Origin of the sequence: Paraburkholderia sp. BR13439, from assembly GCF_040948805.1 — a bacterium.
Taxonomy (GTDB): domain Bacteria; phylum Pseudomonadota; class Gammaproteobacteria; order Burkholderiales; family Burkholderiaceae; genus Paraburkholderia; species Paraburkholderia youngii.
The window spans coordinates 115344-164473 of the sequence record NZ_JBFPKN010000019.1; the positions used below are offsets into that span (position 1 = coordinate 115344).

44 protein-coding genes, 5 tRNA genes and 1 pseudogene (1 of these 50 only partly in view) are annotated in these 49130 nt (G+C 63.3%); 21 read left to right on the plus strand and 29 right to left on the minus strand.

All coding sequences use genetic code 11. The annotated features are described in order from the left end of the window. Positions 1 to 128 carry the beginning of a glutathione peroxidase gene (locus AB3X96_RS30890; protein WP_013089718.1) on the minus strand. The gene continues 352 nt to the left of window position 1, outside the view, so the window shows 128 of its 480 coding nt (coding positions 1–128); the start codon lies at positions 126 to 128; its stop codon lies beyond the left edge, outside the window. Between the two features lie 166 nt (positions 129 to 294). Between AB3X96_RS30890 and AB3X96_RS30895 the strand changes: the two genes are divergently transcribed. Then, a complete protein-coding gene (locus tag AB3X96_RS30895; RefSeq protein ID WP_368592678.1) occupies positions 295 to 2250 on the plus strand; it encodes an ATP-binding cassette domain-containing protein in 1956 nt (651 codons plus the stop codon). 124 nt (positions 2251 to 2374) lie between these two features. Then, positions 2375 to 3430, plus strand: coding sequence for a CaiB/BaiF CoA-transferase family protein (locus AB3X96_RS30900; protein WP_176379204.1), 1056 nt, complete (start codon positions 2375 to 2377; stop codon positions 3428 to 3430). 10 nt (positions 3431 to 3440) lie between these two features. Here AB3X96_RS30900 and AB3X96_RS30905 read toward each other — a convergent pair whose 3' ends face one another. From AB3X96_RS30905 to alr, 3 genes are all read right to left on the minus strand, one after another. Next, positions 3441 to 3719: a DUF2866 domain-containing protein gene (locus tag AB3X96_RS30905; RefSeq protein ID WP_129961107.1), complete on the minus strand. Its 279-nt coding sequence runs from the start codon at positions 3717 to 3719 to the stop codon at positions 3441 to 3443. 152 nt (positions 3720 to 3871) lie between these two features. After that, positions 3872 to 5248, minus strand: coding sequence for a DNA repair protein RadA (radA, locus tag AB3X96_RS30910; protein ID WP_013089722.1), 1377 nt, complete (start codon positions 5246 to 5248; stop codon positions 3872 to 3874). Between the two features lie 3 nt (positions 5249 to 5251). Beyond that, entirely contained in the window at positions 5252 to 6322 is a 1071-nt protein-coding gene (gene alr, locus AB3X96_RS30915; RefSeq protein WP_368592679.1) for an alanine racemase, read from the minus strand. Positions 6323 to 6540: 218 nt separating this feature from the next. Between alr and lplT the strand changes: the two genes are divergently transcribed. Then, the gene (lplT, locus tag AB3X96_RS30920) at positions 6541 to 7848 is read left to right on the plus strand and encodes a lysophospholipid transporter LplT (protein ID WP_176108269.1); all 1308 of its coding nucleotides are present in this window, start codon (positions 6541 to 6543) and stop codon (positions 7846 to 7848) included. A 64-nt stretch (positions 7849 to 7912) separates the two neighbouring features. Beyond that, positions 7913 to 8719: a bifunctional hydroxymethylpyrimidine kinase/phosphomethylpyrimidine kinase gene (gene thiD / locus AB3X96_RS30925; RefSeq protein ID WP_368592680.1), complete on the plus strand. Its 807-nt coding sequence runs from the start codon at positions 7913 to 7915 to the stop codon at positions 8717 to 8719. A 6-nt stretch (positions 8720 to 8725) separates the two neighbouring features. Here the strand turns inward: thiD and AB3X96_RS30930 are convergent, their stop codons facing one another. Genes AB3X96_RS30930 through tsaB form a run of 4 tightly spaced genes read right to left on the minus strand, consistent with a single transcriptional unit; the run spans position 8726 to position 12054 of the window. Beyond that, positions 8726 to 9727 carry a DUF1853 family protein gene (locus AB3X96_RS30930; protein ID WP_368592681.1) on the minus strand — a complete coding sequence of 334 codons (1002 nt, stop codon included), beginning with the start codon at positions 9725 to 9727 and terminating at the stop codon, positions 8726 to 8728. 26 nt (positions 9728 to 9753) lie between these two features. Next, on the minus strand, positions 9754 to 10740 hold the full coding sequence (locus tag AB3X96_RS30935; RefSeq protein ID WP_368592682.1) for a uracil-DNA glycosylase family protein: 987 nt from the start codon (positions 10738 to 10740) through the stop codon (positions 9754 to 9756). Next, the gene (gene rimI, locus AB3X96_RS30940) at positions 10727 to 11221 is read right to left on the minus strand and encodes a ribosomal protein S18-alanine N-acetyltransferase (protein ID WP_176124953.1); all 495 of its coding nucleotides are present in this window, start codon (positions 11219 to 11221) and stop codon (positions 10727 to 10729) included. The genes AB3X96_RS30935 and rimI overlap by 14 nt, the downstream gene beginning before the upstream one ends. Next, positions 11218 to 12054, minus strand: coding sequence for a tRNA (adenosine(37)-N6)-threonylcarbamoyltransferase complex dimerization subunit type 1 TsaB (tsaB, locus tag AB3X96_RS30945; protein ID WP_368592683.1), 837 nt, complete (start codon positions 12052 to 12054; stop codon positions 11218 to 11220). Before tsaB ends, rimI begins: the two co-directional genes overlap by 4 nt. Positions 12055 to 12220: 166 nt before the next feature. Here tsaB and AB3X96_RS30950 point away from each other — a divergent pair, with 166 nt between their 5' ends. The 3 genes from AB3X96_RS30950 to aceA all read left to right on the plus strand — a co-directional run bounded on the left by AB3X96_RS30950 (position 12221) and on the right by aceA (position 16237). Continuing rightward, positions 12221 to 12490: an acyl-CoA-binding protein gene (locus AB3X96_RS30950; RefSeq protein ID WP_368592684.1), complete on the plus strand. Its 270-nt coding sequence runs from the start codon at positions 12221 to 12223 to the stop codon at positions 12488 to 12490. Between the two features lie 425 nt (positions 12491 to 12915). Next, positions 12916 to 14532, plus strand: a complete 1617-nt coding sequence (locus AB3X96_RS30955) for a DEAD/DEAH box helicase (protein WP_368592685.1) — start codon at positions 12916 to 12918, stop codon at positions 14530 to 14532. 400 nt (positions 14533 to 14932) lie between these two features. Then, positions 14933 to 16237 carry an isocitrate lyase gene (aceA, locus tag AB3X96_RS30960; RefSeq protein WP_368592712.1) on the plus strand — a complete coding sequence of 435 codons (1305 nt, stop codon included), beginning with the start codon at positions 14933 to 14935 and terminating at the stop codon, positions 16235 to 16237. Positions 16238 to 16502: 265 nt separating this feature from the next. Here the strand turns inward: aceA and AB3X96_RS30965 are convergent, their stop codons facing one another. Next, positions 16503 to 16937, minus strand: a complete 435-nt coding sequence (locus AB3X96_RS30965; RefSeq protein WP_018435495.1) for a universal stress protein — start codon at positions 16935 to 16937, stop codon at positions 16503 to 16505. A gap of 127 nt (positions 16938 to 17064) precedes the next feature. Continuing rightward, entirely contained in the window at positions 17065 to 17967 is a 903-nt protein-coding gene (locus tag AB3X96_RS30970; protein WP_176108262.1) for a LysR family transcriptional regulator, read from the minus strand. A gap of 161 nt (positions 17968 to 18128) precedes the next feature. Here AB3X96_RS30970 and AB3X96_RS30975 point away from each other — a divergent pair, with 161 nt between their 5' ends. Beyond that, positions 18129 to 18947, plus strand: a complete 819-nt coding sequence (locus AB3X96_RS30975; protein WP_368592686.1) for a haloacid dehalogenase type II — start codon at positions 18129 to 18131, stop codon at positions 18945 to 18947. 76 nt (positions 18948 to 19023) lie between these two features. Next, on the plus strand, positions 19024 to 20616 hold the full coding sequence (gene aceB, locus AB3X96_RS30980; protein WP_368592687.1) for a malate synthase A: 1593 nt from the start codon (positions 19024 to 19026) through the stop codon (positions 20614 to 20616). Between the two features lie 126 nt (positions 20617 to 20742). Here the strand turns inward: aceB and AB3X96_RS30985 are convergent, their stop codons facing one another. Beyond that, complete coding sequence (locus AB3X96_RS30985; protein ID WP_176108259.1) at positions 20743 to 21144, minus strand: gamma-glutamylcyclotransferase; 402 nt, start codon at positions 21142 to 21144, stop codon at positions 20743 to 20745. 182 nt (positions 21145 to 21326) lie between these two features. Here AB3X96_RS30985 and AB3X96_RS30990 point away from each other — a divergent pair, with 182 nt between their 5' ends. Beyond that, a complete protein-coding gene (locus AB3X96_RS30990; protein ID WP_176108258.1) occupies positions 21327 to 22226 on the plus strand; it encodes a helix-turn-helix domain-containing protein in 900 nt (299 codons plus the stop codon). Positions 22227 to 22273: 47 nt separating this feature from the next. Here AB3X96_RS30990 and AB3X96_RS30995 read toward each other — a convergent pair whose 3' ends face one another. From AB3X96_RS30995 to gltX, 7 genes are all read right to left on the minus strand, one after another. After that, entirely contained in the window at positions 22274 to 22738 is a 465-nt protein-coding gene (locus tag AB3X96_RS30995) for a GNAT family N-acetyltransferase (RefSeq protein WP_176379191.1), read from the minus strand. A gap of 150 nt (positions 22739 to 22888) precedes the next feature. Next, positions 22889 to 22965, minus strand: a tRNA-Asp gene (locus AB3X96_RS31000). Between the two features lie 80 nt (positions 22966 to 23045). Beyond that, positions 23046 to 23121 (minus strand) — tRNA-Glu (locus AB3X96_RS31005). 61 nt (positions 23122 to 23182) lie between these two features. Further along, a tRNA-Asp gene (locus AB3X96_RS31010) sits at positions 23183 to 23259 on the minus strand. A gap of 90 nt (positions 23260 to 23349) precedes the next feature. Continuing rightward, positions 23350 to 23425 (minus strand) — tRNA-Glu (locus AB3X96_RS31015). A gap of 189 nt (positions 23426 to 23614) precedes the next feature. Beyond that, a tRNA-Ala gene (locus AB3X96_RS31020) sits at positions 23615 to 23690 on the minus strand. 119 nt (positions 23691 to 23809) lie between these two features. Continuing rightward, positions 23810 to 25219 carry a glutamate--tRNA ligase gene (gltX, locus tag AB3X96_RS31025; RefSeq protein ID WP_176108256.1) on the minus strand — a complete coding sequence of 470 codons (1410 nt, stop codon included), beginning with the start codon at positions 25217 to 25219 and terminating at the stop codon, positions 23810 to 23812. A 489-nt stretch (positions 25220 to 25708) separates the two neighbouring features. On the opposite strand from gltX, the gene AB3X96_RS31030 reads away from it, so the two are divergent. After that, complete coding sequence (locus AB3X96_RS31030; protein WP_368592688.1) at positions 25709 to 26653, plus strand: patatin-like phospholipase family protein; 945 nt, start codon at positions 25709 to 25711, stop codon at positions 26651 to 26653. Positions 26654 to 26765: 112 nt separating this feature from the next. On the opposite strand, the gene AB3X96_RS31035 is transcribed toward AB3X96_RS31030, so the two are convergent. From AB3X96_RS31035 to AB3X96_RS31060, 6 genes are all read right to left on the minus strand, one after another. Beyond that, positions 26766 to 27431 (minus strand): C40 family peptidase, encoded by a 666-nt coding sequence (locus tag AB3X96_RS31035; RefSeq protein ID WP_368592689.1) that lies wholly within the window; start codon positions 27429 to 27431, stop codon positions 26766 to 26768. A gap of 135 nt (positions 27432 to 27566) precedes the next feature. Then, on the minus strand, positions 27567 to 29198 hold the full coding sequence (locus tag AB3X96_RS31040; protein ID WP_368592690.1) for an ABC transporter ATP-binding protein: 1632 nt from the start codon (positions 29196 to 29198) through the stop codon (positions 27567 to 27569). Beyond that, positions 29195 to 30301: an ABC transporter permease gene (locus AB3X96_RS31045; protein ID WP_368592691.1), complete on the minus strand. Its 1107-nt coding sequence runs from the start codon at positions 30299 to 30301 to the stop codon at positions 29195 to 29197. The genes AB3X96_RS31040 and AB3X96_RS31045 overlap by 4 nt, the downstream gene beginning before the upstream one ends. Then, on the minus strand, positions 30301 to 31338 hold the full coding sequence (locus tag AB3X96_RS31050; RefSeq protein WP_176108251.1) for a microcin C ABC transporter permease YejB: 1038 nt from the start codon (positions 31336 to 31338) through the stop codon (positions 30301 to 30303). Before AB3X96_RS31050 ends, AB3X96_RS31045 begins: the two co-directional genes overlap by 1 nt. Before the next feature lie 49 nt (positions 31339 to 31387). Then, entirely contained in the window at positions 31388 to 33304 is a 1917-nt protein-coding gene (locus AB3X96_RS31055) for an extracellular solute-binding protein (RefSeq protein ID WP_368592692.1), read from the minus strand. A 182-nt stretch (positions 33305 to 33486) separates the two neighbouring features. Continuing rightward, positions 33487 to 33834 (minus strand): hypothetical protein, encoded by a 348-nt coding sequence (locus AB3X96_RS31060; protein ID WP_368592693.1) that lies wholly within the window; start codon positions 33832 to 33834, stop codon positions 33487 to 33489. Between the two features lie 460 nt (positions 33835 to 34294). Between AB3X96_RS31060 and AB3X96_RS31065 the strand changes: the two genes are divergently transcribed. From AB3X96_RS31065 to AB3X96_RS31090, 6 genes are all read left to right on the plus strand, one after another. Further along, on the plus strand, positions 34295 to 35581 hold the full coding sequence (locus AB3X96_RS31065; RefSeq protein ID WP_368592694.1) for an MFS transporter: 1287 nt from the start codon (positions 34295 to 34297) through the stop codon (positions 35579 to 35581). 19 nt (positions 35582 to 35600) lie between these two features. Beyond that, on the plus strand, positions 35601 to 38036 hold the full coding sequence (locus AB3X96_RS31070; RefSeq protein WP_368592695.1) for a TIM-barrel domain-containing protein: 2436 nt from the start codon (positions 35601 to 35603) through the stop codon (positions 38034 to 38036). Positions 38037 to 38130: 94 nt separating this feature from the next. Next, positions 38131 to 39315 (plus strand): porin, encoded by a 1185-nt coding sequence (locus AB3X96_RS31075; RefSeq protein ID WP_368592696.1) that lies wholly within the window; start codon positions 38131 to 38133, stop codon positions 39313 to 39315. Positions 39316 to 39487: 172 nt separating this feature from the next. Further along, the gene (locus AB3X96_RS31080) at positions 39488 to 40186 is read left to right on the plus strand and encodes a hypothetical protein (RefSeq protein ID WP_368592697.1); all 699 of its coding nucleotides are present in this window, start codon (positions 39488 to 39490) and stop codon (positions 40184 to 40186) included. Between the two features lie 183 nt (positions 40187 to 40369). Continuing rightward, complete coding sequence (locus AB3X96_RS31085) at positions 40370 to 40759, plus strand: hypothetical protein (RefSeq protein WP_368592698.1); 390 nt, start codon at positions 40370 to 40372, stop codon at positions 40757 to 40759. Positions 40760 to 41402: 643 nt separating this feature from the next. Next, on the plus strand, positions 41403 to 42044 hold the full coding sequence (locus tag AB3X96_RS31090; protein ID WP_368592699.1) for an HD domain-containing protein: 642 nt from the start codon (positions 41403 to 41405) through the stop codon (positions 42042 to 42044). A 279-nt stretch (positions 42045 to 42323) separates the two neighbouring features. On the opposite strand, the gene rclC is transcribed toward AB3X96_RS31090, so the two are convergent. Together rclC and AB3X96_RS31100 are read right to left on the minus strand one after the other, a co-directional pair. Next, a complete protein-coding gene (rclC, locus tag AB3X96_RS31095) occupies positions 42324 to 42902 on the minus strand; it encodes a reactive chlorine resistance membrane protein RclC (protein WP_368592700.1) in 579 nt (192 codons plus the stop codon). A 9-nt stretch (positions 42903 to 42911) separates the two neighbouring features. Further along, a complete protein-coding gene (locus tag AB3X96_RS31100; RefSeq protein WP_368592713.1) occupies positions 42912 to 43265 on the minus strand; it encodes a carboxymuconolactone decarboxylase family protein in 354 nt (117 codons plus the stop codon). Between the two features lie 63 nt (positions 43266 to 43328). Between AB3X96_RS31100 and AB3X96_RS31105 the strand changes: the two genes are divergently transcribed. Further along, positions 43329 to 44333, plus strand: a complete 1005-nt coding sequence (locus AB3X96_RS31105) for an AraC family transcriptional regulator (RefSeq protein ID WP_368592701.1) — start codon at positions 43329 to 43331, stop codon at positions 44331 to 44333. Between the two features lie 55 nt (positions 44334 to 44388). On the opposite strand, the gene AB3X96_RS31110 is transcribed toward AB3X96_RS31105, so the two are convergent. Together AB3X96_RS31110 and AB3X96_RS31115 are read right to left on the minus strand one after the other, a co-directional pair. Further along, positions 44389 to 44712 carry an MBL fold metallo-hydrolase gene (locus AB3X96_RS31110; RefSeq protein WP_368592702.1) on the minus strand — a complete coding sequence of 108 codons (324 nt, stop codon included), beginning with the start codon at positions 44710 to 44712 and terminating at the stop codon, positions 44389 to 44391. A gap of 130 nt (positions 44713 to 44842) precedes the next feature. Continuing rightward, the gene (locus tag AB3X96_RS31115) at positions 44843 to 45031 is read right to left on the minus strand and encodes a hypothetical protein (RefSeq protein WP_368592703.1); all 189 of its coding nucleotides are present in this window, start codon (positions 45029 to 45031) and stop codon (positions 44843 to 44845) included. Positions 45032 to 45580: 549 nt separating this feature from the next. Between AB3X96_RS31115 and AB3X96_RS31120 the strand changes: the two genes are divergently transcribed. The 3 genes from AB3X96_RS31120 (at position 45581) to AB3X96_RS31130 (ending at position 48059) form a co-directional block, all read left to right on the plus strand. Further along, positions 45581 to 45763, plus strand: a complete 183-nt coding sequence (locus AB3X96_RS31120; protein WP_368592704.1) for a LysR family transcriptional regulator — start codon at positions 45581 to 45583, stop codon at positions 45761 to 45763. A gap of 48 nt (positions 45764 to 45811) precedes the next feature. Next, positions 45812 to 46591, plus strand: a complete 780-nt coding sequence (locus AB3X96_RS31125) for a LysR substrate-binding domain-containing protein (RefSeq protein WP_368592705.1) — start codon at positions 45812 to 45814, stop codon at positions 46589 to 46591. 235 nt (positions 46592 to 46826) lie between these two features. Next, positions 46827 to 48059: a PLP-dependent aminotransferase family protein gene (locus AB3X96_RS31130; protein ID WP_368592706.1), complete on the plus strand. Its 1233-nt coding sequence runs from the start codon at positions 46827 to 46829 to the stop codon at positions 48057 to 48059. Positions 48060 to 48664: 605 nt separating this feature from the next. On the opposite strand, the pseudogene AB3X96_RS31135 reads toward AB3X96_RS31130, so the two are convergent. Then, positions 48665 to 48949: pseudogene (locus tag AB3X96_RS31135) on the minus strand (hypothetical protein); the annotation flags it as partial. Positions 48950 to 49130 lie beyond the last annotated feature (181 nt).

Here is a 49130-nt window from a genome sequence, read left to right on the forward strand (position 1 = left end):
GCGTACTGCGGCGTGAACCCGCATTCGCTCGCGGTATTGACGATCAGCATCACCTTGCCTTGGTACTTCGCGAGACTCGCTTCCTCGCCGCCGAGCGTGCGTGCCGAAAACGAATAGATCGATGTCATGTGCCCTCCCGTGAAAGCCGTCAGTCTATGCCAAAAGCGCTGCCGATACAGTCAGCCGAATGGCCGATGGCGGCTGCGCTCGATGTGACAGCCGGGCGATCGGCGCCGCGCGCCCGGCAACCCGCCGGGCAGTCTAAAATAGCGGTTTTCTTCAGCCGGCCACGTCGTGATCCGCTTCAATCAGTTCAGCCTCGCGCGCGGCACCAAGCCGCTTTTCGAAAACACCACGTTCACGTTGAACCCCGGTGAAAAAGCCGGCCTCGTCGGGGCGAACGGCGCCGGCAAGTCGACGCTGTTCGCCGTGCTGCGCGGCGAGCTGCATGCGGACGGCGGCGATTTCTCGATCCCGCCGACCTGGCGCATCGCCCACGTCGCGCAGGAAACCCCCGCCGTCGACAAAACCGCGCTCGCCTACACGCTCGACGGCGACGCCGCGCTGCGCGACATCGAGGCGCGCATCGCTTCGGCCTCCGCGGCGCACGACGGCGCGGCCGAAGCCGAAGCCCACGCCGCGTTCGCCGACGCCGACGGCTACACCGCGCCGGCTCGCGCCGAAGCGTTGCTGCTCGGCCTCGGCTTCACGCTCGACCAGACCCGTGAGCCGGTCACGAGCTTCTCGGGCGGCTGGCGCATGCGGCTGAATCTCGCGCAGGCGCTGATGTGCCGCTCCGACCTGCTGCTGCTCGACGAACCGACCAACCACCTCGACCTCGACGCGATCGTCTGGCTCGAAGACTGGCTCAATCGCTATGCCGGCACGCTGATCGTGATCTCGCACGACCGCGAGTTTCTCGATTCCGTCTGCAATGTCACGCTGCATCTCGAGAACCAGCAGATCAAGCGCTACGGCGGCAACTACTCGCAATTCGAAGTGCTGCGCGCGCAGCAGATCGCGCTGCAACAGAGCGCGTACGAAAAGCAGCAGCGCACGGTCGCGCATCTGCAGAGCTACATCAACCGCTTCAAGGCACAGGCCACCAAGGCGCGTCAGGCGCAAAGCCGGGTGAAGGCGCTCGAGAAGATGGAGCTGATCGCGCCCGCGCACGTCGCGTCGCCGTTCACGTTCGAGTTCCGTACGCCCGACTCCGCGCCGAATCCGATGATGGTGATGGAAGACGTGCGCTGTGGCTATCACGCCGAAGACGGCAGCGAGATTCCGATCGTCGAGCGCGTGATGCTGTCGATCCAGAACGGTCAGCGCATCGGCCTGCTGGGCGCGAACGGCCAGGGCAAATCCACACTGATCAAAACGCTCGCGGGCACGCTCCAACCGTTGAGCGGCCACGTGCGCGAAGGCAAGGGTTTGCGCATCGGCTACTTCGCGCAGCATCAGCTCGAAACGCTGCGCCCGGACGACACGCCGTTGCAGCACCTCGCGCGCCTCGCACCCGACACCCGCGAGCAGGAGCTGCGCGACTTCCTCGGCAGCTTCAACTTTTCCGGCGACATGGCGACCGCGAAGATCGCGCCGTTCTCGGGCGGCGAGAAGGCACGCCTCGCGCTTGCGCTGATCATCTGGCAGAAGCCGAACCTGCTGCTGCTCGACGAGCCGACCAACCACCTCGATCTCGAAACGCGCCACGCGCTGACGATGGCGCTCGCGCAATTCGAAGGCACGCTGATTCTGGTGTCGCACGACCGCCATCTGCTGCGCGCGACGACCGATCAGTTCATGCTGGTCGCCAAGCATCGTTTGCAGGAATTCGACGGCGATCTCGACGACTATCGCGACTGGCTGCTGCAGCATGCGGCCGAACAGCGCGCGGCGTTGAAGGCGAATGCTTCCGGTGCGTCGGACGCAGCGTCCAGCGGCGCGGCAAATGGCGACGGCAACGTCAATCGCAAGGAGCAGCGTCGCCTCGAAGCGGAAACGCGGCAGAAGCTCGCGCATCTGAAGAAGCCGCTGCAAAGCCGTATTGCGAAGATCGAAAAGGAAATGGACGCGCTCAACGCGGAGAAGACGACGCTCGATACGTTCGTCGCCGATCCCGCGAGTTATGAGCCGGAGCAGAAGAACAAACTGACGGAGGCGATCCGCCGTCAGGCAGACGTGAACGCGCGCCTCGATACGCTCGAAGCCGAATGGCTCGAGACGCACGAGGAACTCGAACAGATCGGCTAGCGGCACGCAACGGCCGGGCCGCGCCGGCATCCACGGGAGCTTGGCTTTGTCATTTGCGAACTCGTCGTCCGCGTCATCGGTGTCTGGACCCGCAGCTGCAACGGCAACCGAGGTGCCGCCACCGTTGCAAGGACTCCGCGTGCTCGACCTCACGCGCCTCTTGCCGGGGCCGGCGGCCGCGCTGCGTCTCGCCGAGCTCGGCGCCGATGTGCTGAAGATCGAGGCGCCCGGCGCGGGCGACCCGACGCGCACGATGATGCAATCGTCGAGCGATCGTGTCGCGGGCCGGCCCGGTGCGTTTTACCGGATGGTCAATCGCGGCAAGCGCGAGACGCGCCTCGACCTCAAATCCGAAGCGGGACGCAACGTGCTGCGCGCGCTCGCGGCCGAAGCCGACGTGCTGATCGAGAGCTTCCGGCCCGGCGTGATGGAGCGACTCGGCCTGGGTTACGCGACGCTCAGCGCAGCCAATCCGCGGCTCGTCTATTGCGCGATCAGCGGATATGGCGCAAGCGGTCCATTTGCGGACCATGCCGGTCACGACCTGAACTACATCGGCTATGCGGGCGTGCTCGATCAACTGGCAAGCCGCGACGGTGCGCCGATCCTGCCGAACTTCCAGATCGCCGATCTGCTCGGTGGCGCCTTGAGCGCGGTCACGCAGATTCTCGCCGCGCTCTGGCATGTCGCGCGAGGCGGCGCGGGCCGCTTCGTCGATGTATCGATGACGCACACGAGCTATGCGCACAACTTCGTCGCGCAGGTCTCGCTGCTCAACGAAGGGGCGGCGCCCGCCGCGGGCAGTGGTCTGTTGAATGGCGGCGTGCCCTGCTACAACCTGTACCGCACGAGCGATGAGCGCTGGCTCGCGGTCGGCGCGCTCGAATTGAAGTTCTGGGAAACGCTGTGCATGGCGCTCGACCGGCCCGAATGGGCGACGCGTCACTGGAGCCTGGGGCAGGCGATCGGCGGTCCCGATGCCTTGGCGCTCATCCGGGAACTCGCTGAGGTGATCGCGACGCGCACGCTCGGCGAATGGGTGGAATCGTTGGAATCGCTCGATTGCTGCGTGTCGCCGGTGCTCACGCCCGCTGAAGCGGCGCAGCATCCGCTGTTCAATCCGCACGCGTATGCGGCGGTGGCCGCGAGCGCCGCCGACTCAGACGACGACGGGGCCTGAACCGCCACCGTCAACGCCGCGTCGCCGTCTGTCGCGGCAACGTTTGACGCGGCGATTTCTCGTCGTCGTACAGCAAGTGCTTGCGACCTTCCACATGGCGGCTGATCGTGGCGCGCACTTCGGCGGCTGTCACGTCTTCGGCCACCACCCGCCGCGAGATCTGCCCGGCGGTGTCGATCCACTCGACGATTCGGCAAGCGCCGCCCCAAGGCTGATGAATCGGTGCGGAGACCCGGCAGCCGCGCACCTGGATGTGGTGGTCGGCAGCGGTTTCATGTGACTGTTTCAAAGCGCGATCCTTTTTCGAGCATCAGAAGGGATGCATATCGTTACAGCTTAGGAAAAAGGCATGGCGGCCAGGTTACAGCCAATATGGCGATATTTACAGGGCATTACGGACCGCAAGCGCACAAAGTACCGGCGAGCCGTCCCCGCCCCCGTCTATTCGAGCGTGCGGACGCGGTCGATGGCCTGTTCGATCCGTTCGACCGCAACGACCTGTAAGCCTTCGATCGGCTGTTTCGGTGCATTGGCCTTCGGAATCACCGCCACCGAGAAGCCGAGCTTGGCCGCTTCCTTCAGGCGTTCCTGACCGCGCGGCGACGGCCGGATTTCGCCGGCGAGGCCGACTTCGCCGAACACGACGAGCCCTTTCGGCAGCGGCTTGTTGCGCATCGACGAATGAATCGCGAGCAGTACCGAGAGGTCTGCGGCGGGCTCGGAGATCTTCACGCCGCCCACCGCGTTCAGGAACACGTCCTGATCGAAACAGGCGATGCCCGCGTGCCGATGCAGCACCGCGAGCAGCATCGCGAGCCGGTTCTGTTCGAGGCCGACCGCGAGGCGGCGCGGATTCGGCGCGTTGGCCGAATCGACGAGCGCCTGCACTTCGACAAGCAACGGCCGCGTGCCCTCCTGCGTGACGAGCACGCAGGACCCCGGCACCGACTGTTCGTGCTGCGACAAAAACAATGCCGACGGATTCGCGACGCCGCGCAAACCACGCTCGGTCATCGCGAACACGCCGAGCTCGTTGACCGCGCCGAAGCGGTTCTTGATCGCGCGCACGAGACGGTACGACGAGTGCGTATCCCCTTCGAAATACAGCACCGTATCGACGATATGTTCGAGCACGCGCGGCCCAGCAAGCGCGCCCTCTTTCGTCACGTGCCCGACCATGATGATCGTGGTGCCCGACTGCTTGGCGATGCGCGTGAGTTGCGCGGCGCACTCGCGCACTTGCGCAACCGAGCCTGGCGCCGATGTCAAAGCATCCGAATAGACGGTCTGGATCGAATCGATCACGGCGACTTCGGGCCGTTGCTCGGTGATCGTCGCCTGAATTTTCTCGAGCTGGATTTCCGCGAGCAATTGTAGTTCGCTCGCCTTCGAGCCAGGTTCGAGCAGTGCGAGCCGTTGCGCGCGCAACGCGATCTGCGCGCCCGATTCTTCGCCGCTGATATAGAGCGCGCGCTTGTCCGCGGCGATTTCCGCGAGCGACTGCAACAGCAGCGTCGATTTACCGATGCCCGGATCGCCGCCAATCAGCACCACGCCGCCCGGCACGAGGCCGCCGCCGAGCACGCGGTCGAATTCGCTGACGCCGGTGGAAAAGCGCGGTACGTCCGACGCGTCGATGTCGGCGAGGCGCCGCACTGGTGTGCTCTTCGCAAGCGACTGGAAACGGTGACCGGACGGCGCCTCGGCGACCGATTCGACGAGCGTGTTCCACGCCTGGCAGGACGGGCATTGACCGGACCACTTCGGCGACTGTCCGCCGCATTCGCCGCAGATGTACAACGTCTTCGCTTTCGCCACGCGTTACTCCGCCCGAACCGGCACACGCGGCGCGACCGCGCACATCAGCTCGTAGCCGATCGTGCCGCAGGCTTGCGCGACGTCGTCGATGGGCAGCGCGGTACCCCACAGTTCCACGCGCGAGCCGACGTTGGCGGTCGGCACCGGGGTCAGGTCGACGGTCAGCATGTCCATCGACACACGTCCAACGATCCGCGTGCGCACGCCATCGACGATCACCGGCGTGCCTTCCGGCGCGACGCGCGGATAGCCATCCGCGTAACCGCACGCAACCACGCCGATGCGCATCGGCCCGCGCGCGGTGAACGTGGACCCGTAGCCGACCGAACTGCCTTCGGCGAGCGTTTGCACGGCGATCAGTTCCGACGCGAGCGTCATCGCGGCCTGCAGGCCGGTGCCGTCGATCGCGGCCGTCACGCCGGACGGCGACGCGCCGTACAGGATGATGCCGGGACGCACCCAGTCGAAATGCGCTTCTGGATGCCACAGCGTCGCGGCCGAATTCGACAGGCTGCGCGCACCGGCGATGCCCTGCGCGCCGCGCTCGAACGCCTCCATCTGATGAGCAATGCCGCGCTCGCCATCGGCATCCGAAAAATGCGTCATCAACGTGATCTGGCCGACCCCTGGGCAGGCGCGCGCGCGTTCCCATGCGGCACGGAATTTTTCGACCGTATAGCCGAGCCGGTTCATGCCGGTGTTCATCTTCAACTGAATATTGACCGGTTTCGACAGGCGCGCCATTTCGAGCATGCGCAGCTGCTCGTCACAATGCAGCGCCGTGGTCAAGCTGTAGCGGTCGATTACGTCGATGTCGGTCGGCCGAAAAAAGCCTTCCAGCAGAAGAATTGGGCCTGCCCAGCCCAATTCACGCAACTTCACCGCTTCTTCGAGGTCCAGCAACCCAAAGCCGTCCGTCGCGCGCAATCCGGGAAACACGCGCGCGAGGCCATGCCCGTAGGCATTAGCCTTGACGACGGCCCAGATTTTCGATTTCGGCGCATAGCGCCGCGCGACTGCGAGGTTATTGGCGAGAGCAGCGGTATGAATCGTGGCGGAAAGGGGGCGCGGCATGGGATTTTTTCGAAAAGACACTTGCGAATCAGCGGCTTACAAGGCGTTTTCAGCGCTCTGCGGCCCGCTGGGCGGTGCGATCAAGGATTCTGCTAGTCTGAATCCATCTATTTTCATGATATAAAGCCGTGCGCACAACCCATTTCGATCGGCATAAGCCCGGACGCATAACAAACGGCCGGGGCGGACGGACCGCAGCGAGGACAGCATCGCATCAGATGAAAAAAGGCTTTTACACCATCATGGCCGCGCAGTTTTTTTCGTCGCTGGCCGACAATGCGCTTCTGATCGCTGCTATCGCACTGCTGAAAGATCTTCACGCTCCGAACTGGATGACGCCGCTGCTCAAGCTGTTTTTTGTGCTGTCGTACGTCGTTCTTGCCGCCTTCGTCGGCGCATTCGCCGACTCCCGTCCGAAAGGACGCGTGATGTTCATCACCAATACGATCAAGGTGGTCGGCTGCATCACGATGCTGGTCGGCGCGCATCCGCTGATTGCGTACGGCATCGTCGGCTTCGGCGCGGCGGCCTACTCGCCCGCCAAATACGGCATTCTCACCGAACTGTTGCCGCCTGACCGGCTGGTCGCCGCGAACGGCTGGATCGAAGGCACCACGGTCGGCTCCATCATTCTCGGCACGGTCCTCGGCGGCGCGCTGATCAGCCCGCACATCGCCGCGCCGATTCTCAAATGGCACGTCCCCACCGTGAACACGCCTGCGGAAGCCGCGATGCTCGTGATCATGGGCATTTACGTGGTCGCCGCGCTATTCAATCTGCGCATTCCCGACACCGGCGCGCGCTATCCGCGCCAGGAACACGGTCCGATCCGTCTGATCACCGATTTCGCCGACTGCTTTCTCGTGCTGTGGCGTGACAAGCTCGGACAGATTTCGCTCGCTGTGACGACGTTGTTCTGGGGCGCGGGCGCGACGCTGCAATTCATCGTGCTGAAATGGGCCGAGGTGTCGTTGGGCATGTCGCTGTCCGAGGCGGCGATCCTGCAGGCGGTGGTCGCGGTGGGCGTCGCGGGCGGCGCGATTTTTGCGGCTTCGCGTGTGCCGTTGAAGAAGTCGCTGTCGGTCTTGCCGGTCGGCATCATGATGGGTATCTCCGTGATGCTGATGGCGTTTTATACGCGCGATCTGTTTCCCCCGCACTGGGGCATTTATTTTGGCCGCATGCACGTGTCGGGCTACCTGATCTTCGCGTATATCTTCCTGATGTTCGTGGGCGGCCTGTCGGGCTTTTTCGTCGTGCCGATGAATGCGCTGCTGCAGCATCGCGGGCACGTGCTGCTGTCGGCAGGCCATTCGATCGCCGTGCAGAACTTCAACGAGAATCTGTCCGTGCTCGTGATGCTGTGCCTGTACGCGGTGCTCGTGTGGCTCGACGTGCCGGTTACCGTCGTGATCGTGCTGTTCGGCACCTTCGTGTGCGTGATGATGTGGCTCGTCATGCGACGCCACCAGGCGAACCAGCGCGCGTTCGATTCGGTCGCGCTGATCGGCGAAGCCAAGCACTGATCAACCGCGCCGGGCCGGCCGCGACACGCACGAGCGCGCCCTTCTTCTTCTTCCTCGCTCGACCATGACTCAAACGATTCCCAATGTGCTGACGATCGCCGGTTCCGATTCCGGCGGCGGCGCCGGCATCCAGGCCGATCTGAAGGCCTTCTCCGCGCTCCGCGCCTATGGCGCGAGCGTGATCACCGCGCTGACCGCGCAGAACACGCGCGGCGTGACCGCGATCCACGCGCCGGACCCGGGGTTCATCACCGCGCAACTCGACGCGGTGTTCGACGACATCCGCATCGACGCGGTGAAGATCGGCATGCTCGCGAACGCGCCGATCGCGCGCGCGGTTGCCGACGCGCTGCGCCGTCACCGGCCCAAACACATCGTGCTCGACACGGTGATGATCTCGAAGAGCAATCACGCGCTATTGCTGCCCGATGCGGTCGCGGTGGTTCGCGACGAACTGCTGCCGCTCGCCGATCTGCTGACGCCGAATCTGCCGGAAGCGGCCGCGTTGCTCGGCACGCAGCCCGCCACCGGCGAAGCCGGCATGGTCGAGCAAGGCGAAGCGCTGCGTGGGCTCGGCGCGCGCGCGGTGCTGATGAAGGGCGGCCATCTGAGCGCGACCGATAGCCCCGACTGGCTCGTGCAGGAAAGCGGCACGCTGCGTCTCGGCGGTCCGCGCGTGCCGGTGAAGAACACGCATGGAACTGGCTGCACGTTGTCGTCGGCGATCGCGGCGTTGATTCCGCAGCGCGACGATCTCGCTAGCGCCGTGGCCGATGCCAAGGTTTATCTAACCGGTGCGCTGCAGGCGAGCGAGCGGCTCGACGTCGGCCACGGCGTGGGGCCGGTGCATCACTTTCATCGGTGGTGGTGAGCGACGCTATTGCTTCGCGTAACGCCGCGCGTGCTCGGGCCAGTCGTCGGGCACGATAAAGCCGCGCGAGCGCTCGAGCAGACGTCCCGTGTTGTCTTCGATGAATCCGGCAACCATCGTCGGGCCGTATTGCGGTGAGATTCGAGCGGCGAGCGCGGTTGCGTCGACATAGCTCGAGTCGTCCGCGCCGGCTTGCATTCGATACTGCGGCGCGAGCCATTCGAGCCGCGGCAACAGCCGCCACTTGTGCGTGTGCGCGCACTCGAAAGCCGGCCAGTCGCGATGCGTAACCCACCAGCCGCGGCCATGCGCGGGATCGAGTTCGGCAGAATCGGTGGGCGTGGCGCCATGCCGGTAAAACAGCCAGCCTTTGACGAACATCTGCGGCGTCCACGCGCCCGTATAGCCCGTCGTTGCAAATTCCTCGCGTGCGCTGAGCGGCAACTGATGATCGAGCAGATGCGCGAGCTTCAGGTCGAAGCGGTCCTTCAGATTGGGGCCGACATAATCGGCGAGACGCACCCCCTCTGCCCCATTCGGATCGCCCGCATGCAGATAGCACTTCACCGCGAGTTCCCAATGCAGTCGCGCGCCCTCGCGTGTGCGCACGAGGAAATCGCATTCACCGAGCGTGCGGCCCGCGTGCCGTAGCGGCACACCCGCTGCGATAAGTTGCGTGCCCGGCCCATGACGAAGGAAAAAGCCCAGCAGGCGTTCGGCGTAGCGGCCAAGACGCGTGATGCGCGTTGCCGCGAGATCCTGATGCAGAGGTTCTGGAGTGGCATCGAGCGCGTGCAGCCAGTCGAGCGTGGCCTGCAATTCCTGCGGTGTGTCGAATGGATCGGCGAGCGCGCCCGCGGGAGGCTGAGGGCGCAACAGATCGGGACTCAGCAGCAGCCAGGCGAGATCGCGGACGGCGGGATCGCGCAGCGCATCGACTGAAGCATCGTCACGCAAACCCAGCAACGTATCTAGAAGCGCCGCGCGGCTGACAGACGCGGCGGACATGCGCGCCGCCGGTCCCTCGGGGATCGTCACTTTGATTCGTTCGACGGCGCGCCGCCGTTCGCGAGCCACGTGGCGCGCGCAAGGCACAGGTCCGTCCATGCCTTGGCCTTGTCGGGCAGGCTACGCAGCAGATAGGCCGGATGATAGGTGACGATCACCGGTACACCCTCGTACGTATGCACGCGGCCGCGCAGCGACGAAATGCTCGCCTCGGTCTTCAGCAGACTTTGCGCGGCGAACCGGCCGAGCGCGACGATCAGCTTCGGCTTCACGAGCGACACCTGGCGTTGCAGATAAGGTTCGCAACGCGCGACCTCATCCGGCTGCGGATTGCGGTTGCCAGGCGGCCGGCACTTGATCACGTTCGCGATATACACGTTGGTGCCGCGCGCGAGCGCGAGCGAATGCAGCATGTTGTCGAGCAGCTTGCCGGCCTGGCCGACGAACGGTTCGCCTTGACGGTCCTCGTTCTCGCCGGGCGCCTCACCGATCAGCATCCAGTCGGCCTCGCGATCGCCAACGCCGAACACCGTGTTCGTGCGCTTCTCGCACAGCCGGCAGGCCTCGCATCCGGCGACGCGCTCGGCGAGCGCGTCCCAGTCGAGCGTGTGGATAGCCGGCAGCGCGGGCGCGTCGCGGCGTGCTTCGGCCGGGGCGGGGGCCGATGCCGTTGGATCGTCGAACCACGCGAAGTCGTCGTCGGGTGGTGCGTCGAAAGTTGGCGGGGCTGAAAAGTCCGGTTGCGGTTGTGATGTCTCGCGGCGCGCGGCGGTTTCGTCGAAGCGCGGTGCGGGTTCACGCGGCGCTTGCTGCGGCTGCGCGTCGGCGGTTGCGCGCAGCGCTTCGCGCGCGGTCTGCGGCGCCGGCTCCGCGCGTCGCTCGTCGTTTGCGTGTTCCCCCAGCGACTGCGACGCATCACCCTGCCCGGCCTCCGCCTCGCGCGCGGCGAGTCCGCGACGCACCCACAGCGGCGCGAGTCCAAATTCTTCGAGCACCGTTTCATGCAGCGCCATCTTCGCCCTCCGTGCCAAACGACAGACGCATCACGATCGCGTCTTCCCGGGCGCGATGCCGCGCCGGATAATAATTTTTGCGCCGGCCGATCGATGCGAAGCCAAAGCGCTCGTACAACCGGATTGCCCGATGATTCGACGGCCGCACCTCGAGCAGCAGCCCGTCGAGCTTCTCCGCGTGCGTGATGCGCACCGCCTCGCGCAGCAGCGCGAGGCCCGCGCCGGCGCCTTGCGCTTGCGGAGCGACGCAAAGATTCAGCAGATGCATTTCATCCACGACCGGCATCAGCACGCAATAGCCGATCAAAGTGCCCGTCACGTGACGCAGACACACGCCGAAATAGCCGTTGCGCAGCGAGTCGCCGAAGTTGCCGCGACTCCACGGAAACTCATACGCTAGCTTCTCGATCGCGGCGACTTCGTCCAGGTCGCTTTCGGTCATCGGCGACATGTAGCGGTCCGTGAGCAGCACGCCGCTCATGGGCGCGCCTCGTCGTGGGACGGCTGGCCAGCCGCGCCGTTGGGCGCACTCTGTGCGGACTGCACGGCGCTATGAGCCGCTTTGGCTGATTTCGCCGCTTTGTCGGCCATGCGCTCGGCGGTCGTCTGCGCGACCTTGTCGCGGATGTACTCGGGCGCGGCCTGATCGGCTGGTACCGTGCGACCCGCATGAAACGCGCGCAGCGCCGCGTACGCGAGCGGTAACGCATGCGGCAACGCCTCGCCATCGACGCGCTGCGCGGCCGCGACCGCCGGCAATCGCTCGCCGAACGCGGCTGCCGCGTTGCCGGCGAGTGTGAACGGTACGTCGGGCAGCGCGATCCGCTCGGGCGCATCGAGCGACGCCGTGTGAACGGTGCGCCATTCGTGTTGCGCGTCGTCCCACGCGTAGTCGGCCCAGTAGATTTCGTCCATGCGCGCGTCGAGCGCCGCCAGCACGCGCGTCGTCGACGGATCGCGCAGGCGGGCGCTCTCCGCGCACGCGAGCAGCGTGCCGATCGGTACGACTGGCAGGTTCAGGCCGAACGCGAGGCCTTGGGCGACACCGGTCGCCGTACGCAGTCCGGTGAACGAACCCGGACCCGAGCCGAACGCGATCGCGTCGCAGTCCGCCAACGTGAGGCCGGCTTCGTCGAACAGTTCGCGGATCGCCGGCAGCAGGCGGGTACTGGACACCGCGCCGGTTTGTTCGTGACGAACCCAGACGCGCGGTTCGGCGTTGGGCTGACCGGCGGCATCGACGGACGCGGACACGAGCGCCGCCGAACAGAATTCGGTCGATGTATCGATTGCAAGGAGCACTGTTTGAGTCATGGACCGTATTGTAATCGGCGCGGTGCGCGTGAATGGTGGTTTGCGCGACCACGCTGCCCCCCTTCGCGGCCGCCCGGTTTGGAATAAGCCCTCGGCCCTGCGGCGGCGGTCAATTGTTATGATTTTCAGCCGATCTCATCTATCCCGCCACGCAGGCCAAACCACCATGACCGATATCAACTCCCAGTTCGAACAAGCCCAGCAGGACGTCAAGCAGTTGCCCGAGCGTCCGGGCAATCTGACGCTGCTGCGTCTGTATGCGCTCTTCAAGCAGGCGAGCGAAGGCGACGTGCACGGCGACAAGCCGGGCTTCACCGACATCGTCGGCAAATACAAGTACGAAGCTTGGGCGGCGCTCAAGGGCACCGCGCAGGACGCTGCGAAGCAGCAATACGTCGAGCTCGTCGAATCGCTGAAGAGCAGCGCCGCGGCCTGAGTCTCCGGCGCGCCAATCTCACTTCCCTACTGCATTCCGGCGCTTTTTTCTGTCGGAATTGCCTGAATGGTGGCGCAGTGCAGCAAAGGCCGCTATAATGCCCCTGCGCTTCACTGCTTCGCCCGTTTTTTCCAACGGTCCTCGCGGCGCAGCGTCCCATAGCGTTTGCTCCAATCCAGTTTAGAACCTGTCCCCTTCTGCCTAGCCCACTACGGGCTCAAGTCCCAGGCTGGCGACCCGCCATGTTGGCATGTCGCATCCGATACAGCTTCTAACGAAAAACTCGCCTTCATTGTCGCGAGTTGCCCCCGTTTTTCGATTTGCTCGCTGCTTTTTTGCTCGCTGAATCCGACGACTTGGGTATGCCGATTGGCGTTGACGTTTTTCATCCGATGAACCACCCAGGATCGTTTTCAAGGATTCACATGACTTTGAGCAACACCCCCAGCAGCCCGTTGAACGCCATCGCCGACGAAGCACTTGGTCTCGCGCCCGCCGCTCCCCCTGCCGCCGCGCAGGCTGACGCCAAGCCGAGCTTCGCGTCGCTCGGCCTGTCCGCGGAAGTCGTCTCCGCGCTGACCGCCGCTGGCTACGAGCACCCCACGCCGGTGCAGCAACGCGCTGTGCCGGCTGGTATCGCCGGCCGCGATCTGCTGGTTTCGAGCCCGACCGGTTCGGGCAAGACCGCCGCCTTCATGCTGCCCGCCATCGAGCGTTTCGCGCAGCTGCAAAAGGCCCAGGCGAGCCAGCCGCGCGAACCGCGCCCGGCCGACGGTGGCCGCGGCCGCCGTCCGCAGCCTGTCGCACGTCCGACCATGCTGGTGCTGACGCCGACCCGCGAACTCGCGATGCAGGTCACGACCGCCGCCGCGACGTACGGCAAGCACCTCAAGCGCCTGCGCACCGTCAGCATTCTCGGCGGCGTCGCTTATGGCCAGCAGCTGATGCTGCTCGCGAAGAACCCTGAAATCCTCGTTGCGACGCCGGGCCGTCTGATCGACCACCTCGAGCGCGGCCGCATCGATCTGTCGCAACTGCAGATCCTCGTGCTCGACGAAGCCGACCGCATGCTCGACATGGGCTTCATCGACGACATCGACACGATCGTCGCCGAGACGCCGGCTACGCGTCAGACCATGCTGTTCTCGGCCACGCTCGACGGCAAGATCGGCTCGCTGACCGGCCGTCTGCTGAAGGACCCGGAGCGTATCGAGATCGTCCAGCGCATGGAGCAGCGCACCAACATCTCGCAAACCGTCCACTACGTCGACGACCGCGATCACAAGGACCGTCTGCTCGACCATCTGCTGCGTGCCGACGGCCTCGATCAGGCGATCGTCTTCACGGCAACCAAGATGGACGCCGACCAGCTGGCAGGCCGTCTGGCCGACGCCGGTTTCGAATCGGCCGCCCTGCACGGCGACCTGCCGCAAGGCGCGCGTAACCGCACGATCCGCGCGCTGCGCGAGCGCCGCGTGCGCGTGCTGGTTGCAACCGACGTCGCCGCTCGCGGTATCGACATCCCGGGCATCACGCACGTGTTCAACTACGACCTGCCGAAGTTCGCCGAAGACTACGTGCACCGTATCGGCCGTACCGGCCGCGCGGGCCGCTCGGGTATCGCGGTGAGCCTCGTGCATCACGCCGAACAGGGCGCGTTGAAGCGCATCGAGCGCTTCGTGCGCACGCCGCTGCCGGTCAACGTCGTCGAAGGCTTCGAGCCGCGCAAGGCGCCGCCTTCGGGCAACGGCCGTCCTGGATTCGGTGGCCGCGGTCGTCCGGGCGGTAACGGCCGCCGCTTCGGCAGCGGCTCGGGCAAGCCGGGCGGCTACGGTGGCTCGCGCAACGGCAACGGCAACGGCAACAGCAACGGCGGCGGCTGGGGCAACAAGTCGGCCGGCGGTTCGCGTGACGGCTACGGCTCGCGCGAAAGCCACGGCGGTTCGCGTGACGGCTATGGTTCGCGCGACGGTTACGGTTCGCGTGACGGTTACGGCGCGCGCCGCAACGACGGTCCCCGTTCGGCACGTCGCGGCAGCTAATCGCTAGCCATCAGACCCGCGGACGGCTTCGCGCCGACCGTGGCATCAGAAGAAACCGGCGCTCAGGCGCCGGTTTTTTTTCGCCTATCGACTGCCCGCCCCAAATTTCACGATGTAAAAAAATTTTTTGCGTCGTAAAAAATCTTGCTGCAAAGCACAAGAAGGACTATTGCAACAGGGAAAATATCGTTTCTCATCGCGAAACGTAGGATTTAACCTATTGATTTCATGAAAAAATAAATATTGGAAAAACGCTTTGGGGCGTCTATTGTGCGTCCATCGATTTGCCTAGACTCTTATATAAGACTTCACGAAACAGAACGCCTCTGCTGGCCCTACGCTTCGAGAAGACAGAGTCACCCATCCTCCATAACTGGCATCGAAGGAGCACATCATGACAATGACCCGCGAACAGCAAGTGCAGCAACTCAGGCAACAATGGGAAACGGACCCGCGTTGGAAGGGTGTCAAGCGCACGTACTCGGCCGAAGACGTGGTGCGTCTGCGCGGCTCGGTGCAACCCGAGCACACGCTCGCAAAGCGCGGCGCCGAAAAGCTGTGGGCCGCAGTGAACAGCGAGCCGTTCGTCAACTCGCTCGGCGCGCTCACCGGCAACCAGGCGATGCAGCAAGTGAAGGCCGGTCTGAAGGCGATCTATCTGTCGGGCTGGCAGGTCGCGGGCGATGCCAACGTCGCCGGTGAAATGTACCCGGACCAATCGCTGTATCCGGCCAACTCGGTGCCGCTCGTCGTCAAGCGCATCAACAACACGCTGACGCGCGCCGACCAGATCCAGTGGTCGGAAGGCAAGAACCCGGGCGATGAAGGCTACGTCGATTACTTCGCCCCGATCGTGGCCGACGCGGAAGCCGGTTTCGGCGGCGTGCTGAACGCGTTCGAACTGATGAAGGCGATGATCGAAGCGGGCGCGTCGGGCGTGCACTTCGAAGACCAGCTCGCCTCGGTCAAGAAGTGCGGCCACATGGGCGGCAAGGTGCTCGTGCCGACCCGCGAAGCCGTCGCGAAGCTGACCGCCGCGCGTCTGGCCGCCGACGTGTCGGGCGTGCCGACCGTGCTGCTCGCTCGCACCGACGCGGAAGCCGCCGACCTCGTGACCTCGGACATCGACGACAACGACCGCCCATTCCTGACCGGTGAGCGCACCGTCGAGGGCTTCTATCGCACGAAGCCGGGCCTCGAACAGGCGATCTCACGTGGCCTCGCGTACGCGCCTTACGCCGACATGATCTGGTGCGAAACCGGCAAGCCGGACCTCGAGTTCGCGAAGAAATTCGCCGACGCGATCCACAAGGAGTACCCGGACCAGCTGCTGTCGTACAACTGCTCGCCGTCGTTCAACTGGAAGAAGAACCTCGACGACGCGACGATCGCGAAGTTCCAGCGCGAGCTCGGCGCAATGGGCTACAAGTTCCAGTTCATCACGCTGGCCGGCTTCCACGCGCTGAACTACTCGATGTTCAACCTCGCGTACGGCTATGCGCGCAACCAGATGACCGCATTCGTCGAAATGCAGCAGGCGGAATTCGCGGCGGCCGAAAAGGGCTTCACCGCGGTCAAGCACCAGCGCGAAGTCGGCACCGGCTACTTCGACGCCGTCACGCAGACGGTCGAGCGCGAAGCATCGACGACCGCGCTGCATGGTTCGACGGAAAACGAGCAGTTCTTCGACAAGAAGGTCGCCTGAGACCAGCCGGTCGGGTCACGCAATCCCGTGGCCTGAACGCAGCAACGATTGGCAAATGTCGAGCGGCACCGTCAGAGTGCCGCCGACACAGGGGGAACCGCGCCGTACCGGATTGGCAGGAGCATTAGTGCGCATGCCAGCGGCCGGGGTCTGAGAGAAGCCAGCACGGCAAGCGTGCGGCGAACCTGAACGCGCCGGCTTCGCCGCCGGTGCGTTTTTTTTGAAGGCCGCGGATGCCGGCACGCCGCCGGCGGCGCAAAGCGAATCAGCGATAGACGATCACAGGAATTTTCGTATGCGTGAGCACGCGCTGCGTTTCACTGCCGATCAACAGGCTTCCGAGCCCACGCCGCCCATGCGACGCCATGAAGATCACGTCGCAGCCGCCCTGCTCGGCCGCTTCGATGATGCCGAGATACGGCGCCGGATGCACGCTCGTGCGGCTCTCGACGTGGACGCCGACGCGGTGGGCCGCATGCTCGACTTCGCGCAGATGCACGCGCGCTTCGCGCTCGCTGCGTTGCAGGAACTCGCCGGGTGGTTCGACCGCGACATCGGAGAACGGCGAGTACGGATATTGCGGCAGACATGCGTACGCGGTCACGCGGGCGCCCACGGCCTGCGCCAGATCGATCGCGCCCGCTATCGCCTTGCGTGAAAGATCTGAACCATCGGTCGGAACCAGGATGTGCCTGAACATGATGCCCTCCGTCGCCGGCAGCGCGCTGCACGGCGTCAGCGTCCAACAAAGCCCAGGGTGCAGGCTGCCCGGAACGATTGTAATGCGTATGAATGCGGGTAATTGCGTCCGTCTGGAGATTGGCGCGTCAGTCCCAGTAACCGGGTTCGCCGTACGTATGCTTGAGAAAGTCCAGAAACAGCCGCACCCGCAGCGGCAGATGACGGCGCTGCGGGAACACCGCGTGGATGCCGATCGGCGGCGCGGCGAATTCGTCGAGCACCGTGACGAGGCGCCCCGCCGCGAGGTCCGCGCCGACTTCCCACCAGGAGCGCCACGCCAGTCCGTGTCCGGCGAGACACCATTCGTGCAGCACCGCGCCGTCCGAGCATTCCATCGTGCCGGACACCTTGATCGACACGACCTTGCCGTCGTGCTGGAACATCCAGCCGCGCTGCTGGTTCGCGCTCGCGCCGAGCGCGAGGCAGTTGTGGCGCGCGAGCTCGGCGAGGCTGTGCGGCGCGCCGCGCCGGTTCAGATACGCGGGCGACGCGACGCACACGCGGCGGTTTTCGGCGAGCTTCAGCGACACCAGCGACGAATCGGGCAACTCGCCGAGCCGCACCGCGCAATCGAAGCCCTCGTTGACGAGATCGACGAGACGATCGGACAGATCGAGCGTGATCGACACGTCCGGATGCGCGACAGTGAATGCGGGCACCAGTGGCGCCACGTGCCGGCGCCCGAAGCCGGCCGGCGCCGACAGCCGCAGATGGCCGCTCGCCTTGACGCCGCCCGCCGACACGCTCGCCTCGGCGTTCTGCATGTCGTGAAGGATGCGCTGGCAGTCTTCGAGAAATGCCGAGCCTTCGAACGTCAACGTGATCTTGCGCGTCGTGCGCACCAAGAGCTTGACGCCGAGGCGCTCCTCGAGCGCGTCGATGCGCCGGCCGATGATCGCGGGAGCGACGCCCTCGGCGAGCGCCGCCGCGGACAGGCTGCCTTTGGCCGCGACGGTGGCGAAGGTCTCGATCTGCTTGAAACGGTCCATGAACGATGCGCGCCGTGCGAACCAATGAAATCGGCGCAAGAGTGAGGGTTGTGTGCGAGATTAGGTATATGAAAGTAAAAGATCAAGTGATCTTTAGCCTATTTTTAGCACCTAAGGTCACCAATACAATCGATCCCGACCTCTGACAGGAGCGCATGGCAATGTCGGCCACAACGACACCCTCACCGCGAGCTGTGATTTTCGACGCCTACGGCACGTTGTTCGACGTGCATTCGGTGATCGCCGCAGCGGAGCAACTATTCCCCGGACACGGCGACGCGCTGTCGCAGCTTTGGCGCCAGAAGCAGATCGAATACACGCAGCTGCGCACGCTCGCCGCGCGCAGCGACGCCCCCGGCGAACACTACCGCCCGTTCTGGGACATCACGCTCGACGCACTGCGCTTCGCCGCGAAAAGACTGCAGCTCACGCTCGGCCGCTCGGCCGAAAAGCGTCTGATGGACGAATACGCGTGCCTATCGGCGTTTCCCGACGCGGTGCCGGTGCTGCGCACGTTGCGCGAGCCCGCTGCCGCGCCGCGTGGCGGGCTCAGACTCGGGCTCGCGATTCTGTCCAACGGCAATCCGCAAATGCTCGACATCGCGGTCAAGAGCGCCGGCATGAGCGCCCTCTTCGATCATGTGCTGTCGGTCGATGCGGTGCGCGCGTACAAACCCGCGCCCGCCGCGTATGCGCTCGGCCCCGATGCGTTCGGCGTGGCCGCGCGCGAGATCGTGTTCGTGTCGGCGAACGGCTGGGACGTCGCGGGCGCGACGTGGTTCGGCTTCACGACGTTCTGGCTGAACCGGCAGAACCTGCCCGTCGAAGAGCTTGGCGTGAGCCCGCATGGCACCGGCGGCGGCATGAACGATCTGCTGGGCTTTCTGCAGACGCTCTCGACGTCGTCGCGCTCGGGCGGCGGCCGTCAACCCAAAACTCATGGCAGTGGCGGCCGCAAGCGCGCCAGCCCGCGCGTATGACGCCCCCTCGCTTTCGGGAACCCACTCCCGTTTTCAACCTGCGCACTTTTGCAATCTGACCGACCAAGGAGAAAACATGGCTAATCCGCTGTCGTTGCCGCAAGGCATGGAAATCACCGGCGACATCAAGCCCGGCTTTGAAGCGATCCTCACCCGCGAAGCGCTGGAACTCGTCGCGGCCTTGCACCGTACGTTCGAGCCGCGTCGTCAGCAGTTGCTGCAGACGCGCGTCGAACGTTCGAAGCAACTCGACGCGGGCGAGCGGCCCGACTTCCTCGCCGCCACGAAGAGCGTGCGCGAAGGCGACTGGAAGATCGCGCCGCTGCCGCAGGATCTGCAGTGCCGGCGCGTCGAGATCACCGGACCTGTCGAGCGCAAGATGATCATCAACGCGCTCAATTCGGGCGCGGACTCCTACATGTCCGACTTCGAGGATTCGAATGCGCCGAGCTGGGACAACCAGATCACCGGTCATATCAATCTGAAGGACGCGGTGCGCCGCACGATCTCGCTCGAACAGAACGGCAAGTCGTACCGGCTCAACGAAAAGACCGCGACGCTGATCGTGCGTCCGCGTGGCTGGCATCTCGACGAGAAACACGTGAAAGTCGACGGCAAGCGCGTGTCGGGTGGCATCTTCGATTTCGCGCTGTACATGGTGCACAACGCGAAGGAGCTGATCGCGCGCGGCTCGGGCCCGTACTTCTATCTGCCGAAGATGGAGAGCCATCTGGAAGCGCGCCTGTGGAACGACATCTTCGTCGCCGCGCAGGAAGCCGTTGGCGTGCCGCGTGGCACGATTCGCGCGACGGTGCTGATCGAGACGATCGTCGCCGCGTTCGAAATGGACGAAATCTTGTACGAGCTGCGCGAACATAGCTCGGGCCTGAACGCGGGCCGCTGGGACTACATCTTCTCCGCGATCAAGAAGTTCAAGAGCGACCGCGACTTCTGCCTCGCCGATCGCTCGCAGATCACGATGACCTCGCCGTTCATGCGGGCGTATGCGCTGCTGTTGCTGAAGACCTGCCATCGCCGCAACGCGCCGGCGATCGGCGGCATGAGCGCGCTGATTCCGATCAAGAACGATGCGGCCGCGAACGACAAGGCGATGGCCGGCGTGCGCTCGGACAAGGCGCGCGACGCCGGCGATGGCTACGACGGCGGCTGGGTCGCGCATCCGGGTCTCGTGCCGGTCGCGATGGAAGAGTTCGCCAAGGTGCTCGGCGACCGGCCGAACCAGATCGACAAGCAGCGCGTCGACGTGCTCGTGACCGCGACCGATCTGCTCGACTTCCGCCCGGAAACGCCGATCACCGAAGCGGGCTTGCGCAACAACATCAACGTCGGCATCCACTACCTCGGTTCGTGGCTCGCGGGCAATGGCTGCGTGCCGATTCACAACCTGATGGAAGACGCGGCCACCGCCGAGATTTCGCGCTCGCAGGTGTGGCAGTGGATCCGCTCGCCGAAGGGCAAGCTCGATGACGGCCGCAAGGTGACGGTCGAACTGGTGCGCGCGCTCGCGGGGCAGGAACTCGACAAGGTCAAACAGACGGTGGGCGGAGATACGAAGCCGTATGAGCGCGCCGCGCAGATCTTCGAGCAGATGTCGACCGCGGAGCAGTTCACCGATTTTCTGACGCTGCCGCTTTACGAAGAGATTTGATGGTGTCGATGACGCGGGCTCGGGCGCCTCGTGCCTGCTCGAGCCTGGCGATCGCATCAGCTTGAATGACGGCGCGCCGCGGACATACGTGGCGCGCTGCTCTATTGGCCGCTTGCGCGCACCGGCTCAGCGCGTGCGCCGATGTTTGACCCAGTCTCCCGAACGAATTTCGGGCAGCCCTTTTACCGCGTTCGGCACAACCGGATAGAAGCGGCAATTCACGACGTTTCCGTCTACTTTGACCATCACCTCGCGGGCCAGAAAACGCTCGTCGACACCCGGATATACGGCTTCGATTTCGTCGAGCACGGCGACGAGCGCATCGTCGATTTCATAGACGTCGCCTACCACGTCGACGCCCGCTTCGTCGACGACGAGACCCGGATAGTCGCCAAAATCGAACAGATGGCCGCGCACCGTGGTGCTGCCGAGCAGGCTTGGCGCGGGGAGGTCGTTGCGCGCGGCGGCTTCGCTGATGTCGTTGGTTTCACCGGCACGCAGCGTGCCATAGACAAAGACGGTCTGCATCGTCGTTGAGTCTCCGTGGTCAGAGGTGAGGTTGGTGGCTCGGGGGCCATCGGGACATTATGCAACGGTGGCCCGACGGCATCAGCAACCAGGCACGATCTACAATGCTTGGAACCCGCGCCGGTGAATGGCCTCGACCGCGTTTCGCCCTTGCCGGCTCCGTTATCCGAATCGACCTTGCCATGCCCTCGTCCGCCGAGTCTAACCCGTTGAGCCGCGTGCGTTTCGCCGACATACCGCCCGAGTTCGCGCCGAACGACACCCATCCGATCCGCGTGCGCTCGCGGCCGATGCCGGCGGGCTGGCATATCGCGCGTCATACGCATGCATGGGCGCAGGTCGCATATGCGTCGCGCGGCGTGCTGCGCGTCGCGACAACGGGCACGACGTGGATGGTGCCGCCATCGCGCGCGATCTGGTTGCCGCCGCATGTCACGCACGAAGTGGTCGCCGTCGAGGATGCGTTCCTGCGCACGCTGTACATCACTGAGAGTACGGTGCCGGCCGGGCTCGATACGCCGCGCGTCGTCGAAGTATCGAACCTGTTGCGCGAGGTGATTGCCGCGCTCGATACGCCTGGCCTGTCCGCCGCACGCGAGCAACTGCTCGGCGCGCTCGCTCTCGATGAACTGACGCGCTCCGAGCCGTTGCCGCTGTCCGTGCCGATGCCCAGCGAAAAGCGCCTGCGCGCGCTGTGCGAGGCCGTGATCGCCGACCCGATGCATGGCGAGCCGCTCGAACAGTGGGCGTCGACGGTCGGCGCGAGCACGCGGACGATCGCGCGGCTGTTTCGTCAGGAGCTGGGGGTGAGTTTTTCGCAGTGGCGTCAGCAGGCGATCCTCGCGCGCGCCATTCCCTTGTTGAGCCAGGGACGGCCGCTGTCGCATGTCGCGCAGGAACTGGGCTATCAGAGCCAAAGCGCCTTCTCCGCGATGTTCCGGCGCGCGTTCGGCGCGAGTCCACGCGCGTTTATCGACCGAGGCGCCGAGCATCGCGCAAGCAACGGCGAGCATGATGATGCGCAAGCGGATGATGAAACGGCACAGGATCAAGCCGGTTCGGCCGATGTTGCCGAGCGGTGAACTTCGATGCGTGGCGGTGCGAGTCGGCGATCCACGCAGACCCGGCCTCAAACCCGCCGCGCCAGATGACGGATTGCGCCTAGCTGCGCGAGCCGCGGCCCGGCGAGCTTATAGCCCTTGCGCTGATAGAGCCGCGCAGCAGGATTATCGACGAACACGCGCAACTGCAACTCGCGCAGCCCCCGCTCGCGCGCCCATTGATGCGAGATGTCGAGAAGAAACGTACCGGCGCCAAGCCGCCGATATCCTTCGGCAATCTGCACGTCGCGGATATGCAGCGAATCACCCTCCTCGGTGATACGCAGCACGCCCATCGGCACCCTATCCACTTCGAGAATGAAATTCTCCGATTCCCGCCAACTGCCGAGAAACAGATCGCTGCGCCAGACCAGATGATGCCGGCGATAATAGCCGCCCATGTTGTTGCGGGTCAGCGCCTCGGCAAACTCGAAATCGTCCATGCTTGCCGTGCGCAGATGAAACGGTGACGGGGCTTCGGTTGGATCGAACATGGCAGGACCGCGAGGATGAGTCGGATCAACGGTAAAACAGGCCGCGCGCGCTGGCAATGGCTGTTTGTCCCGACCTTTCCGCGAGGCGGCCGGCAACGGGCAGCCGAAATAAAAAAAGCCCACTTCTTGTGAAGTGGGCTTTCTCAAATCTGGCGGAGCGGACGGGGCTCGAACCCGCGACCCCCGGCGTGACAGGCCGGTATTCTAACCAACTGAACTACCGCTCCAGATTTTGCATCGCAGTCTGCGAGCCATGCTCACAGCCTGCTGCACCGTTCAAACTTCCAACCGAACGACGCCGATGTTCTGGCGTCCCCTAGGGGATTCGAACCCCTGTACTCACCGTGAAAGGGTGATGTCCTAGGCCTCTAGACGAAGGGGACAACGTACTGCTTACACCTTTAATGAAAAAGCCCGTTCAGGTACGTATGAACGGGCTTTGTCTGGCGGAGTGGACGGGACTCGAACCCGCGACCCCCGGCGTGACAGGCCGGTATTCTAACCGACTGAACTACCACTCCAGTCTTTACACCCTGCTTGCGAGCGTCGGTTAATTCTCTGCAAGCTGCGCTGCTTTACTACTACTCGAATACTAAAGCGACGCTGATGTTTGGCGTCCCCTAGGGGATTCGAACCCCTGTACTCACCGTGAAAGGGTGATGTCCTAGGCCTCTAGACGAAGGGGACAAAATCTTTTCAGATCCGTCTTAATTCGCTTTCGACTTATTCAGCTCGCCCTAACTTTTCAGTTAATTCGCCGAGCTTTTTAACGTCAACTGCGAAGACCGATATTTTAACTACGTTTCAGTGATTTGTGAAGTCTTTTTTTCTACAACTTTCAGACTTCTTAACCACTTTAACTTCTCTCTGCTGTGTTGGTGGAGGTAAGCGGGATCGAACCGCTGACCTCTTGCATGCCATGCAAGCGCTCTCCCAGCTGAGCTATACCCCCGCGCACATCAGAGAAACGAGATTCTAGAGGGCGATCTGCGGTTTGTAAATACCCTTTGAGCAATTACATGCGATTTTTCCGAAGGCGTGCGAAACCCTGTCACGCACGCCCGCAGCTGATCAGCCAAGCGCTGTTTCGATACGGCCAACGACGACGTCGCGACCGAACAGCATGAGCACGCTATCGATCGACGGAGTATGCGTCGTACCCGCCACCAGCAAACGCACCGGCATCGCGAGCTGCGGCATCTTCAGCTTGTGCGCGCCGAGCGTAGCCTTCAGCGCGGCGGCGATCGCCTCCTTGGTCCATTCGACCGTCTTCAATGCAGCGGCCAGATCAGCGAGCGCCGGACGAACCGCGTCGGTCACGTGCTGGGCAAGCGACTCGGCATCGGGTGCCGGCGTGCGATAGAACATCGCGGAGTTCTGCGCAATTTCCTTCACTGTCGACGCACGATCCTTCATCAGGCCCACCACGCCCGTCAAATCCGGACCTTGCGCGAGTGTGGCTTCGTCGATGCCGAGCTCCGCGAAGAACGGTATCGCCAGTTCGGCGAGGCGTGCGTTGTCGGCTTCCTTGATGTAGTGCGCGTTGAGCCAGTTCAGCTTGTCATGGTCGTACTGCGCCGGCGACTTGCCGAGGTGCTCGAGATCGAACCACTCGACGAACTGCTCGCGCGTGAAAATCTCCGCGTCGCCATGCGACCAGCCGAGGCGCGCCAGATAGTTGACGACCGCTTCCGGCAGATACCCTGCATCGCGATAACCCATCACGCTCATCGCGCCGTGGCGCTTGCTCATCTTCTCGCCCTGCTCGTTCAGCACGGTCGGCAGATGTGCATACACCGGCGGCTCGCCGCCGAGCGCGCGCAGAATGTTGATCTGCCGCGGCGTGTTGTTGACGTGGTCGTCGCCGCGGATCACGTGAGTGATGCGCATGTCGAGATCGTCGACGACGACGCAGAAGTTATACGTCGGCGTGCCGTCCGGACGGGCGATCACGAGGTCGTCGAGTTCTTCGTTCGAGATTTCGATGCGGCCTTTCACCGCGTCGTCCCACGCGACCACGCCGGTCAGCGGATTACGAAAGCGCAGCACCGGCGTCACGCCCGCGGGCGGCTCCGGCAGGACCTTGCCCGGCTCCGGGCGCCACGTGCCATCGTAGCGCGGCTTTTCGCCCGCTTCGCGCTGACGCTCGCGCAGCGCGTCGAGCTCTTCGGTCGACATGTAGCACGGGTAGACGAGCCCGGCGTCCTGCATCTGCTTCAGCACTTCGCGGTAACGGTCCATGCGCTGCATCTGGTAGAACGGGCCTTCGTCGAAATCGAGACCAAGCCATGCCATGCCCTCGAGAATCGCGTCGACGGATTCGGTGGTGGAGCGCTCGACGTCGGTGTCCTCGACCCGCAGCACGAAGGTCCCTTTCATCTTGCGCGCGAACGCCCACGGATACAGCGCGGAGCGGATGTTGCCCAGGTGGATGAAGCCGGTGGGACTCGGTGCGAAACGGGTACGAACGGAGGTGGTCATTAGCGGTTACTCGGAAAACAGGCGCCGGCGCTCGAGCGAACATGGCTGCGAAGCGCGGCAGCGAAGCGTGCCCATGCTGCGCGCGATGTCGCGCACGGCCACGAGGGAAATAGATGCAAGAGGCGAATTATACCTTCCGCCCGCGGGTTGCCGCCCTCGTCCGAACGGCCTGAGGCGCATGGGCAAACGGCGTCCGGACACCTGCGCAGGCACCTTCCCTCCGCTCACCGAACTCATCTTGAAAAGACGCGGCCCCAGTTCCGAATACTTCCTCTGCAACGTTTCATTACAGCGGACCGCGCGCGCCGATCGTTTGCATTAAGATGTGCGCGCGCTGATATAAGGGCTTGCCCCGCACATCGATCCGATAGGAACGGGACACTCTCCAGCGCGCGGAATCGCCGCCGGCGATACGCCTGGCCTGACCTCAGCCTGATCGCGGTACGCGCGACGCCGCCTGCGTCGCCCGCGCCGTAGCTGGAGAACTCGTTGAAACCCTCATCCCCAAGTTTGAGCCGCCGCAGCTTTTCGCTGGCGGCCGCATCCGCGGTGCTTGCCGCCTGCACCACGACCAACGGCCAACTCAATGGCGCGCCCATCACCGCGACGCCCGCCGTTGCGCCGCCTGAAAAAGCGCAGCAGAAACCGGTTCGCGTCGCGCTCGCTCTCGGCGGCGGCGCCGCGCGCGGCTTTGCGCACATCGGCGTGATCAAGGCGCTCGAGGCGCGCAATATCCAGATCGACCTGATCGCCGGCACGAGCGCCGGCTCCGTGGTCGGCGCGCTGTACGCGTCGGGCATGAACGGTTTCGCGCTGAACAAGCTCGCGCTGTCGATGGACGAAGCGTCGATCAGCGACTGGGCGATGCCGTTTCGTACGCGCGGCTTCCTGCAGGGCGTCGCGCTGCAGAACTACCTGAACACGACGCTGAACAACCGCCCGATCGAGAAGATGGCGAGGCCCCTCGGCGTAGTCGCGACCGATCTGCAAACCGGCCAGCCGATCCTGTTCCAGCGCGGCAACACCGGCACCGCGGTGCGCGCGTCGTGCAGCGTACCGTCGATTTTCGAGCCGGTGAAGATCGGCGGCCACGAGTATGTGGACGGGGGTCTCGTGAGCCCCGTACCGGCGTCGTTCGCGCGCAAGATGGGCGGGGATTTCGTCATCGCCGTCGATATCTCGCAGCGGCCGGAGACCGGCCTCACCACGAGCTCGTTCGACGTGCTGATGCAGACCTTCACGATCATGGGCCAGACGATCAAGGCCTACGAGCTCGACAAGTACGCCGACGTGGTGATCCGGCCGAATCTCGCGGCGATGAGCGGCAGTGATTTCTCGCAGCGCAACGCGGCGATCCTCGCCGGCGAGGAAGCGGTCGCGAAGATGATGCCCGAATTGCAGCGCAAGCTCGCCGCGCGCCGCATGGGCGCCTGAAAACTTCGTGGCGCACCGTCGCCGTGCGCCACCAAGGCAAAATTCGCGCATCAAATGCAAAAAGCCTGCTTCGAAAGAAGCAGGCTTTTTTATCGCCGGACTCAGCGCGGAATCAGTTATTTCCGCTGATCGTCGCGGTCACGCGCTTGCGCAGATCGTCGGCCTGATACGAGGTCTCGATCCGACGCGCACCCGTGAAGCGCTTTTCCCAGTAGCCGTCGTCCATGTCGTCGACGCGGATCGTGCTGCCGGTGGACGGCGAGTGCACGAACTTGTTGTCGCCGATATAGATGCCGACGTGCGAGAACGTGCGGCGCATCGTATTGAAGAACACCAGATCGCCCGGCTTCAGGTCGCTGACGCGCACCTTCTCGCCCATCCGGCTCATTTCCTCGGCACGACGCGGCAGCGCGAGGCCGAGCGTGTCCTGGAACACGTAGCGCACGAAACCGCTGCAATCAAGCCCTGAATCTGGTGTATTGCCGCCCCAACGGTAGCGAACGCCGATCATGTTCAGCGCGCCGACTACCACGTCACCCGCTTTGCCGGCCATACCGGAAAGGAATGATTTGGCGCCGCTGCTCTCGGTGCTAGCAGCCTTGGGTTGCGGAGTGAGGAGGGAGAGAGGATCCGAGCCGTTGGTGGCCGGATACGAGGCATTCTGATTAAAACCGCTTACTTCATCGGCGAATGCGCCGGGAGCTGCTGCCATCAAGACGCCAATGAACATCCCGGCGACGACGCGCGTGCAAGCCTGGGTGAAGTTTCTGTGCTGCATTGGTCGGTAGTTTTTGCCAAAAAATCAGACGTCTACGAAAAAGTTTGGTCGATACTAGCCAGTAAGTATTTGCGTGTCAAAAGGAATAGAAAAAATCAATCGCGACGCGCACTCAATTGGTGAAACGGTGAAAAATCAACGATCAAGCGCCGCTTTCAGCAGCTTTCGCGTGTAAGGATGCGCCGGTGCCGCAAAAATTTTCTCGACTTCGCCGGTCTCGACGATCGATCCGTTTTGCATCACCACGACGCGGTGCGCCATCGCCCCGATCACCTCCAGATCGTGACTGATGAACACGAAGCCGAGGTTGTACTTGTGCTGCAAACCGGTGAGCAGCTTGAGCACCTGCTGCTGAATCGAGACGTCGAGCGCGCTGGTCGGTTCGTCGAGGATCAGCACGCGCGGCTCGAGTACCAGCGCGCGCGCGATTGCGATGCGCTGCCGCTGCCCGCCCGAAAACTCATGCGGATAGCGATACAGCGCGGTACGGTCGATGCCGACTTCACGCAGCACCGCGAGCACCTTGTCGCGCCGCGCCTGTGGCGTCATCTGCGGCCGATGCAGCGCGAGCCCCTCTCCGACGATCCGCTCGATCGTCTGCCGCGGCGAAAGCGAACTGAAAGGGTCTTGGAAGACAACCTGCATATTCGAGCGCAGCGCGGTCTTTTCTGCGCCGCGATAGCTCGCGAGCGCCCTGCCCTGAAACTGAATCTCGCCGTGCGCGGTGCGCTGCAGACCGAGCAGCGCCATCGCGAGTGTCGACTTGCCCGACCCTGATTCGCCGACGATCCCGAGCGTCTCGCCCTGGCGTACCGACACGTTCGCCGAGTCGACCGCACGAAACCGCCCCGCGCCGAACCAGCCGCGCAGGCCCGGCAGCTTCGTTTTGAAGTCGACCGACACGTCGCGAGCTTCGAGCAGCACCGGCGAAATCGGCAGCACCGGCGCGACCTCGCGCTGCGGCCGGCTGGCGAGCAGCCGCTGGGTATACGGATGGCGCGGCGCCTCGAAGACCTGCTCGACCGTGCCGGTTTCGACCAGCACGCCCCGCTCCATCACCGCGACGCGCTGCGCGAAGTGACGCACCAGGTTCAGGTCGTGCGTGATCAGCAGCACGGCCATGCCGCGCTTTTGCGCTTCGTCGCGCTGCAACTCCAATAGCAGTTCGACGATCTGCGCGCGAATCGTCACGTCGAGCGCAGTGGTCGGCTCGTCGGCGAGCAACAGGCGCGGCCGGCAGGCGAGCGCCATCGCGATCATCGCGCGCTGCCGCTGGCCGCCCGACAGCTGATGCGGATAGCTGTTGACGCGCTTCTCCGGTTCGGTGATGCCGGTGCGCGCAAGCAACGCGACCGCGCGCCGGCACGCCTCGGCCACGCTGACGCCGTCATGCACGACGATCGTCTCGGCAATCTGGTCGCCGATCGTGTACAGCGGGTTGAGCGCGGTCATCGGCTCCTGGAAGATCATCGCGATGTCCGAGCCGCGCAGGCCGCGCATCGAGCGCTCGCTCTTCACGAGCAGATCTTCACCATCGAAGCGGATCGCGCCGCTCACCTGCGCGTCGTTCAGCAGGCGCAGCACCGACAGCGCGGTCACGCTCTTGCCCGAACCCGACTCGCCGACGAGCGCGACGCGCTCGCCGCGCGCGATCGCGAGCGTGACGTCGTCGACCGCCACCGTGTCGCCGAACGCAACGCGCAGATGGTCGAGTTCGAGCAGCGGCATATCCGTCGATGGCGGATCGATTTGCGGCAGCGCGCTCATTGGCCACCTCCGGCGTGTATCGCATCGGAGATACGCGTGTCGAGCGCGTTGCGCAGCGCGTCGCCCATGAAGGTCAATAGCAACAGCATCGCCACCAGCACGCCGAAGGTTGACATGGAGATCCACCATGCGTCGAGATTCGCCTTGCCCTGAGCAAGCAATTCGCCCAAGCTCGGCGTCGGCGGCGGCACGCCGAGGCCGAGGAAGTCGAGACTCGTCAGCGCGAGAATCGCGCTGCTCATGCTGAACGGCAGGAACGTGATGACCGGCGTCAGACTGTTCGGCAACACGTGACGCCACATGATCTGCCAATGCGACAGGCCCATCGCGCGCGCGGCGCGCACATAGTCCTGCTGGCGATTGCGCAGGAATTCGGCGCGCACGTAATCGGACAGGCCGATCCAGTTGAACAGCGACAGCAGCACGATCAGCAACGCGAAGCTGCGCTCGAAGATCGACGAAAAGATGATCAGCAGATAAAGCTGAGGCATCGCGTTCCAGACTTCGATCAAGCGCTGCCCGACGATATCCGTTCGCCCCCCGAAGTAACCTTGCACCGCCCCCGCGACGATGCCGACTATCGTGCTGATCACGGTCAGCACGAGGCCGAACACGACCGACACGCCAAAGCCGTACAGCAGACGCGCGAACAGATCGCGGCCGCGGTCGTCGGTACCGAGCCAGTTTTCGCGCGACGGCGGCGCCGGGTTGGGCGCCTTCGAGAAGTAGTTGAGCGTGTCGTAGTAGTAATGATTCGGCGGATACAGCGCGAAGTTGCCCGGCGCGTCGAAGCGGTGACGGATGTACGGATCGAGGTAATCGGTCGGCGTCGGGAAGTCGCCACCGAAGGTGGTCTCGGCGTAGGTCTTCACGAGAGGAAAATACAGATGACCGTCATAGCGCACGACGACCGGCTTGTCGTTCGACCACAGCGGCCCCACGAGGCTCGCCGCGAACGCGACGACGAAGATGATCAGGCTCCAGTAGCCGAGACGCTGCTGGCGAAACCGCTGCCACACGCGACGCGCCGGCGACGGCGACATCAGTGCGCGCGCGGGTTCGGTGCGTGCCGCCGCATCGGCGGAAAGGCGGGCTCGATTCATCAGCGCTCCAGTTGTTCGAATTGGATGCGGGGATCGACCCACACGTAACACAGGTCGGAGATCAGTCGCGTGACGAGGCCGATCAGCGTGAACAGATACAGCGTGCCGAGCACGACCGGATAGTCGCGCCGCATCACCGATTCATACGACAGCAAGCCGAGCCCGTCGAGAGAGAACAGCGTTTCGATCAGCAGGCTGCCGGTGAAGAACGCGCCGATGAAAGCACCCGGGAAATTGACGATCAGCGGCAGCAGCGCATTACGAAACACGTGCTTCCACAATACGCGCCGCTCGGACAAACCTTTCGCGCGCGCGGTCAGCACGTACTGCTTGCGGATTTCGTCGAGGAATGCGTTTTTCGTCAGCATCGTGACGACCGCGAAGCTGCCCACCACCGACGCCGTGATCGGCAACGTGATATGCCACAGATAGTCGAGGATTTTGCCGATGAGGCTCAGTTGGCCCCAGTTGTCGGACGTGAGGTTGCGCAGCGGAAACAGCTGCAGGAAGGTGCCGCCGCCGAACAGCACGAGCAGCAGCACGCCGAGCACGAAGCCCGGAATCGCGTAGCCGACCAGCACGACGAGGCTCGTCGCGATATCGAAGTGCGAGCCGTTGCGCACCGCCTTCGCGATGCCGAGCGGCACCGATATCAGATAGGTCAGAAAGAACGTCCACAGGCCGATGCTGATCGACACTGGCAGCTTCGACACGATCAGCGACCACACGCTCTGATGCCGGAAATAGCTCTGGCCGAGATCGAAGGTCGCGAAGCGCTTGAGCATCAGCCCGTAGCGTTCGAGCGGCGGCTTGTCGAAGCCGTACAGCTGCTTCAGTTGCGCGATCTGCTGCGCATCGACGCCGCTATGCGAACGCAGCCCGAACGGCGAGGCGCCCTCCGCGCCCTTGCGCAACTCGTGCTGCATCTGCTCGACGGGACCGCCCGGCACGAACTGGATCACGACGAAGGTCAGCGTCAGCACGCCGAGCAGCGTCGGGATCATCAGCAGCAGGCGTTTGAGGATGTAGCTCCACATAGGCGGTGTTCCAGTGCGAACGCGTTGGTGGGGGCGATGGGTCTGCGGATCAGTCGGCGCTGGCCGTGTGCGCATGCGCCTGCGGATCTTCGTACCACCACATCGTCGTGATCCAGCCCTCCGCGCCATAGTACAGCGGCAAAGTCTTCGGCCACGCGAGTCCGCGCTTGTACGCGACGCGATGCGTGCCGCTGTACCAGTGCGGCACCACATAGTAGCCATGCATCAGCAGACGGTCGAGCGCGTGCGCAGCGTCGGTCAGCTGCTCGCGCGTTTGCGCGTGTACGAGCGCGTTCAACACCGCGTCGACGGCCGGCGACTTCAGGCCGATCGCGTTGTCCGAGCCGGGGGTATCGGCGGCCTTGCTGCCGAAGCGGGTGATCTGCTCGGAGCCCGGCACCTGGACGTCGGGCATCCGAATCGTCGTCACGTCGAAATCGAATGCGTCGAGCCGCTTCTGATAGACCGCGAAGTCGGTAGTGCGGAAGTTCACGGTAATGCCGAGCTTCTGCAGATTGCGCGTGAAAGTCGCGATGATCGGCTCCATCGACGAGGCCGAACCCGCGTCGTCGAGTATCTCGAACTGGAACGGCTCGCCCTCGGCGTTGCGCAGCGCGCCGTCGCGATAGGTCCAGCCGGCCTGCTGCAGCAGATCGCGTGCCTCTAGCAGATTCGCGCGCAGCGAGCCGGGCGGATCGGTATCGGCCTGCTTCGGCAGCGGCCCGAATACCGCCGGGTCGAGCTGGGCGCGAAACGGCTCGAGCAGCGCGAGCTCGCCGGGCGACGGCAGCCCCTTCGCCTGCCATCCGGTATTGGCGAAATAGCTATCGATGCGCGTGTACTGGCTGAAAAACAGCTGGCGGTTCAGCCATTGAAAGTCGAGCGCGAGATCGAGCGCCTTGCGCACCCGCACGTCCTGGAACAGCGGCCGGCGCGTGTTCAGGAAAAAGCCCTGCATGCCGGTGCCGTTGTGCTGCGCAAACTCGCGCTTGATCAACTCGCCGCTGTCGAACCTCTTGCCGACGTCACGCCGCACCCAGTTGCGCGCGATGTATTCGACCAGCGCGTCGTACTCGCCCGCCTTGAACGCCTCCAGCCGCGCGGTGCTATCCGCATACAGCTTGTAGACGATGCGATCGAAGTTGTTCATGCCGACGCGCACCGGCAGATCGGCGCCCCAGTAGTTCGGGTCGCGCTTAAACGTGATCGTACGGCCGTTGTCGAAGCTGTCGATCAGATACGGCCCGCTGCCGATCGGCTTTTCGAACGCAAGCTGATCGAACGGAATGCGGCTGCCGTCGGGCTTCAACCCCCACTTGCGCGAGAACACCGGCATGCTGCCTGCGAGCAGCGGCAACTCGCGATTGCGCTCGCGAAACTCGAAGCGCACCGTGGCCGGATCGACGACGACCGCGCCCTTGATCTCGCTGAAAAGCGATGCGAACTGCGGCGCGGCCTGCGGGCTCTTCAGCGTATCGAGCGAGAACTTGACGTCGTCGGCGGTCACGGGCTCGCCGTTCGAAAAGCGCGCGCGGGAATTGATGCGGAACGTGACCGACAGGCCGTCGGGCGCGACGACGATGTCGTCAGCGAGCAGCCCGTAAGCCGACGCGACTTCGTCGCTGCTGCCGATCGTCAGGCTCTCGAACATCAATTCGAGGCCCGGCGCCGCATTGCCGCGCAGCGTGAACGGATTGAACTTGTCGAAGCTCGTCAGACGGCTCGGGTTCGCGAGCACGAGCGTGCCGCCTTTCTGCGCATCGGGATTGACGTAGTCGAAGTGTTTGAAGCCCGCCGGATATTTCGGCTCGCCGTATTGCGCGATCGCATGGACGGCATGCGCATGCGGCGCGGCGAGCAGACTCGCGCACAGCAGCGCGACGGCGAACGCGGCGCGCAAGGGTCCGTGGAGCACGCTGTGTCGAAGTCCCTCAGGCGTTTGAACCCGTCGCGAGCCAGTTGTCATGGAGTCGTGCTGGTAAGTGGGCAGTGGCGATGTGGGGAATTCTACCCAATTAGCTTGCGCGATCCGGCGGGCCACTGCGACGAAACGCATCAGTTATCGATGTTTCAGCGCAGAAAACAAAAACCGCCCTCGAAGGGCGGTTCTGATGTCGCAGCGGCCAGTTAGCGCGCCGCGGTGCCGGCTCAGTGCCAGCCGCGATGCTGGTCGTAGTGACCGCGCCAATAGTCGCCGTGGCCCGGCGGATGGTGGCGATACCAGTCGTCGCGCGCCCAGTAGCGACTGCCATCCCAGTAACGGTCGCCATGCCAGCCGATCACGATCTGCGGACCGCCGTAGTACACGGGAGCCGGCTGATAGACGACGGGAGGCGGCGGAGGCGGCGGCGGTGCGTAGACCGGAGCCGGTACGACGTAGACCGGCGCGGGAATGCCGATATTGACTCCGACGTTGAGCCCCGCGGCCATCGCGGCACCCGATGCAGCCAACGTGAACACCCCGAGCATAAGCGGAACAAGACGAACGGACTTCATTGATCACCTTTGTACGAACATGTTTTGTTGGCGGAAATATAACGCAAGGCAGGAACACGCGTATTTCAACTTTGTAATAACTGATGCTGAAAATCGCCTGACCGGCTGCGGCGTAATGTCTGGTTACATCCGCCATACGGCGCTAAAAAAAACGCTTCCGGCGGGGCCGGCGGCTGAGGTCTGTCAGGCTTACCGCAAACGAACATTTCATGTTCGAAAGAACATTCACGCTCGCATTTCGGATCGCAGTCATCCGATCACCTCTCAAAAATTCTGAGAAAGATTACCAAATTATCTCGAAAAATCAATGAAAAATGCCGCGTGTGCTCTGGTTTTCCCGAATATCTAGCCGGGTTCCAAGTGGTAGGATGACCTCCTTGAAGACCAATAAATGTTCGAATTCGCGCATTTCCGAGCGCCGCCTCGGAGGCAACCGCTCAATGCGCTACGGAGACTGATTTTGAAAACGATCAAGGGATTGCGCTGGTGGATCATCGCCCTCGTTTGCGTTGGGACGATCGTCAACTATCTGTCGCGCAACGCGCTCGGCGTGATGGCGCCCGAGCTGATGAAGCTGCTGCACATGAACACGCGGCAGTACTCGTACGTGGTCGGCGCGTTCCAGGTCGGCTATACGGTGATGCAGCCCGTCTGCGGCCTCATCATCGATCTGATCGGCCTGCGCCTCGGTTTCGCATTGTTCGCGTGCCTGTGGTCGCTGACCGGCGTGTTCCATAGCTTCGCGGGCAGCTGGTTTTCGCTCGCCGCGTTGCGCGGCTTCATGGGTCTGTCCGAAGCGGTCGCGATTCCGGCCGGCATGAAGGTCGTCGCCGAATGGTTTCCCGATCGCGAGAAATCCGTCGCGGTCGGCTATTTCAACGCGGGCACCTCGTTCGGCTCGCTGCTCGCGCCGCCCCTCGTCGTGTTCCTGTCGCTGCGCTACGGCTGGCAGAGCGCGTTTGCAGTGACCGGCGCGCTCGGCTTCTTCTGGGCCGCGGCATGGTTCGTGCTGTACCGCTCGCCCACCGAGCACAAGCGCGTGAGTGACGCCGAGCGCACAGCGATCGTCGAAGGCCAGGCACCGCCCGCGGCCCGCCGCGCGAGCGTGCGTGAAGTACTGGGCACGCGCCGTTTCTGGGCGATCGCGCAGGCACGCTTTTTCGCCGAACCCGCGTGGCAAACGTTTAGCTTCTGGATTCCGCTCTATCTCGCCACGCAGCGTCATATGGATCTGAAGGAAATCGCTCTGTTCGCGTGGCTGCCGTTTCTCGCCGCGGACCTCGGCGGCCTGTTCGGCGGCTATCTGTCGCCGTTCCTGATGAAGCATTTTCGCGTGCCGCTGATCTGGTCGCGTATCTCGGGCGTGGTGCTCGGCGCGCTGATGATGCTCGGCCCGGCGTCGATCGGTCTCGTCGCGTCGCCGTACCAGGCGATCGCCCTCTTCTGCGTCGGCGGCTTCGCGCACCAGATGATCTCGGCGCTCGTCAACACGCTCGCCGCCGACGTATTCGATCCCGGCGAGGTCGGCACCGTCGCCGGCTTCGCGGGCATGGCCGCGTGGATCGGCGGCCTCGGCTTCTCGCTGATGGTCGGCGCGCTCGCCGATTCGATCGGCTACACGCCGCTGTTCGGCGCGCTCGGCGCGTTCGACATCATCGGCGCGGCGCTGCTGATCATCCTGATGCGCGGTGTGCCGCGCCACGGCCGCGCGCGCCGCGCCGACCTGAGCGTCAACACCGCTACCTGACCTCCCTCGAAGACTCGTCATGCGTTCACAGATCAATCTCAAACATCCGCCGCGCTTCGCACTCGCCTCCAACGCTGGCAACCCCGCGGCCAACCCGGTCGTGCTGAGCGCGCAGCCGAATTGCCGCATCGAGCTATTCGTGCTCGCCGAGGACATCATCCGCGTGCTCGTGCTGCCGGACGGCGAAATGCACGGTCCGCGCACGTGGGCGATCGCGCCCGGCGCGGACGACGTGCCGCTCGAAGGCCGCGAGCGCCGCGACCTGAGTGGCTTTACGCCGCCGCCGTTCACGGTGAACGAAGCAGCCGGCCACGTGGCGATCGAAACGGCGCGCGTACGCGTGAGCGTCGCGCTCGAAGGCGGCGCCTGCGCATGGGACATCCTGCACGAAGGCATGTGGCATCGCGTAATGAGCGATCGCAAGACCCAGGCGTACAACTTCGGCTGGTGGGACTCGCGCGTCTATCACTACGTCGAGCGGCGCCGCGACGAAATGTACGTGGGCCTCGGCGAGCGTGCCGGCTCGCTCGATCGCGCGCAGCAAAGCTACGAGATGCGCAACATCGACGCGATGGGCTACAGCGCACGCACCACGGACCCGCTATACAAACACATCCCGTTCTACGTGACGTGGCAGCCGCAGACGTCGACCGGCTTTGGCCTGTTCTACGACACGCTCGCCGATTGCCGCTTCGACATGGGCCGTGAGCTCGACAACTATCACGGTCGCTATCGGCACTTCATCGCCGAGCATGGCGATCTCGACTACTACTTCATCGCGTCGCCCGGCTCGCCGCTCGACGCGGTGCGCCGCTTCACGTGGCTCACCGGACGTCCCGCGTGGATGCCGAAGTGGGGCCTCGGCTACTCGGGCTCGACGATGAGCTACACCGACGCGCCGGACGCACAACAGCAGATGGGCGAATTCATCGAGCGCTGCCGCGAGCACGACGTGCTGTGCGACTCGTTCCATCTGTCATCGGGCTATACGTCGATCGGGCCGAAGCGCTATGTGTTCAACTGGAACCGCGAGAAGTTTCCTGACATCGAAGGCTTCATACAGAGCTATCTCGATCACGGCGTGCGTCTATGCGCGAACATCAAACCGTGTCTGCTGCAGGATCACCCCGCGTTCGACGACGTCGCGCAGGCCGGCCTGTTGATCGAAGCGCGCGATGGCGGGCCCGCATGGGTGCAGTTCTGGGACGAAGTCGGCGCGTATCTCGACTTCACGAATCCCGCGACGATCGACTGGTGGAAGGCGCGCGTGAAGGACGCGCTGCTCGAATATGGCATCGCGGCCACCTGGAACGACAACAACGAGTTCGAGATCTGGTCGCCGCATGCAATTGCGCGCGGCTTTGGCAAGCCGTATCCGGCACATCAGGCTAAGGTGCTGCAAACGCAGCTGATGATGCGCGCGTCGCACGACGCGCAGCGCGAGCATGCGCCCGATATGCGTCCGTTCCTCGTATCGCGCTCGGGCGGCGTGGGCATGCATCGCTATGTACAGACGTGGTCGGGCGACAACTACACGTCGTGGGAAACGCTGCGCTTCAATCTGAAGATGGGCCTCGGGCTCGCGATGTCGGGCGTGTCGAATAGCGGCCATGACATCGGCGGCTTCTCGGGTCCGGCGCCGCAGCCGGAGCTGTTCGCACGCTGGGTCGCGTTCGGCATATTCCTGCCGCGCTTTTCGATTCACTCGTGGAACGACGACGGCACCGTCAACGAGCCGTGGATGCATCTGGAAGTCACGCGGCACGTGGCGGACCTGATCAAGCTGCGCTATCGGCTTATCCCTTACCTGTACGAGCTGCTGTGGCAATCGCATAGCGCGTACGAACCGGTGCTGCGGCCGCTGTTCGCGGAGTTTCCGCGCGATCCGCGCTGCCTCGTCGACGGCGACGACATGATGCTCGGCTCGTCGATGCTGGTCGCGCCGGTGGTCGATCCGGGCCGGAGCACGCGCGACGTGTATCTGCCCGCCGGTTCGCGCTGGGTGTCGTACTGGAGCGGCGAAGCATTCGACGGCGGCCAGACCGTCACACTGCCCGCGCCTATCGAGCGTCCGGTGTTCCTGCTGCGCGAAGGCAGCGTGATTCCGCTCAACATCGCCGAGCAGCATTTCGGCCGCCCCGCCGACGAGCGCGCATTCCTCGCGGTGCCACATGCCGGCGCGGGCACCGCGCAAGGCGGCTCGATCGAGGACGACGGCGAGACCGAAGCCTGGCGCAATGGCGAGCAAGGCCGCTGGAACGTCACGCTGACGGGTGACGCAAACACGTTGCGCGTGACGCTCGAGCGTCCGCAATGGAAGCATCGCACGCAGCTGCAAGTGCGTGTGTTCGTGCCAATGCATGAGACACGCGCGATCGCCTGCACGAACGGCACGCTCGATGCCGACCACACCGCAAACGGCTGGCGCTGCCTGACGATTTCGCTGCCGCACTGACACACAGCACCGACTCGCGCTACTAGGCACTGAACGACACACCGCACCGGCCTGAGGGATCAGGCCGTCCCTTCAGTCTGGAGACGTCCCAATCATGAAAATCAGCCAGCGCGCGCGCACCCGCGCGTTCGTCCTCTGCTGCCTGCCGTTCGCGGGCGCCGCGTTATCGACCAGCGCGTCGGCGCAAAGCAGCGTCGCGTTGTACGGCGTCGTCGACAATGCGTTCGCCTATGCCAGCAACCAGAAGGGGCATTCGAACTTCTACATGAGCCAGGGCAATCTGCAGGCGAGCAAGTTCGGCTTGCTCGGCTCGGAAGATCTCGGCAGTGGCACGAAGGCGATCTTCCGGCTCGAGAGCGGTTTCAATTCGCTGACCGGCGCGCAAAGTACCGCGGGTTACCTGTTCAACCGCCAGGCCTACGTCGGCCTCGCGAACGACCGCTACGGCACCGTGACGCTCGGTCGCCAGTACACGCCCTACTTCCAGATGGTCGGCGCACTCGGACCGACCGGCGTGCTGACCGGCGCGACCGGCGCGCACCCGGGCGATCTCGACGCCCTCGACACGACGCTGCGCTTCAACAATTCGGTTACCTATCTATCACCGACGATCGCGGGCCTGCAGGCAAGTGCGCAGTACGGTCTCGGTGGCGTGCCCGGCAGCGTCGCGAACGGCAGCCTGTTCAGCGCGGCACTGCGCTATGACTTCCAGCCGGTATCGCTCGCAGCCGGCTACGTGAAGCTGAAGGACATCGCGACGAGCGCGGCGCTCGGCAGCTTCGCGATCAACTCGCCGGTCAACAACGGTTATGCGAGCGCGCGCAGCGCGCAGCTGTTCGCCGCGGCGGGCCGCTACACGTGGCACGATCTGATGGTGGGCGTCAACTACTCGAATGTGCAGTACGCGCCGGGCCACGGCTCGCTGTTCTTCGACAAGGCCGTGTTCAACACGTACGGCGCGATCGCGACGTACCGGATCACACCGAGCGTGACCGTCGGCGGCGGCTATAGCTTCACGCAGGCAAGCCAGGCGAATGGCATCACCGACCCGGCGCACTATCATCAGATCTCTCTCGAACAGACCTATAGCCTGTCGACGCGCACCACGCTGTACGCGCTCGAGGCCTATCAGCATGCGGGTGGCAAGTCGCTGATCGCGTCGGGCAGCGGCGTGACCATCGCCGACGCGATCGCGGTGGTCGGCGACTCGCAGAACACGACGCCGTCGTCGGGCCCGTCTCAGTTCGTCGGCATGGTGGGGTTGCGGCACGCGTTCTAAGCGACCCGGGTTCAGAGCGCCATGCAGTGATCAGGATGCCTGCATAACTGGCAGTGAGAGGAAACGAAACAGCGGTCGCCGAAAAACAAAAACCCCGCACAGCCTAGACTCTGCGGGGTTTCACCACCATTGCTGGCGGAGACGGAGGCATCTTTGCTCTGCCCGCAAACCCATGCCGGGAAACAAGTCGGCCTTCCGGCAACTCCGTCACGGCGCGCAAGGGATAAACCGGCCGCAGTGGTCGAAGGTTATCCCCGAGGTCAACCAGCGGCTGGACGCGGTACTTGACTGCATCGCCCGCCGCCTGCTTAAGCCCGAGGTCCTCCTCGAAGCCGGCACGGCCGACGATCGCTTCGACATGGCGCTTCGGATGGCCACGCTGCTGTATTGGAAGACAGTACCGCTTGAGCGTCGCGAGGGTCATGTGATCGACAAGGTGGCGCTGGTGCATATCGCGCACGAAGCGCGGCGGTTGATCAATGCGAATGCCAGGCCATCATCGCGGCTGGAACAAGAGCGGCTCGATGATCTGCGGCGGCGGATCAGCACATTGCCGCAGGATGCCAGATCATTCCGAAAAGTCCCCGGCAATGCAGAAGATACATGGAACAGGTTGGCGGCCGTTTTCGACGAAGACGACAGCGTGGCCATCGACTTCCTCCGAATCGATCATCAGAGTCGCGGGTACGGTCTTGCCGCCGAAGGTGGCTTCACCAGCAAGTTGCTGACGGCAAACGATGGTGTTTCTGTGCGCGTCGGCCCCTCTGCAGGATTCGGAATGATGCACACTGATGTCGAGCGTCATGACGCCGAGTCAACCTTCGACGGGACTCACCGGAAGTCTGTCGGACCAGTTAAACCACGCCCCTAGCCTCGGTATGCCTTTGGTCGATTTCGGAACCGTCAACGCTGACGTCTACGAGTCGGGCTCGATTGATCGTGCGCGGCTCATTCGCAAGGCGGACACCTGCAACACCGCGTCTCTTTCGCGGATATCGAGTTTCGCACCGTTTCCGCGTTCACCAATGCCATCGAGGCACAGAAGGACGAATGGATGCAACTGTTCGAGTATCGCTTCGCTGACGAAAGCAATGCGCGCCAGCGGCAGCTTCTGGCTCGCGCCGAACTTTCCCGGATACTCGGTGAAATTCGGAATAACGCAAGACCGAACCAGGTGTTTTACTTCAGACGGCGGTTGCGCGAGCACGCGGCAAAAGCCCTCGATGCGAATGAGACGCTCGCGTCAGCACTGCGGTCGGCACGCGCATCGCAAGCCGAGCTGGATCAGATCGAAGCGAACTCGGCCGGGATTTCTGGCTACGCCTCAATCGTGGATGGTGACGGAAATCAAGGTCGTCGAACAGGTGTCCGACACAAGCGCACGCGGATGGCTCGCGGGACTCTTCAACATGACAGTGCAACAGTCAGTGGAAGGCGAACATGAACTGCTTGCGCAGACGGTGCCCGCGAGCGCACTGGACGAGTTGGACCGCCGGTTGCCGCGACCCGGCGATGCTGTCGTGCCGCCGTCGCACAGGCGCACGCGCGGTCGGGAGTACGCGAACCGCCCTCCTCCCCCGGTGCCCCGCCGTGCGGTAAACAAGAGTAGATCGGAAAGGAAATTCGACGCGACGCTCGATTGCAATCCTGATTCTTGCGCTGCTTGGTACGGGCAGCAACGCACCTGCAGCGACAGACAGCTGTGAACAAGGACACGGCGAGAAAGCATAAATGCCTGTGCCACTCGCGGTCTGACGCGCGAGCAGGCAAAGCGCCTTGCGCTGCAGGCCAGGTTCCACGAAGGCGTATACTTCGCACCAGGCGTTGACGTTCCGACGGGCAGTGCATGCTAGCCGAAACGATGGCGTGGCGGTTTTGAAGAGCGGCGCGGGCGTCAGGGTGACGCACAGACAAGTTCGCGCAATCAAACTCGACGTCGCCCTCTTTGGGTGGAGTTGAAGTGAAATATGGAAAACTGGGTGTTATGACGAACGACATGTCCATCATTCGCGTCGCACGTGTGTGGCGTTCTCCCCGACGCGGGGGAACGACCTGAACTGCAATCCCACCATGGAAGAGAGGAAGCAATGAAACGCCCAGTAACGGTTGGAGGAGTCACCGCCCCGGACTCCCAACTTGCACACAGAGCGGCGTCCCTGGTCGAAAAGATCCATTCGCCCGCGTTGCTGCATCACGTGTACCGGACATGGTGGTTCGCCGAATTCATCGGAAAAAAACGCGGATTAAAATATGACCGGGAGCTGGTGTATCTCGCAGCCATGTTGCACGACCTCGGACTGACGCCTGAATACGCCGGTGAGCAGCGATTCGAAGTTGACGGCGCAGATGCCGCTAGTCGCTTTCTCGAAACCAACCACTACCCTACCGACAAGGTTGATCTGGTTTGGGATGCGATTGCGCTGCACACGTCAGCAGGAATTGCGGACCGTAAGCAACCAGAAGTTGCACTGATTCATTTCGGCACACATGTCGACATTTTTGGGCTTCGTCTCGACGAAATCACGCCCTCGCTCGTCGACGAAATTCTGGAGCTGTATCCGCGCGCGGGCATGAAGGCGGCGTTCATCGAAGCATTGACCGCGGTGGTAGCCCGCAAGCCTCATACCGCGATTGGCACGGGGCTCGTCGACATCGGACACCGCCACGTGCACGGCTTCTCCTGCCCAAACCTGTGCGATCTCATCGAGCACGCGCCTTTTGATAGCTGACAAGCTTCAGTCGGTATTCACAGCGCACGGGACGATCGGATTGTCCTGGAGCCGATGTTGTGGGCAAGCGGATTGGGATTCCTAGATGGATTCGCCGGTGGTGCTCGCGGCGTCGACGAGCGCTCATGCGAACCTTGATAGCAAGCACACTAGTGCTCCACACGCGCTTGACATTCAGGTCGGCGACGCGTGGCAGCAACTAATGCGCAGTTGGCCGGCAGCTTCGCCGGCGTGAACGAAATGAAGGCGGTTCGTAGCCTTGCGATGATTGGAATCATCTCAGCTGGACTGGGGCGCCTTAAGCAACGCCCGGGCGCTGTCGGCCATCACCAGCAGAGCGCCGGCCAGCATCATGACATCTTTTAGCACCAGCCGTCCCGCCCCCGACAAGTAGGGGAAGCCGTGTTGGGCGTCGCCCAGCGCGGCCACCCAGGCCTCTGGCGTGGTGAACAGAAACGACAGCGTTACGATGGGAGTGAGGAAAGCCAGCACGGCCCCCACGAAACCCAACCGTCGCGAGAAAAGGCCGGCCAGCGTGAGCAGGCCGATCGTGAGCTCCACGGTGCCCAGGCCGTCCGACAAGGAGTAAGTGTTGTTCGACGTCTGCCATGCCCGCTCGGACGGCTTCAGCTCGCCCTCGTGAGTGAAGTGGGTCTTGTACTCCTTCGGGTGTTCGTAGAAGAAGAACATCACCGGGCTGTTCGCCACGAAAGGCGTGATGCTGTCCGCTTCGTAGGGTACGAACTTCAAGGCACCGATCCACAGGAAGACGATGGCAATGGCAATACGCATCAAGTGACTGCCAAAGCGGCTCGAACCTGCAAGCCGGACGAGCAAGGGGCGGAAATAGTGGTCCATGTTCCGTACTCAGGCGTTGGCCTGCTCCTTGTCAGTGGTGTCGAAGGCATCGAGCGCGCGGGTTGAATAAACTATGGCTGCTCCAGCGTTGGCGGCCATTGCGACGCCGAGGGCTTCGGCGATCTCCTCTTTCGTCGCGCCGAACTCGCGGGCGGCGGCGGTATGCACTGCGATGCAGCCGTCGCAGCGCAAGTTGATGGCAACCGCCAGGGCGATGAGCTCGCGCGTCTTGTCGCCGAGATGCTCGGTCTTCTGACCTGCGCCACCTAGGGTGATACAGCCTTTGACCGTGTCCGGGTCGAGCTTGCCGAAGCCGCCGACGCCGCCGACAAGTTGCTGGCGGTACTGTTTCCAGTCGTGCATATGCATGAAATTTTCCTGTTGTGTATAAGTGCAACCATCGTAGCTATCAGAAGGAAATGAGTTATGTCCGCGCGACGCAATTCGAATGCCGAACGGCTCAACGAGCGCGACACTGCGCATTCTGTCAGCCTACCAGCCCGCGACTCGTTGAGCGTCATCGCGCCGCTGTTGCGGGTGCGGCCGGAACTGCAGGAGGTGTGCCGTTTCGCTTCGCAATGGAAGGCCGTGCACGAAGCGGAATCGCCCGGCTGGGCCCAGTTTCATATTGTGACCAAGGGCAGCTGCCGCCTGGAACTGCAATACGGAGAGTGCTTCGAGTTGGAAGCGGGCGAGGTGCTGCTGCTCCCTCATGGCGATGCCCATGTCGTGCGCTCGGTCAGCGGGGACCGCAACCCAGATGCGCGGGTCCGCATCGAATCCAACAACGCAATCAGGATCAAGACCAATACCGCTGACGAAACTGACACCGAGCTGATCTGCGGCCGCCTGCTCTTCGAAGAGGTCTCCAGCAACCTGGTTGTCGCGGCGCTGCCTGGGACCATCCTGCTCCGCTTCGGCACGGACCAGTTGCTGAGCCGTCCGAGTACGCTGGTGCAGATGATCGAACTGGAGCTAAAGTCCGCCCTTCCAGGAGCAGCGGCCATCGCCACCGACCTCGCCAGCGCGCTATTCGTGGTTATGCTGCGCGCTCATTTCGAGCAGGCGCGATCGTCCAGCGATCTGGTAAAGCTACTCGCTACGCCTGCGTCTGCTCGGGCCGTCAATGCGATGTTGAGCGATCCGGCCCACGGCTGGACGTTGGATGAGCTTGCCACTGAGTCGCATGTCTCACGGGCGACTCTGGTGCGCACGTTCCAGAAGGCTGCCGGAATAGCTCCGCTCGCCTTCCTCACGGAAGTACGCCTGGGGCTGGCCCGGCAACGCCTCACCGCCACTGGTGCCTCCCTGATGAAGGTCGCAATGGCGGTCGGTTACGACTCTGAAAGCGCATTTGCGCGGGCCTTCAAGCGACGGTTCGGGACTTCGCCGGGCAAGCTGCGCAGTCTCCATCAGAAGGCGGAGACCTGAAAAGGCATGCGCGTGCATGGTCATGGCCGCCCGTGGACAGCCTGCGGCGCATCGTTCAATGGAGGCTAAACCGGTGCTCGCCCCACGGGTCGAACGTCGCAGAAGACATTGACCGTTCGTCGACGATGCTGCGGGGAATACCGATTCTTCCGCCGATGCGGCGCTTGAGCACCGCCGCCCCCGAAAGAAGATCGTCATGCGCGTGCGTCGCGAGTATCCACTGAACCTCGAGGCGCTTCTTCTCGACGAAAGCGACGAGGCGCTCGATCGAATGCGTGGACGATTGCCCGGATGCGGCATCGAAATCGAGAACTGGATCGATGACGGCGCACGGCGAGCCGTATCCGGCGTGGACAATGTGGCTGATCGTACCGCCCAAAGATCGAAAAATGACTCGACGTACGGAAACATCAACGACACTCCTCTGACATGGCGCCCGGCATTCGATATCCGTCGACGGCCTTCCAGACAAACGAAAGCGTATGCGGGATCGAAGCTGGTGCCATGGTTCATTGTCGGCTTCGTGCGATCAGCAGCGCCATGCGCCGCGGCAACCTCAGTGCGCGTCCGATCCCATAGCTCACGAGGATGGCCGCGAGGACGATCACAACGATGCCCGACAGCAATTTGACGCCACTCTCTTGCAGCGTGGCGGCCGTGAATGATGCACCGAGCAGCATGACGGAGATTTCCAGCAAGGTTTCGCGCTAAACGTTACTCCGCTTGCCCAACGCTCGCCGGGCGTCCAAACGATACGGACCTGCGCGCCCACGAGGATCGCGAGCACGAGTGATTCGAGCCATACATGACCGAACAAACGCGCTTGCAGCGTTTGCAGTAACCATGCGATCACGCACACGCCGATACATAGCGCGACGCCGGGAATCAGTCCAGCAAGGTAACCCGGGCAAACCGGATTCTTGCTACGGGATGTTGGGCGATTTGGGGAAGAGACGACATATCGACACCAGTCGGTTAAATAGAGCGACTAGGCTGTGTGTCGTTCGGCATGCTGAAAAATACAAAATAGGCACCCATGCTCTGACTTTGAGTTATACCCAACTCGTTTCCCAAGACCGGGCACGCCCTTTTAAGATGATCGATTCCTGCAGGAATCAGTTTGTTGTCGCGAGATCCTTTAAAGGAAAACGGAACGCCGCTACCATCGTGGCCATCGCGTGGGAAACCGTCAGTCATGGGATCTCTGGCCATGGATCCGCCACGGCGATTTTCGCGGGCCGTTGCCAATGAATTTCACTCATCTGTTTGCGTTCTACGAAGTTGCCCGCGCCGGCAGCTTGAGCGGCGGCGCTTTGCGCCTGCGGGTGAGCCAGCCCGCTGTTAGCCGCGAGGTCAAGGTACTGGAGGAGCGACTCGGTGTTCTGCTGTTCGACAGGCTACCCCGAGGCGTGGCCCTCACCTATGCATGAAAACTGTTATTCGGTTACGCGGAACGGATATTTACCCTCGCAGAAGCGGTGCGATCCGAATTAAAGGAAGTCGCTGGACTGAGCGCCGGACACCTGAAAATAGGCGCGAGCGCAACACTCGGTGTGTATCTCGTGCCGAAGATGATCGCGGCATTCACTACGCTATATCCGAAGGTCAGCATCGAACTGGCTGTGACCAATACACAGGAAGTCGTAAGCGGCCTCGGCAACGGTGATTTCACGCTTGGTTTCATCGAGGGTCCATATGACGAAGCGCGCCTGCATGCGCAATTTATTGGCTCCGACGAAATCGTGCTCGCAGCCGCGCACGGATATCGGCAAGGCAACGCGCGACTGCTCGCGCGCGATCTTGCAGCACAGATAGTGATCCTGCGCGAACCGGGTTCGGGTACACGAGCGGTAGTCGAATCCGCGTATCAGCGCGCCGGGCTTGAGATGATACCTTCGATATCGGTGAGCGACACCGAGGCCATCAAGCGCATGCTTGTCGCGCAACAGGCCATAGCCTATGTATCCTCGCTCAGTATCGTTGAGGAAATCGCTCGTGGCGAACTCCGCACACTGGAAGTGGCCGACATGCGAATAGAGCGCGCGCTGAATCTGGTCTGGCTCAAGGGGCGTTCGCTTTCGCCATGCAGTCAGGCTTTCTTCGAACTCGCCCTCGAGCATACGGCGGATGCGGAATTCCGATTCCCCGTCACGCCGAAGGTCGCGCACCCGCACCGGAGCGCCGACATTTCCCATGGCCTGGTGGCGCGTGGAACGCCGGCGCATCTTCCGCAAACGTCGCAACCAGGTAGTCCTTGAAGCGACGCACCCTGGAACGAGGAAGACAACCAGTTCGCGCCTTACGGGCATTTCTGAGGAGCACGCCCGGCGCCCGCAGTCTCGCACTCAGCGCGTGCAGCGGCGGAAGCAAGCGAAAAAGGCCAGATTAAGTCGTCGTCCCTATCGTTTCCATGCGAAAACAGTGTTACTTCCTTGGCGGGCTTTTTCATCTTTTTACTGCTGTCTACGATGACGCTCTTCAAGGAGCAATCAGATGGCAAATACGTTGTCCCATGCCGAGCGGCGTATCGCTCAACGTGCGCGGTCGCTGAAAAGTTCGGCGATTCGTGAAATTCTCAAGCTTACCGAACGACCCGAGATAATCTCGTTTGCGGGCGGCGTTCCGTCACCCGCCTCCTTTCCGCTTGCAGCGCTACGCGATGCATCCGCTCGGGCGACACATGCTTCCTGTGCCGACACGTTCCAGTACAGCGCGACCGAAGGCTATGCACCTTTGCGCGAATGGGTCGCGCGTAAGCACTCGACCAGCCAGCACCCCGTCTCGCCGTCGAATGTGCTGATCACGAGCGGCTCCCAGCAAGGGTTTGACCTCATCGGCAAGGTACTCGTCGATCCGCAGAGCGCGGTGCTCGTGGAGCGTCCGACGTATCTCGGCGCGTTGCAGTCGCTCTCGCTGTATGAACCCGAATTCGTAAGCGTGCAGACGGACGAACACGGCATCGTGTCGAACGCGCTCGAATACATCGAACCCGAACGCGCCACGCTGTTGTATCTGCAACCGAACTTCCAGAACCCCACGGGTGCACGTCTGCCGATCCAGCGTCGCAGGAAGATCGCGGAGATTGCGCAGTGCACGGGGCTCATCGTCGTCGAGGACGATCCCTATGCGGCGCTCGCGTTCGATGGCAGACAATTGCCATCCATCCATTCGATGGCGCCCGACAACGTTATTTACCTGGGCTCGTTCTCAAAGGCCCTCGCGCCTGGATTGCGTGTCGGCTACATGATCGTGCCGGACGCGTTCCAGAGAAAATTCGTGCAGGTCAAGCAGGCGGCCGATCTGCATAGCTCGACGCTTTCGCAACGCATCGTCTACGAGACCGTGCGTGACGGTTTTCTCGAAACCCATGTGCCACGACTTGCCAGCTTCTATCGCGAGCAATGCGAAGCGATGCTATCTGCACTCGAAGAGCACATGCCCGAAGGCGTGCACTGGAACGTACCCGAGGGCGGCATGTTCATCTGGCTCGCGCTGCCGCCCGACATCGACAGCGCCGCGCTGCTCGAAGACGCGCTTGCCGTCGACGTCGCATTCGTCCCGGGCGCGCCGTTCTTTGCGCGCGATCCGCTTCACCACTTCCTGCGCCTGTCCTTCGCGACCGTATCGCCGCAGCAGATCGATCGCGGCATCGAACGACTGGCTGCGCTCATCAATGCGCACCCGCTTGCGTTCAAACCCGTGCTCGACCTAAGTCTCGACCGCTGACAACCCGGCTGACTCTATTGTTGCTTGCCCCGCCTTCGAGGCTTTCACGTCAGACCCCGCGCGCCTCGCTGAAGTGGGTGCGTCGTCGCGCGCCGCTTTGAGGACTCTTCGAAATGAGAAAAACCGCAAGATTCAACCCGACGACCGGTTCGCGCAAACGCGATGCTGGATCAATCGCCATACGCTATCTGCCTGCGATGCTGATTCTATTGCTGTTGGCAGTAAATGCGTTCGTCCTTGGCATTGTTGGATAGCTGTGCCCCTCTTCCAGCATCACTGCCTTAGGCAGCGGAGATTGGAGAAGAATCCAGTTGCGTCATTCAATTGATTCGTCAAGGTAGCGCATCGGCGTGGATTCTGGACGATGTCATGGGAGCACAGATTAAATTCGTACGATCAAACATGGCTTCGCACTCCTTCGGCTGATTCGGTGCTCGCCACGCATGTCCTACGGAGACGCGCCTCTCGCGATGCGTCGCCCCCCCAGGCTGCTGCCGGGTCTTCCCCACTTTTCTGTGCCGCCTTGCGACACCAGAGAGCGAGATTTTGCTCGCCCGCGAACAACCAACCGCTTGCATGAGCTTCTCACGCATTTGGAACAGCCCTCACTCCTCACAGATCCAGACGAGCCCAATCGAGGTCGGGCGCATCGACGGTGCGCGGATCGGGGCGCTGCGCGCGAGGATGTCGATGATGATCATCGGTGCACCGCAATGCCGGCAGATGAAGACAGTCGCAAATTGGATGAACGTCTCGTTTGGTGGCGTGTTGACCTCGGGTGCGACGTTCAGCAGATCCCGGACCTTCGCGAGACTGGCGCGGCGCACCGGGTGGGCGAGCAGCCCATAGTGACGGAAACGATGGGACCCGCCGGGCAGCACATGGAGCAGGGAATGAAATGAACGCGTCCCACCCGTGAATGTGAGCGCAAAGGGAGGTGGATTCTCACGGGCCAACGGCATCGATGTGCCCACGTGGAAAATACGAAGTTTCCAGGCAAACCGGAGGATCCGTCGTGAAGCTTACGCCAGTGGGGATTGACATTGCAAAGTCGGTTTTTCAGGTCCACTA

Excerpts from the sequence above, each read along its gene's own strand:
- alr (WP_368592679.1), bottom strand. The coding sequence starts at position 6,322 with ATGCCGCGCCCCCTTTCCGCCACGATTCATACCGCTGCTCTCGCCAAT.
- lplT (WP_176108269.1), top strand. The coding sequence starts at position 6,541 with ATGAAAAAAGGCTTTTACACCATCATGGCCGCGCAGTTTTTTTCGTCG.
- thiD (WP_368592680.1), top strand. The coding sequence starts at position 7,913 with ATGACTCAAACGATTCCCAATGTGCTGACGATCGCCGGTTCCGATTCC.
- AB3X96_RS30930 (WP_368592681.1), bottom strand. The coding sequence starts at position 9,727 with ATGTCCGCCGCGTCTGTCAGCCGCGCGGCGCTTCTAGATACGTTGCTG.
- AB3X96_RS30935 (WP_368592682.1), bottom strand. The coding sequence starts at position 10,740 with ATGGCGCTGCATGAAACGGTGCTCGAAGAATTTGGACTCGCGCCGCTG.
- rimI (WP_176124953.1), bottom strand. The coding sequence starts at position 11,221 with ATGAGCGGCGTGCTGCTCACGGACCGCTACATGTCGCCGATGACCGAA.
- tsaB (WP_368592683.1), bottom strand. The coding sequence starts at position 12,054 with ATGACTCAAACAGTGCTCCTTGCAATCGATACATCGACCGAATTCTGT.
- AB3X96_RS30950 (WP_368592684.1), top strand. The coding sequence starts at position 12,221 with ATGACCGATATCAACTCCCAGTTCGAACAAGCCCAGCAGGACGTCAAG.
- AB3X96_RS30955 (WP_368592685.1), top strand. The coding sequence starts at position 12,916 with ATGACTTTGAGCAACACCCCCAGCAGCCCGTTGAACGCCATCGCCGAC.
- aceA (WP_368592712.1), top strand. The coding sequence starts at position 14,933 with ATGACCCGCGAACAGCAAGTGCAGCAACTCAGGCAACAATGGGAAACG.
- AB3X96_RS30965 (WP_018435495.1), bottom strand. The coding sequence starts at position 16,937 with ATGTTCAGGCACATCCTGGTTCCGACCGATGGTTCAGATCTTTCACGC.
- AB3X96_RS30970 (WP_176108262.1), bottom strand. The coding sequence starts at position 17,967 with ATGGACCGTTTCAAGCAGATCGAGACCTTCGCCACCGTCGCGGCCAAA.
- AB3X96_RS30975 (WP_368592686.1), top strand. The coding sequence starts at position 18,129 with ATGTCGGCCACAACGACACCCTCACCGCGAGCTGTGATTTTCGACGCC.
- aceB (WP_368592687.1), top strand. The coding sequence starts at position 19,024 with ATGGCTAATCCGCTGTCGTTGCCGCAAGGCATGGAAATCACCGGCGAC.
- AB3X96_RS30985 (WP_176108259.1), bottom strand. The coding sequence starts at position 21,144 with ATGCAGACCGTCTTTGTCTATGGCACGCTGCGTGCCGGTGAAACCAAC.
- AB3X96_RS30990 (WP_176108258.1), top strand. The coding sequence starts at position 21,327 with ATGCCCTCGTCCGCCGAGTCTAACCCGTTGAGCCGCGTGCGTTTCGCC.
- AB3X96_RS30995 (WP_176379191.1), bottom strand. The coding sequence starts at position 22,738 with ATGTTCGATCCAACCGAAGCCCCGTCACCGTTTCATCTGCGCACGGCA.
- gltX (WP_176108256.1), bottom strand. The coding sequence starts at position 25,219 with ATGACCACCTCCGTTCGTACCCGTTTCGCACCGAGTCCCACCGGCTTC.
- AB3X96_RS31035 (WP_368592689.1), bottom strand. The coding sequence starts at position 27,431 with ATGCAGCACAGAAACTTCACCCAGGCTTGCACGCGCGTCGTCGCCGGG.
- AB3X96_RS31040 (WP_368592690.1), bottom strand. The coding sequence starts at position 29,198 with ATGAGCGCGCTGCCGCAAATCGATCCGCCATCGACGGATATGCCGCTG.
- AB3X96_RS31045 (WP_368592691.1), bottom strand. The coding sequence starts at position 30,301 with ATGAATCGAGCCCGCCTTTCCGCCGATGCGGCGGCACGCACCGAACCC.
- AB3X96_RS31050 (WP_176108251.1), bottom strand. The coding sequence starts at position 31,338 with ATGTGGAGCTACATCCTCAAACGCCTGCTGCTGATGATCCCGACGCTG.
- AB3X96_RS31055 (WP_368592692.1), bottom strand. The coding sequence starts at position 33,304 with ATGACAACTGGCTCGCGACGGGTTCAAACGCCTGAGGGACTTCGACAC.
- AB3X96_RS31060 (WP_368592693.1), bottom strand. The coding sequence starts at position 33,834 with ATGAAGTCCGTTCGTCTTGTTCCGCTTATGCTCGGGGTGTTCACGTTG.
- AB3X96_RS31070 (WP_368592695.1), top strand. The coding sequence starts at position 35,601 with ATGCGTTCACAGATCAATCTCAAACATCCGCCGCGCTTCGCACTCGCC.
- AB3X96_RS31075 (WP_368592696.1), top strand. The coding sequence starts at position 38,131 with ATGAAAATCAGCCAGCGCGCGCGCACCCGCGCGTTCGTCCTCTGCTGC.
- AB3X96_RS31080 (WP_368592697.1), top strand. The coding sequence starts at position 39,488 with ATGCCGGGAAACAAGTCGGCCTTCCGGCAACTCCGTCACGGCGCGCAA.
- AB3X96_RS31085 (WP_368592698.1), top strand. The coding sequence starts at position 40,370 with ATGCAACTGTTCGAGTATCGCTTCGCTGACGAAAGCAATGCGCGCCAG.
- AB3X96_RS31090 (WP_368592699.1), top strand. The coding sequence starts at position 41,403 with ATGAAACGCCCAGTAACGGTTGGAGGAGTCACCGCCCCGGACTCCCAA.
- rclC (WP_368592700.1), bottom strand. The coding sequence starts at position 42,902 with ATGGACCACTATTTCCGCCCCTTGCTCGTCCGGCTTGCAGGTTCGAGC.
- AB3X96_RS31100 (WP_368592713.1), bottom strand. The coding sequence starts at position 43,265 with ATGCACGACTGGAAACAGTACCGCCAGCAACTTGTCGGCGGCGTCGGC.
- AB3X96_RS31105 (WP_368592701.1), top strand. The coding sequence starts at position 43,329 with ATGTCCGCGCGACGCAATTCGAATGCCGAACGGCTCAACGAGCGCGAC.
- AB3X96_RS31120 (WP_368592704.1), top strand. The coding sequence starts at position 45,581 with ATGAATTTCACTCATCTGTTTGCGTTCTACGAAGTTGCCCGCGCCGGC.
- AB3X96_RS31130 (WP_368592706.1), top strand. The coding sequence starts at position 46,827 with ATGGCAAATACGTTGTCCCATGCCGAGCGGCGTATCGCTCAACGTGCG.